Below are 55,406 nucleotides of genomic sequence, written 5' to 3' on the forward strand. Positions count from 1 at the left end.
CGGCGCCGTTCAGTACTCGGGCGCGATGAGCTGCTCCGGCACCTCGGCGGCCGCGTCGCGGTCGACGAAGAACACGGTGCGGCGGCGGCCCTTGATGCCCGCGACGGGCACCTCGTCGCGGCTCGCGCCCGCGAGCGCGAGGCCGAGGGCAGAGGCCTTGTCGGCGCCCGCGAGCACGAACCAGACGCGCTGCGAGGAGTTCAGCACCGGGCGGGTGAGGCTCAGGCGCTCGGGCGGGGGCTTCGGCGAGTTCCGCACGGCGATGACGGTGCGGTCCGTGACCTGGATACCCGAGCGGTGCGGGAACAGCGAGGCGATGTGCCCGTCCGGCCCGACGCCGAGGAAGGTGATGTCGAAGATGGGGTAGGGCTGCCCGTCGACGCCGTGCGCGGCGAGCTCGGCGGCGTAGACCTCGGCCGCGACGTCGAGCTCCAGCCCGGAGTCGGAGGCTGGGAACGGGTGCGCGTTGCCCTCGGGGAGCTCGAGCGCATCGAGGAGGGCCTCGAACGACTGCGCATCGTTGCGCTCCGCGTCGCCCGCGGGCACCCAGCGCTCGTCGCCCCACCAGAAGTGCACGCGCGTCCAGTCGATGCTCGTCCGGGCGGGCGAGGAGGCGACCGCCTCGAGCACCGCGCCGCCCATGGAGCCGCCCGTGAGGACGATGTGGGCGACCGCCTGCTCGTCGAGGATGTCGAGGAGCTTCGTCATGAACCGCGCGGCGACGGCGGCCGCGAGCGCGGGCTTGTCCGGGTGCACGAGCACCCGTCGGTCGTTGGTCATCCTCGTCCACCTTCCGTTCCGTCGGCGAGCAGCGGCAGGCCGACGGTGATCACTTCGCCGTAGAGTTCGTCCGGGTCGAGCCGGCGCAGCTCGTCGGCGAGGCAGTCGCGCAGGCTCCGTCGGGGGAGCGCGAGATCGTGCACGGGCTGTCCGGGCTGGCGCAGCGTCGCGACACCCGGGACGTCGCGGATCAGCTCGATGCCGCCGCTGGCTCGCTCGAGCTCGACTCCGTGGATGCCGTGCAGCCCGCTCTCGGCACCGGCGAGGCTGCAGCTCGTCTCGGCCTGCAGCTGGAGCTTCAGCCATGCGGCGAGCAGCGTCGTCGAGGGGGAGTCGACCGCGCCGGAGACGTGCACGCGCGTCACGGACTCGTAGGGCGGCTGATCGAGCACCGCGGCGAGCTGGGCGCGCCACAGGGTGAGCCGCGTCCACGCGAAGTCCGCGTCGCCCGGGCGGTAGCTGCGCTCCAGTGCCGCGAGGGCGGCCTGCGGGTCGGGCTGGGCCGAGGCATCCGTGATCCGTCGATGCGCGATGCGCCCGAGCGGGGCGAGCGCCGGGATCTCCGGCGCCTTGCCCGGCCACCAGGTGACGACGGGCGCGTCGGGGAGGAGCAGCGCCATCACGAGGCTCTCCTCGTCGCTCGCGACCTCGCCGAAGGCGCGGAGCACGATGACCTCGCTCGCGCCGGCGTCGCCGCCGACGCGGATCTCGGCATCCAGCCGCGGGGCGACGCCTGCCCCGTCGGCGCCCGGCTCCGAGGCGACGACGATGACGCGCATCGGGTGCTCGCGGGAGGCGTCGTTCGCCGCCTCGATGGCCTCCTCCTCGCGCCCGGCCTGGGTCGCGATGATGAGGGTCAGCACCCGGCCGAGGGCGACGACGCCGCCTTCCTCGCGGATCTTCACGAGCGCCTTCGAGACCTGGCTGGTCGTGGTGTCTGGCAGATCGACGATCATGGGCGCCTCCAGCTGCGTCCGTCGCGGGCGAGGAGGTCGTCGGCCGAACTGGGCCCCCAGGAGCCGGGGCGGTACTGCTCGGGACGGCCCTGCGTGGCCCAGAAGTGCTCGATCGGGTCGAGGATCTTCCAGGAGAGCTCGACCTCCTCCTGGCGGGGGAAGAGCGGCGGGTCGCCGAGGAGCACGTCGAGGATGAGCCGCTCGTACGCCTCCGGGCTGGCCTCGGTGAAGGCGTGCCCGTAGCCGAAGTCCATCGTCACGTCGCGCACCTGCATGCCCGCGCCCGGCACCTTCGAGCCGAAGCGGATCGTGACGCCCTCGTCGGGCTGCACGCGGATCACGAGCGCGTTCTGGCCGAGCTCCGAGGTCTGGCTGTCGGCGAACACCTGCTGCGGCGCGCGCTTGAAGACCACCGCGATCTCGGTGACGCGGCGACCGAGCCGCTTGCCGGCGCGCAGGTAGAACGGCACCCCGGCCCAGCGGCGGGTGCCGATCGTGAGCTTCATCGCCGCGTACGTCTCGGTCGTCGAGTCGGGGTTCATGCCGTCCTCGTCGAGGAAGCCGACGACCTGCTCGCCGCCCTGCCAGCCGCCCGCGTACTGGCCCCGGGCGGTGCCCGTCGCGAGATCCTCGGGCAGGCGCACCGCGGCGAGGATCTTCTCCTTCTCGGCGCGGAGGTCGGCCGCCTCGAAGGAGATCGGCTCCTCCATCGCCGTGAGCGCCAGCAGCTGCAGCAGGTGGTTCTGGATCACGTCGCGCGCCGCGCCGATGCCGTCGTAGTACCCGGCCCGGCCGCCGACGCCGATGTCCTCGGCCATCGTGATCTGCACGTGGTCGACGTAGTTCGCGTTCCAGATCGGCTCGTACAGCTGGTTCGCGAAGCGCAGCGCCAGGATGTTCTGCACCGTCTCCTTGCCCAGGTAGTGGTCGATGCGGAACACCGAGTCGGGCGGGAAGACGGAGGCGACGACATCGTTCAGCTCGCGCGCGGTCTGCAGGTCGCTGCCGAAGGGCTTCTCGATGACCACGCGGCGCCACTGGCCCTCGCGCTGCTCGGTGAGCCCGGAGCGCTTCAGCTGCTCGGTGACGAGCGGGAAGGACTTCGGCGGGATCGACAGGTAGAACGCGTGGTTGCCCATCGTGCCGCGCTCCCGGTCGAGGGACTCGACCGTCTCGCGCAGCCGGTCGAAGGCGTCGTCGTCGTCGAAGGTGCCGGTGACGAAGCGGATGCCTCGGGCCAGCTGCTGCCAGACGTCCTCGCGGAACTCCGTGCGCGCGTACTGCTTCACCGAGTCGTGCACGACCTGGGCGAAGTCCTCGTTCTCCCAGTCGCGACGGGCGAAGCCGACCAGCGCGAAGCCGGGGGGCAGGAGCCCCCGGTTCGCGAGGTCGTACACCGCGGGCATCAGCTTCTTGCGGGAGAGGTCGCCCGTCACGCCGAAGATGATGAGGCTCGAGGGGCCGGCGATGCGATTCAGCCGGTAGTCCTTCGGAGAACGCAGCGGGTTGTGGCCCGCCTCGATGAGTGCCGGTTGCACTGCGGTGGCTCCTGCCGTCAGTCGATCGCGGCGACGAGGGACGCGAGGTTCGCCGCGGGGTCGGTGAGCGTGAGCGTCAGCACCGGCCGGCCGTGCTCGGCGAGCACACTCGCGTCGCCGGAGGCCTGGGCCGCGATCAGCTCGCCGAAGGTGAACGGCCGCTCGGGGATCGCGAGATCCTCGGCGGGTCGCTGCGTGAGCTGCAGGAACACGCCCACCGCGGGGCCGCCCTTGTGGAACTGCCCGGTCGAGTGCAGGAACCGCGGACCCCAGCCGAAGGTGACCGGTCGGCCGGCCCGCGCCGCGAGCAGCTCGCGCAGCTGCGCGAGCTCGGGGTGCGCGACTCGGTCGACGTAGGCCTGGACCGAGAGGTAGCCGTCGGCCGGCAGCTCCTCGAGCAGCACCTCGATCGCGGAGGCGAGGTCGCTCGCCGCGCCGATCACCTCGGGCGTGCCGCGCACCTCGATGCCCTCGGCGACGAACGCCGCCGGGGCCGGCTCGGGCCGGGCGTCGAGGAGGCCGCGCGCCGCGATCTTCGCCGATTCGACGTCGGGCTGGTCGAAGGGGTTGATGCCGAGCAGGCGCCCCGCGACGGCCGTCGCGTACTCCCAGACGAGCAGCTGCGCGCCGAGGGTGCCGCTCACGCGGATCTCGTCGTTCTCGTCGTCGCGGAAGACGTGGGTGCCCGCGTCGTCGACGAGGCGCACGAGCTGGAGGTCGGAGAGGCCCCCCGAGAGCTCCGGCGCGCCGGGCTCGAGCACGACGGGCAGCAGGCCCGTGCCCTCCTTGCCGGTGGACTCGGCGATCAGCTGCTCGGCCCAGTCGGCGAAGCCGACGATGTGGGTGCCGTCGGCGACGATCGCGAGCTTGTCGCGGAGCGGCTGCGTCGCGGCGATCGCGGCACCGAGCACGAGACCGGGGTTCTCCTCGGTGTCGACCGCGAGGGGCAGCTCCATGGCCTCGGCCTCGTCGAGGATCTCGGCGATGTCCACGCCGGCGAGGCCGGAGGGGACGAGCCCGAACGCGGTGAGGGCGGAGTAGCGGCCGCCGACGTTGGGGTCGGCGTTGAAGACGCGGTAGCCGGCGGCGCGCGCCGACTCGTCGAGGGGCGAGCCCGGGTCGGTGACGATCACGATGCGGCCGACGGGGTCGATGCCCGCATCGCGGAACGCCTGCTCGTACACGCGTCGCTGGCTGTCGGTCTCGACCGTCGAGCCGGACTTCGACGAGACGACGAGCGCGCTCGAGGCGAGTCGGTCGGTGAGCGCCGCGCGGACCTGCCCGGGCTCGGTCGAGTCGAGCACGGTCAGCTGCACGCCGGCGGTGCGGGTGATGACCTCCGGGGCGAGCGAGGAGCCGCCCATGCCCGCGAGGACGATGTGGTCGACCCCGGCGGCGTGGAGTTCGTCGCGGAGCTCGAGGATCTCGGGGACGAGCGGGCGCGAGATCGCGACGGCCTCGGTCCAGCCGAGCCGCTTCGCGGACTCCTCCTCGGCCGCCGGGCCCCAGAGCTCGGGGTCCTGCGCCGTGATGCCGCTCGCGACGCGGTCGGCGACGAGCTGGGGGACGACGCGGCGGACGGCCTCCGCCGCCGCACCGCCGACCGAGATGCGGAAGCTCATCGTGCCGCCCCCAGCGCCTGGCCCACGGACTCGAGCAGCTCGGACCACGAGACGACGAACTTCTCGACGCCCTCGCGTTCGAGCAGCGCGGTGACGTCGTCGTAGTCGACGCCGACCTTCGCGAGCGCGTCGAGCACGGCACCGGCCTCGGCGTAGGCGCCGGTGACGGTGTCGCCGGTCACGACGCCGTGGGCGAAGGTGGCCTCGAGGGTCTTCTCGGGCATCGTGTTCACGACGCCCGGGGCGACGAGCTCGGTCACGTACAGGGTGTCGGGCAGGGCCGGGTCCTTGACGCCGGTGGAGGCCCACAGCGGACGCTGGCGGTTCGCGCCGGCGTCGAGCAGGGCTGCGGCGCGCTCGCTGGCGAACGTCTCCTCGTAGAGCTCGTACGCGAGCCGCGCGTTGGCCACGCCCGCCTTGCTCTTGAGCGCGAGCGCCTCATCGGTGCCGATGGCGACGAGCCGCTGGTCGATCTCGGTGTCGACGCGCGACACGAAGAAGGAGGCCACCGAGTGGATCGTCGAGAGGTCGTGGCCGGCGGCCTTCGCCTGCTCGAGGCCGGCGAGGTAGGCCTCCATCACGGCGCGGTAGCGGTCGAGGCTGAAGATCAGGGTCACGTTGACGCTGATGCCGGCGCCGATGGTCTCGCGGATGGCGTCGAGGCCCTCGACGGTCGCGGGGATCTTGATCATGGCGTTCGGGCGGTCGACGCGCTCCCAGAGGGTCTTCGCCTCGGCGACGGTGCCGGCCGTGTCATGGGCGAGGCCGGGGGCGACCTCGATCGACACGCGGCCGTCGAAGCCGCCGGAGCGGTCGTAGACCTCGCGGAAGACGTCGGCCGCGGCCCGGACGTCGTCGGTCGTGATCTCGAACACGGCGCGGTCGACGTCGGCGCCCGAGGCGGCGAGCGAGGCGACCTGCTCGGCGTAGCGCTCGCCCTTCGACAGGGCCCCGGCGAAGATCGTCGGGTTCGTCGTGACGCCGACGACGTTGCGCTCGGCGATCAGGCGGGCGAGGTCGCCCGTCTCGATGCGCTCGCGCGAGAGGTCGTCGAGCCAGATGCTGACGCCGGCCTCGGAGAGCGCGGCGGTGGGAGTGGTGCTCATGGGTTCGTTGCTCCTTCGTGCCCGCTCAGGCGGCGAGCGATTCCTTGGCGGCGGCGACGACGGCGTCCGTCGTGATGCCGAACTCGCGGAACAGGGTCTTGTAGTCGGCGGAGGCGCCGAAGTGCTCGATCGACACGGCGCGGCCGCGGTCGCCGAGGTAGCGCTGCCAGCTGAGCGCGAGGCCGGCCTCGACCGAGACGCGCGCGGTGACCGCGGCGGGCAGGACCTGCTCGCGGTAGGCGGCGTCCTGCTCCTCGAACCACTCGAGGCTCGGGGCGGACACGACGCGCGCGGCGATGCCCTCTGCGGCGAGCTGCTCGCGGGCCGCGACGGCCAGCTGCACCTCGGAGCCGGTGGCGATGAGGATGACGTCGGGCGTGCCCGACGCCGCCTCGGCCAGCACGTAGGCGCCCTTCGAGACGTTGGCGGCGCTCGCGAACACCTCGCCGGAGGCGTCGCCGTCGCCGCGCTCGAACACCGGGATGTTCTGGCGCGTCAGGGCGATGCCGGCGGGGCCGCCGCGGCGCTTCAGGATCTCGAGCCAGGCGTAGGACACCTCGTTGGCGTCGGCCGGGCGCACGACGTCGAGGCCCGGGATGGCCCGGAGGCTCGCGAGCTGCTCGATCGGCTGGTGCGTCGGGCCGTCCTCGCCGAGGGCGACGGAGTCGTGCGTCCAGACGAAGATCGAGGGCACCTGCATGAGGGCCGCGAGACGCACGGCGGGCCGCATGTAGTCGCTGAAGATCAGGAAGGTGCCGCCGAAGGCGCGCGTCGGGCCGTGCAGCACGATGCCGTTCAGGATGGCGCCCATGGCGTGCTCGCGGATGCCGAAGTGCAGCACGCGGCCGTAGGGGTTGCCCGCCCACTCGTGGGTGGAGTGCTCGCTCGGCACGAACGATCCGCCGCCGTTGATGGTGGTGAGGTTCGACTCCGCGAGGTCGGCCGAGCCACCCCAGAGCTCGGGGAGCTCGGCGGCGAGGGCGTTGATGACCTTGCCGGACGCGGCGCGGGTGGACACCTCGGTGCCCGCCTCGAACACCGGCAGGACCTGCTCGAGGCCCTCGGGCAGCTCGCCGGCCTCGAGCCGGTCGAGCAGCGCCTTGCGCTCCGGGTTGGCCGCCGCCCATGCGTCGTAGGAGGTCTGCCACTCGCGGTGCAGGGCCGCGCCGCGCTCGCGGGCGCCGCGGGTGCGCTCGATGACGTCCTCGGCGACGACGAAGCTCTGCTCCGGGTCGAAGCCGAGCACCTCCTTGGTGGCGGCGAGTTCGGCGGCGCCGAGCGCCGAGCCGTGGATCTTCCCGGAGTTCTGCTTGCCGGGGGAGGGCCAGCCGATGATCGTCTTCAGGATGATGAGCGAGGGCTTCGCCTGCTCGCCCTTCGCCGCCTCGATGGCTGCGTGCAGCTCGGCGACGTCCTCGACGTACTCGCCCGTCTTCTTCCAGTCGACGGTCTGCACGTGCCAGCCGTAGGACTCGTAGCGCTTCGCGACGTCCTCGGTGAAGGCGATGTTCGTGTCGTCCTCGATCGAGATCTGGTTCGAGTCGTAGATCACGACGAGGTTGCCGAGCTGCTGGTGGCCGGCGAGCGAGGAGGCCTCGCTCGTCACGCCCTCCTGCAGGTCGCCGTCGCCCGCGACGACGTAGACGAAGTGGTCGAACGGGCTCTCGCCCGCCGGCGCCTCGGGGTCGAAGAGCCCGCGCTCGTAGCGGGCCGCGTAGGCGAAGCCCACGGCGGACGCGAGGCCCTGGCCGAGGGGACCGGTCGTGATCTCGACGCCGGCGGTGTGGCCGTACTCCGGGTGGCCCGGGGTCTTCGAGCCCCAGGTGCGGAGCGCCTTCAGGTCGTCGAGCTCGAGGCCGGAGCCCTCGAGGTAGAGCTGCACGTACTGCGTGAGCGAGGAGTGGCCCGCGGAGAGGATGAAGCGGTCGCGTCCGAGCCAATCGAGGTCGGAGGGGTCGCGGCGCATCACCTTCTGGAAGAGGAGGTAGGCCGCCGGGGCGAGGCTCATCGCCGTGCCCGGGTGTCCGTTGCCGACCTTCTCCACGGCGTCGGCCGCGAGCACGCGAGCCGTGTCGACCGCGCGATCGTCGAGGGAGTCCCATTGCAGAGTTGCCACGAGGTTGCTGTTCCTTCCGGTCGTGGCGGGGTCGCGGGGAGCCGACCGGCCCCCGGGCCCGCCAGGGAATCGCTGCGGCGCGGTGGAGCCCAGACCGTCGGCCCCGACCGTCGACGACTCGTCGGCAGCTCGGCACCGCGCCATCGGGCGCGCTCTCCCTCAGTATATGGAGTGGGGGACTCGGCCGTGGCCGTTCGTGACGTCGCGGGCCCCGGCGACGCGGTGGGCCCCGCGCCGGCGCGGGGATGGCCTAGAATCGGAGGCGGCGTGCCCGCGCGCGATCACCAGCGCGGCGTCACCGGAAGAGGAGCGATGCAGGCAACAGGCGAGACCACCGAGACCCGGGCCCCGTCGACCTTCCGCCGCAAGCTCGGCGCCTACGTGGCCCTCACGAAGCCGCGCGTGATCGAGCTCCTGCTCGTCGTCACCGCGCCGACCATGATCCTCGCCCAGCAGGGCCTGCCCGATCTCTGGCTGCTCATCGCGACGCTCATCGGCGGAGCCATGAGCGCCGGCAGCGCCGGGGCCTTCAACTGCTACATCGACCGCGATATCGACCGGGTCATGAAGCGCACGCAGGGCCGCCCGCTCGTCACGGGCGAGCTGAGCGACCGCGAGGCCCTCGTCTTCGCCTACGGACTCGGCGCGGCATCCATCGTCTGGCTCTGGGCGTTCACCAACTGGCTCGCCGCGCTCCTCTCGCTCGCCGCCATCCTGCTGTACGTCGTCTTCTACAGCCTCATCCTGAAGCGCCGCACCGCGCAGAACATCGTCTGGGGCGGCATCGCGGGCTGCATGCCCGTGCTCATCGGCTGGGCCGCGGTCACCGAGGACCTCAGCTGGCCGCCGGTCATCCTGTTCCTCATCATCTTCCTGTGGACCCCGCCGCACTACTGGCCGCTGTCGATGAAGTACAAGGCGGACTACGCCGCGGCGGGCGTGCCGATGCTCGCGGTCGTGCGCGGTCGCGCGCAGGTCGGCCTCCAGGTCATCCTGTACGCCTGGGCCACGGTCGCGTGCTCGCTGCTGCTGATCCCGATCGCCGGCATGGGCCTCGTCTACTCGACCGTCGCGGTCGTCACCGGCGCCTGGTTCATCTACGAGACGCACCGCCTCTACAACCTCGCGATCCGGCACGAGCAGGTCTCCCCGATGCGCGTGTTCCACGGCTCGATCGTCTACCTGTCGCTCGTCTTCCTCGCCGTCGGCATCGACCCGCTGCTGCCCTTCTGAGCGGCGGCACGGCCCGGCGCGGGGCTCGGTGCTCCCGACGGGACGCGGCGTTGCCGAACGCCCGCCTGCGGCGCCCCGCCTTCTCCTCGATTCCCTCGCGCCGTCACCGCGGGAGGAGATCCCGGGTAGGGGAGGTGCCCGTGGCGAACTCGATCCTCCCGTGGCGCCGCACTCCTCCGGCGCCGCCGGCCTCGGGCCCGGCACCGTCGCCATTCGGGGACGTCGGGTTCCAGGCGGGGGGCGACGCCCGTCGCTCAGGCCGCGGTATCGCTGCCGCGGCCGCGGCCGCTGCTCAGGCGGCGCTGACCGCCTCGGCGCGCTCCGACTCCGCGGCGCCCTGGGCGACGGGGCGCTTCAGGTGCAGCACGACGAGGGTGAGCGCCGCCGCGGTGAGCGCGGCGAGCACCATGTGGATGCCGACGGCCAGCACCGGGAGGCCGTTGCGCGCCTGGTAGAGGCCGACGCCGACCTGCACGAGCTCGGCGGCGAGCAGCACCAGGGTCCACTTGAGCGTCGGTAGCTTGCGGATGCCGGCGACGACGGCGAGCACGACCGTCAGGGCGAGCAGCAGGTAGCCGGGCCAGGCGTGGATGTGCTCGAGGATCTCGGCCTCGAAGCCGTTGCGGCCGGCCTCCGAGTCGCCCGAGTGCGGCCCCGCCCCCGTCGTGAGCACGCCGAAGGCGATCGAGACGGCCATGACCAGGGTCGTCACGTGGGTGAGGATCGCGTACCAGCGGGGGACGGCGAGCTCGCGCGGCCCGGGCACGGCGTCGAGGCGGGCGAGGAACGCCGCGGTGATGCAGACGAGCACGAGCGAGGAGACGTAGTGGAAGCCGACGATGAACGGGTTGAGCCCGGTCCAGACGGTGATGCCGCCGACGATCGCCTGCGCGACGATGCCGCCGATGACGACGAGGGAGAGCACCCAGAGGTCGCGGCGCTCGCGGCGGAGGCGCCAGACGAGCAGCACGACGACGAGCGCGATGATGCCCACGACGCCCGTCATCAGGCGGTTCCCGAACTCGATGAGGCTGTGGTAGCTGAGCTCCTCGGTCGGCACGAGCGACCCGGGCGTGCACGTCGGCCAGGTCGGGCAGCCGAGGCCCGAGCCGGTGAGTCGCACGGCGCCGCCCGTGGCGATGATGGTCGTCTCCGCGATGAAGGACAACCAGGCGAAGATCCGCAGGCTCGTCGGGATGTGCAGGCCGGTGCTCGGGCGGTTCACGCGGAGTTCCTCATCCGGGTCGCGTGGAACGGAGCCAGTGTCGGGGCGACCCTATAGACTTGATCAGATGGCGGGCCCCGCGCGGAGAATCGCGCGCTCGGCCACTCTGCCATCTTAGGTTCGCAATGGAGCCGCCCGCACATCACCAGTCGTCGCGAACACCTCGATTCACGGCGCACGGTGAGCCGGCCTGATAGCCGGTCGCAGGGAAGGAGAAGAGGAGAGCATGACGGACGTACTGATCGACCGCCCAGAGCTCGAAGGACTCGGCGTGTACGAGTTCGGCTGGGCCGACTCGGATGCCGCTGGAGCTTCGGCCCGCCGCGGACTCTCGCAGGAGGTGGTCGCCGACATCTCGCGTCTGAAGGAAGAACCGGAGTGGATGCTCCAGCGTCGCCTCCGCGCCCTCCAGCTCTTCGACCGCAAGCCGATGCCCAGCTGGGGCGCCGACCTCTCGGAGATCGACTTCGAGAACATCAAGTACTTCGTGCGGTCCACCGAGAAGCAGGCCCAGAGCTGGGAGGACCTGCCCGAGGACATCCGCAACACCTACGAGCGCCTCGGCATCCCCGAGGCGGAGCGTCAGCGCCTCGTCGCCGGCGTCGCCGCGCAGTACGAGTCCGAGGTCGTCTACCACCAGATCCGCGAGGATCTGGAGGAGCAGGGCGTCATCTTCCTCGACACCGACACCGCGCTCAAGGAGCACCCCGAGATCTTCGAGGAGTACTTCGGCACCGTCATCCCGGCCGGTGACAACAAGTTCGCCGCGCTGAACACGGCGGTCTGGTCGGGCGGCTCGTTCGTCTACGTGCCGAAGGGCGTCCACGTCGAGATCCCGCTGCAGGCCTACTTCCGCATCAACACGGAGAACATGGGCCAGTTCGAGCGCACGCTGATCATCGCCGACGAGGACAGCTACGTGCACTACATCGAGGGCTGCACGGCGCCGATCTACAAGAGCGACTCGCTGCACTCGGCCGTCGTCGAGATCATCGTGAAGAAGAACGCCCGCGTTCGGTACACGACGATCCAGAACTGGTCGAACAACGTCTACAACCTCGTCACCAAGCGCGCCGTCGCCCACGAGGGCGCCACCATGGAGTGGATCGACGGCAACATCGGCTCCAAGGTGACGATGAAGTACCCGTCGATCTTCCTGATGGGCGAGCACGCCAAGGGCGAGACCCTCTCGGTCGCCTTCGCGGGCCCCGGCCAGCACCAGGACGCGGGCGCCAAGATGATCCACATGGCGCCGTACACGCAGTCCTCGATCGTCTCCAAGTCGATCGCCCGCGGAGGCGGCCGCGCCGGCTACCGCGGCGAGGTCCGCGTCGACGCGAACGCGCACCACGCGGCCAACACCGTGCGCTGCGACGCGCTGCTCGTCGACACCATCTCGCGCAGCGACACCTACCCGGCGATCGACATCCGCGTCGACGACGTGCAGCTCGGCCACGAGGCCACGGTCTCGAAGGTCAGCGAGGAGCAGCTCTTCTACCTGATGGCGCGAGGCATCCCCGAGGACGAGGCGATGGCCATGATCGTGCGCGGCTTCATCGAGCCCATCGCGCGCGAGCTGCCCATGGAGTACGCGATGGAACTCAACAAGCTCATCGAGATGGGCATGGAAGGATCGGTCGGCTAAGCAATGACCGTCGCAACGCAGAGCACCGCCATGCCCACCGCCGGCCAGCACGGTCTCGTCGCGCACTCGGACGGCCCCGTCGTCCCGGTGCAGACCCGTTCCGAGCGCTTCCGCTCGGTCGACGTGGCCGACTTCGCCCCCGTCACGGGCCGCGAGCACGAATGGAAGCTGTCCCCGGTCGCCGCCTTCGCCGACCTCACCTCCGGTGAGCTCGACGGGGCACGCCTCGACCTCGAGACCGCGGGCGCCGAGGGCGTCGCGGTCGAGTGGATCGCCCGCGACGATGCGCGCATCGGCACCGCGGGCACCCCCGAGGAGCGCGCCTCGGCCAACGCCTGGACGAACTTCGGCGAGGCCCTCCTCATCCGCGTCACCGGCGAGGACGAGAAGATCGCCACCGTCACCCGCACGGGCCTCGGCGCCACGCCGCGCGCCGCTCACACCGTGATCGAAGCGGCGCCCAACAGCCGCGGCCTCGTGGTGCTGGGCGGCACCGGTTCCGCCCGGCTCTCCGAGAACGTCGAGGTGATCGTCGGCGAGGGCGCGAACCTCACCGTCGTCTCGGTGCAGGAGTGGGACGACGACGCCGTGCACCTCGCAAGCCACTTCGCGCGCATCGGCCGCGACGCCAAGCTCAAGCACATCGTCGTCTCGCTCGGCGGCAAGGTCGTGCGGGTGAACCCGTCGACGCACCTCGCCGAGCAGGGCGGCGACGTCGAGGCCCTCGGGCTGTACTTCTCCGACGCGGGCCAGCACCTCGAGCAGCAGGTGTACGTGCACCACGACGCCCCGAACACCCGCAGCCGCGTCACCTACAAGGGCGCGCTGCAGGGCGAGGGCGCGCGCAGCGTGTGGATCGGCGACGTCCTCATCGGCAACGCGGCGGTCGGCACCGACAGCTACGAGCAGAACCGCAACCTCGTGCTGAGCGACGGCACCCGGGCCGACTCGATCCCGAACCTCGAGATCGAGACGGGCGACATCGCGGGCGCCGGGCACGCCTCGGCCACCGGTCGCTTCGACGACGAGCAGCTGTTCTACCTCATGGCCCGCGGCATCACGGAAGAGGAGGCGCGCCGCCTCGTCGTGCGCGGCTTCCTGACCGAGATCGTGCAGCAGATCGGCGTGGCGGAGCTCGAAGAGCGCCTCACCGCCGCCCTCGAAGCCGAACTGCAGGGCGCCTGAGATGGCCGCCGTCCGAGTCTGCGGGGTCGACGAACTCGTCGAGAACCAGGCGTCGCGCTTCGTCCTCGACGGCGTGCCGATCGCGGTGGTGAAGGACTCCGCCGGCGACGTGTTCGCCATCGGCGACACCTGCACCCACGGCGACATCTCGCTCGCCGAGGGCTTCGTGGAGGACGACACGCTCGAGTGCTGGGCCCACGGCTCGAAGTTCTCGCTGCGCACCGGCAAGCCGCTCACCCTCCCGGCCTACGAGCCGGTCCCCGTCTACCAGGTCGAGATCTCGGGCGGCGACGTCCTGATCGACCCCGCGGTCACCGTGACCGTCTGAGCGACCCGCTCAGCCCAAGCATCCAGTCGGCCGAGCGCCGAACGACGAAAGAGACCAGAAACCAGATCATGTCCGTGCTCGAGATCAAGAACCTGCACGTCAACGTCGAAACCGACCAGGGCACCCGCGAGATCCTCCGCGGCGTCGACCTCGTCATCAACGAGGGCGAGATCCACGCCATCATGGGCCCGAACGGCTCCGGCAAGTCCACCCTCGCGTACACCATCGCCGGCCACCCGAAGTACACCGTGGTCGAGGGCGAGATCCTCCTCGACGGCGAGAACGTCCTCGAGATGTCCGTCGACGAGCGGGCCCGCGCCGGCCTCTTCCTGGCCATGCAGTACCCCGTCGAGATCCCCGGCGTCACGGTGACGAACTTCCTCCGCACCGCCAAGACCGCGATCGACGGCGAGGCCCCGAGCGTGCGCCACTGGGTCAAGGACGTCCGCACCGCCATGGGCAACCTCAAGATGGACTCGGCCTTCGCCGAGCGCAACGTCAACGAGGGCTTCTCCGGCGGCGAGAAGAAGCGCAACGAGATCCTCCAGCTCGAGCTGCTGAAGCCGAAGTTCGCGGTGCTCGACGAGACCGACTCCGGCCTCGACGTCGACGCGCTGAAGATCGTCTCGGAGGGCGTGAACCGCGCGAAGGAGAACACCGGCCTCGGCATCCTCCTGATCACCCACTACACGCGCATCCTCCGCTACATCAAGCCGGACTTCGTGCACGTCTTCGTGGCCGGCAAGATCGCCGAGCAGGGCGGCCCCGAGCTCGCCGACCGCCTCGAGGAAGAGGGCTACGACCGCTACCAGGTCGCCGAGACCGCCTCGGCGGAGTAACCCGGGGCGTAGGATCTGACCATGGTCACCTCACTCGCTCCGGAGCGCTACGACGAGGTCGAAGAGGCGCTGAAGGACGTCGTCGACCCCGAGCTCGGCGTCAACATCGTCGACCTCGGCCTCATCTACGATCTCGGCTGGGACGACGAGAACGACGCGCTCGTCATCCACATGACGCTCACGAGCGCCGGCTGCCCGCTCACCGACGTGATCGAGGAGCAGACCGCGCAGGCCCTCGACGGCCACGTCGACGCCTTCCGCATCAACTGGGTGTGGATGCCGCCGTGGGGCCCCGAGCGGATCACCGACGACGGCCGCGACATGATGCGCGCGCTCGGCTTCGCGATCTGACATGAACCACCCCGGATGCCCCGGTCAGCAGCTGCTGGCCGGGGCATCCGTCGTCCGGCGTCACAGAGGGCCGAGCGCGCGTACTGTTGCCGATATGACGACCACGCCCCGCGACGCTTACACCCACGGACACCACGAGAGCGTGCTGCGCACTCACTCCTGGCGCACGGTGGAGAACTCGGCCGCGTACCTCGTGCCGCACCTCCGGCCCGGCCTCGAGGTGCTCGACGTGGGCAGCGGTCCCGGCACCATCTCGATCGACCTCGCCCGTCGGGTCGGCCCGGGCCGGGTCACCGGGGTGGATGTCTCGGCCGACGTCGTCGCCCAAGCTGCGGGCCTGGCCGAGAGCGAGGGCGTCTCGAACGTCTCCTTCGCCGTCGGCGACGCGTACGCGCTCGACTTCCCCGACGACAGCTTCGACATCGTGCATGCGCACCAGGTGCTGCAGCACCTCGGTCGACCCGTCGACGCGCTGCGGGAGTTCCGCCGGGTGCTCCGCCCGGGCGGCGTGCTCGCTGCCCGCGACGTCGACTACGGCGGGCTGATCTGGAGCCCCGACTCGGCGGGCCTCGACCGCTGGCTGGAGCTCTACGACGCGGTGCACCGCTGGAACGGCGGCGAGCCGAACGCCGGCCGCCGCCTGACCGCGTGGGCCCGCGAGGCGGGATTCTCGGGCGTCACCGGAACCGGCGCGGTGTGGGTGTTCGCCTCGGAGCTCGACCGCGAGTGGTGGGGCGGCTCCTGGGCCGTGCGCGCGACGGAGTCGAACTTCGCGGCGCACGCCATCGAGTCCGGGCACTCCAACCCGGAGGAGCTGGCGCGCATCGCCCAGGCGTGGCGCGACTGGGCCGCCGACCCCGACGGCTGGCTGCTGATGCCGCACGGCGAGATCATCGCCACGAAGTAGTGCAGGCCGGACGGCGGGGGAGACCGACTACCAGTCGTCCTCGTCGTCCGGATCGCCGAATGCGGCGGCATCGCGCAGCGTGTCGCCGTCGATCACGGTGCCGTCATCGAGCTCGGCGATCGCGCGCCCTTCGAGCCAGGTGAGCGTCCAAGTGCGTCCGGCGCCGTCGGCGCGGGTCGCCTCGAGCGCGGCGACCCGCGCGCGGGTGTCGGCCGGCACCGAGGCCGGCGGCGTGCTGCCGAACGGCCAGCGGGTGCCGAGTTGCATCAGGCGTCCATCTCGTAGGTGACCCAGGTGGTGCGGCGGGCGATCCGGTCGTAGAGCGCCTGAGCCGGCTCGTTGTCGGCCGCGGTGATCCAGCTGACCCCGCCCTGCCCGAGCTCCGCGGAGCGGGCGTGCACGAACTCGATGAGGGCGCGTCCGGCGCCGCTGCCGCGCACCTCCTCGGCGACGTAGAGGTCGTCGAGGTAGACGCCGGTGGTCGCGCTCAACGTGTCCGGTACGGCCCGGAAGTGCGCGAGGCCCACGGGCGTGCCCTCGGCGTCGACAGCGAGCGCCGCGCGCAGCGGATGCTGCTCGTCCTGCAGCCAGGTCCAGACGGTGAGCGCCTTGCGGTCGTCGAGCTCGGTCTCGTAGAAGCGGCAGTACGCCTCGAAGAGCGGGAGCCAGCCGAAGAAGTCGCCCTCTTCGGCCAGACGGATGTCGATCGTGGTCATGCTTCCCCCATGGTTCCAGGTCATTCGGCCGGCGTCGCCAGCTCCACGTCGCGCACCTCGAGCGCCTCGGCCGAGGCGAACTCGAGCGTGTCGATGCGCCCCACCGCGCGCAGGTCGCCAGCGGCGGCCTCGAGCAGCGCGACGGCGTCGGCGGGCGCGGCGATCACGGCGCGCGACACCGGCGTCTTCTGCGAGGCCTTCGCGTCGGTCTTCGCCCGGCGGATGCCGGTGAGCGCGAGGCTCGCGAGCTCGAGGAGCTCCACGCCGGCTTCGCCGCGCGCGGCGAGTTCCTCGGCGGCGGGCCACTCGGCGGTGTGCACCGATCCCTCGTTCGACCAGCTCCACGCCTCTTCGGTCGCGAAGGGGATGACGGGGGCGAACAGGCGCAGCAGCACCGACAGCGCGGTCTTCAGCGCGGCGACGGCGGAGGCCTGCTCGGGGCTCTGCTCGCCGTACGCGCGCTCCTTGACGAGCTCGAGGTAGTCGTCGCAGAAGGTCCAGAAGAACGTCTCGCTGAGCTCCAGGGCCCGGGCGTGGTCGTAGCTCTCGAGCGCCTTCGTGGCCTGCTGCACGACGGTCTCGAGCGCGGCGAGCATGCTGCGGTCGATGGGCTCGGTGACCGGAGCATCCGCGTCGCCCTCGAAGGTGAGGATGAACTTCGCGGCGTTCAGCACCTTGATGGCGAGCCGGCGGCCGATCTTCACCTGCGTCGGGTTCTGCGGGTCGAAGGCGGCGTCGGTGCCGAGGCGCGAGGACGCGGCCCAGTAGCGCACCGCGTCGGAGCCGTGCTGCTCCAGGAGCCCGGCCGGGGTGACGACGTTGCCCTTCGACTTCGACATCTTCTTGCGGTCGGGGTCGACGATGAAGCCGGAGATCGAGGCGTTCGACCAGGGGGCGACGCCGTGCTCGAGCTCGGCGCGGAGCGCGGTCGAGAACAGCCAGGTGCGGATGATGTCCTGGCCCTGCGGGCGCAGCGAGTACGGGAAGACGAGCTCGAACAGCTCGGGGTCGCGCTCCCAGCCACCGGCGAGCTGCGGGGTCAGCGAGGAGGTCGCCCAGGTGTCCATGACGTCGTGCTCGCCGATGAAGCCGCCGGGCGCACCGCGCTGGGCTTCGTCGAAGCCGGGCGCGGGCGTCGAGGACGGGTCGACGGGCAGCTGCTCGCGGCTCGCGACGATGGGCTCGTCGAAGCGCGGGTTGCCCTCGGCGTCGAGCGGGTACCAGACCGGGATCGGCACGCCGAAGAAGCGCTGGCGGGAGACGAGCCAGTCGCCCGAGAGCCCGCCGACCCAGTTCTCATAGCGCACGCGCATGAAGTCCGGGTGCCAGTCGATCTCGCGACCGCGGCCGAGCAGACGTTCCTTGAGGTCCTCGTCGCGGGCGCCGTTCACGATGTACCACTGCCGGGTGGAGACGATCTCGAGGGGGCGGTCGCCCTTCTCGAAGAACTTCACCGGGTGGGTGATGGCCTTCGGTTCGCCGAGCAGCTCGCCCGAGGCGCGGAGGAGCTCCACGACGGCCTGCTTGGCCGAGAAGGTGGTCTTGCCGGCGAGCTGGGCGTACGCCTCGCGGCCGGACTCGCTCGTGATCGCCTCGGGGGCGTCGGCGATGATGCGGCCGTCGAAGCCGATGATCGCGCGGTTCGGCAGCTGCAGCTCGCGCCACCAGACGACGTCGGTGACGTCGCCGAACGTGCAGATCATCGCGATGCCGGTGCCCTTGTCCTTCTGGGCGAGGTGGTGGGCCACGACGGGCACTTCGACGCCGAACACCGGGGTCGTGACGGTGGTGCCGAACAGCGGCTGGTAGCGCTCGTCGTCGGGGTGGGCGACGAGGGCGACGCAGGCGGGGAGGAGCTCCGGACGGCTCGTCTCGATCTCGACGGTGCCGCCGTCGGGGCGCCGGAACGCCACGCGGTGGTAGTGGCCGGGCTGCTCGCGGTCCTCGAGCTCGGCCTGCGCGACGGCCGTGCGGAACGTGACGTCCCACAGCGTCGGCGCGAGCGCCTGGTAGGCCTCGCCGCGCTCGACGTTGCGGATGAAGGCGAGCTGCGAGGTGAACAGGGCCTCGTCGGCGATGGTGCGGTAGGACTGGGTCCAGTCGACGGAGAGGCCGAGGCTGCGCCAGAGCGCCTCGAACTGCTGCTCGTCCTCGACCGTCAGTCGCTCGCAGAGCTCGATGAAGTTGCGTCGCGAGATCGGCACCTGGTCGGCGGCCTTGACGCTCTTGCCCTCGCCGCCTTCGAACGGCGGGGTGAAGCCGGGCTCGTAGGGGAGCGTGGGGTCGCAGCGGACGCCGTAGTAGTTCTGCACCCGGCGCTCGGTGGGCAGGCCGTTGTCGTCCCAGCCCATCGGGTAGAAGACCTGCTTGCCGCGCATGCGCTGGAACCGGGCGACGACATCGGTGTGCGTGTAGGAGAACACGTGGCCGATGTGCAGCGAACCGGACGCGGTCGGCGGGGGAGTGTCGATCGAGTAGATGCACTCGCGGGTCGCCGAGTCGCGGTCGAAGCGGTAGGTGCCCCGGTCTTCCCAGACGCCGCCCCACTTCGTCTCGAGGCCCTCGAGGGCCGGCTTCTCGGGGATTCGCGCGGTGTCGGTCATGGTGCTCCGGTTCGGTATGTGCGGCACCGAGTCCATGGGGGTGCCTGAATATGCGACGCTCCAGCCTACCGGGTGCTGGCGGGGCCGTGCGCATCACCGCCCCAGGCGAGTCGCGGAGAATGCCTGATGAGGGCGGCGGTATACGCGTGCTGCGGGGCGGCGAAGAGCCGGCCTGCGTCACCGTGCTCGAGGACGCGCCCGTGCCGCATGACCGCGAGCTCGTCGCTCATGTGTCTGACCACGCCGAGGTCGTGCGAAATGAACAGCATCGCGAGCCCGCGCTCGCGCTGCAACTCGTCGAGCAGGTCGAGCACGGCCGCCTGCACGGTCACGTCGAGGGCCGACACGGGTTCGTCGGCGATCAGGATCTCCGGCCGCGCGGCGAGCGCCCGCGCGATCGCGACCCGTTGGCGCTGGCCGCCGGAGAGCTCGAGCGGATGACTCGCCGCGATCGCGGTCGGCAGGCGCACGAGGTCGAGCAGCTCGTGCACCGCCCGCTCGTCGCTCTCCTGCCCGCCCACGCTCAACGCGTCGCGGAGCAGCCGGGCGACGCCCCAGCGAGGGTCGAAGGAGCCGTACGGATCCTGCCAGATCGCCCCCATGCGCCGCCGATCGGGCCGTCGCGCGGCCTCGCTCGACTCGCTCCACGGGCCGCCGTCGAGGCGGACTGCGCCCGCGTCGGGACGCTCCAGGGCGAGGAGCAGGCGCGCGAGGGTCGTCTTGCCGGAGCCGGACTCGCCGACGAGCCCGAGCGTGCGGCCCGGACGCAGCGCCAGGGAGACGTCGTCGACCGCGACGAGCTCGCTGCCTCTGGACCGGTACACCCGGCGGAGTCCGCTCGCCTCGAGGATCGGTGCGGAATCGGCGGTCGAGCCGGCCGGCGGCGCCGCCGCCGCCGGGAGCGGCGCGTTCGGATCGTCGAGCCGCGCCGCCTCCAGCAGCGGCACGCCGCGCGGCACCTCCGTCGGTACGGCGGCGATCAGCGCCCGGGTCGCCGGGTGCCGGGGCGCGCCGAGCACCTCGGCCGTCGGGCCGCGCTCGACCACCGCGCCGTCCGCGAGCACGAGCACCTCGTCGGCGATGCCCGACACGACGGCCAGGTCATGGCTGATCAGCAGCACCGCCGTGCCGCGGTCTGCCGCCTCGCGGAGCAGCTGCAGGACCGTCGCCTGGACGCCGACGTCGAGCGCCGTCGTCGGTTCGTCGGCGATGAGCACCGGGGGATCGAGCACGACCGCCGCCGCGATCAGCGCGCGCTGGCGCATCCCGCCGGAGAGCTCGCCCGAGCGGCGGTCGATGGTCAGCGCCGGGTGCGGCAGCTCGAGCCGTTCGAGGAGTTCGAGCACGCGCTGCCGCGCTGCGGCGGGCCGGAGGCCGAGGTGGAGCCGGAGCGCATCGCCGATCTCGCGGCCGATCGGGCGCAGGGGGTCGAGCGAGGCGAGGGCGTCCTGGAGGACCAGCCCGACCTTCGCGCCCCGCAGGCGTCGCCAGCGCCGCTCGCCGGCCCCGCGGACGTCCTCGCCGTCGAGCTCGAAGCGCTCGGCCTCCACCTCGGCGCCGCGTCCGGCCAGACCGAGCAGGGCCCGCGCCGTGACGCTCTTGCCGGAGCCGGACTCGCCGACCAGGGCCACGATCCGGCCGGGGGCGAGATCGAGGTCGACCCCGCGCACGACCGCCGTCCCGCCGTATCCGATGCGGAGGCCGCGCACCGTCAGTGCCGCGCCGCTCATCGCCGGGCTCCGTCCCGGGCGGTGAGCGCCCGGCCGAGCACGGTCGTCGCGAGGGTGGTGGCGACGATCATGAGGCCGGGGAACACCGTGAGCCACCACGCGGTGCCGAGATAGGTGCGACCGGCCGAGAGCATCGCGCCCCACTCCGCGGCCGGCGGCTGCGCGCCGAGCCCGAGGAAGCTGAGCGAGGAGGCCCACACGACCGCCTGCCCGATGCCGAGCGTCGCGAGCGCCGCGATCGGCACGAGGGCGTTCGGCAGGATGTGGGCGGACAGGATCTTCGCACGGCCGTGGCCGAGCACGCGGGCCGCCTCCACGTAGCCGGAGCCGCGGATGGCGAGCAGTTGCCCGCGGATGATCCGCGCGTAGCCGGGAGCCGTCGACAGGCCGACGGCGACGGTCGCGGTCACCGGCCCCGGGCCCCACAGCACGATGACGAGCAGGGCGAGCAGGATGCCGGGGAAGGCGAACAGCACCTCGTTCACCCGGCCGATGAGGAAGTCGAGGACCCGGCCGCCGAGGGCGGCGATGCCGCCGAGCAGCAGGCCGAGCGCGAGCCCGATCGCGGTCGCGAGCACCCCGATCAGCAGCGAGGGGGCGGTCCCGGCGACGACGCGGCTGTAGACGTCCCGCCCCGATTCGTCGGTACCGAACCAGTGCGAGGCCGACGGGGCCTGGAACGCCTCGGCGGGGGAGATGGCGTCGGGTGGCGCGGTCTCGAGCAGGCCGGGCCAGGCGACGGCGAGGAGCAGGAAGCCGACGAAGGCCGCGGCGAGCACGACGCTCGGCCGGGGCATCCGCCGCCGCCCGCCGAGCCGGCCGTCGCCGGCGCGCGGCGCGTCGGCGGGCGAGACGCCCGCGCGGAGCTCGAGGTCGCTCATGCCGCCGCCGTCCGCACCCGCGGGTCCGCGAGCGCCGCGACGAGATCGGTGAGGACGGTCATCAGCACGTAGACGAGCGCCACCACGAGCACGACGCCGGTGACGAGCGGCACGTCGCGCAGCTCGGTGGCGCGGAGCAGGGTGCGGCCCAGCCCGGGCCGCGCGAAGATCGTCTCGACGACGACCGCGCCCGAGATGAGATAGCCGATCGCCCAGCCGGAGAGCTGCACGGCGGGGAGCGCGGCATGCCGCAGGGCGTGCCGGAGGCGGATCCCGCTCGCCGTCTCACCGCGGGCGAGCGCGGACACCGTGAACGGCCGCTCCAGGGCGTCGAGCAGGTGCTCGCGCATGAGCTGGGCGAGGAATCCCGCGAGCGGCACCGCGAGCGTCACGACCGGCAGCACCAGGCCGCTCGCACCGCCGTTCGCGACCGGCGGCAGCCAGCCGAGCCCGGTCGCGAACACGGCGATGAGCACCGTCGCGAGCCAGAAGTGGGGGAGCGCCGCCGCGGTCAATTCGATGGCTCCGGCCACGCCGCGGGCGACGCGTCCCGGGGCGCTCGACCAGAGGGCGAGCCCGATGGCGATGACCCAGGCGAGCGCGAGCGCGGCGAGCGCGAGGGTCAGCGTGCCCAGGAGCTGTCCGCCGATGAGCTCGGCGACGGGCGCCTTCAGCGAGTACGAGGTGCCGAGGTCGCCCGTGAGCAGGCGGCCGAGCATCGCCGCGTACTGCACGACGAGCGGCTGATCGAGGCCGTACTCGGCGCGCACCCGGTCGAGCGTCTCCTGCGGAGCCTGCGAGCCGGGCCCGCCGAGGATCGCCTGCGCGGGGTCGCCCGGAACCAGGTGGATCGCGAAGAAGGTCAGCGTCGCGACCGCCCACAGCACGAACAGCGCCCCGCCGAGGCGGAGCGCGATCGCGCGGATCCGGCGAGCCCGCATCGGGTCAGTCGGCGAGCCAGGCGTCGGCGAACCAGGGCGTCGACACCGTGGGCAGCGCCCGGGCGCCCTGCACGGCGTCCCGGTGCAGGTAGTGGTTCTGCTGGTCGTAGAGCGGCAGGGCGTAGAAGCCCTCGAGGATGATCCGCTGGGCGGCCTCGTAGTCCGCGGCGCGCTCGGCCGGGTCCGACGCCGAGGCGGCGTCGGTGAGCAGCGCGTCGAGCTCGGGGTTCGAGAGCTGCGCCAGGTTCGCGAAGTAGCCGCTCGGCGCGGGCACGATGCTGTCGCTGTGGTAGAGGATGCGCAGCACGTCGGGCCCGATCTTCGTGTAGGGCGCGCTCACGAGCTCGTACTCGTGGCTGAACAGCGCCCCGTACCAGCTGGAGAGGTCGAGGGGCTCGAGCTGCACCTCGAAGCCGGCCTCCTTCGCGGTCGCCTGGATCTGCTCGAACAGCGACTGCTCGGCCGGGATCGACTGGTTCGTCGAGACGGGGAAGCGCAGCACGAGCCGGGCGCCATCCTTGGTGCGGATGCCGTCGGCGTCCTTGGCCGACCAGCCGGCCTCGTCGAGCAGCGCGTTCGCCTGCTCCAGCTCGGGCTCGAACAGGCTCGGGTCGGAGTAGGCGAGCGGCTCGACGCTGGAGAGCACCGCGTGGCTCCGCTCGGCGGTGCCGAAGAAGAGGCTGTCGATGCCGTCGTCGACCTGGACGGCGCGGATGAACGCCTCGCGCACCCGCTCGTCGTCGAACGGGGCCTGGCCGGAGTTCAGCTCGATCCGGTTCGACGCGCCCGGGCGGGGGGCGTCGATCTCGACGAGGCCGGCGGCGCCCTCGCGAGCCTGACGCAGGGCGTCCGGCTGCGCGTTGTCGATCACGTCGACCTGGCCGGCCTGCAGCGCCGCGTAGCGCGACGCGGCGTCGGGCAGGAAGCGCCACTCGATCGCCTCGAGGTACGCGGCACCGTCGCGGCCGCGGTCTGCGGGGCCGCCGTGGTAGTCCTCGTTGCGGACGAGGGAGACGTGGTCCTGCGGCACCCAGGCGTCGACGACGAAGGGACCCGAGCCGATCGGGGCCTGGCAGTTCTCGTCCATGCCGCGCGCGATGCCCGCGGGCGACTCCATCGCGGTCCACGGCTGGGCGAGCGATTCGAGCAGCGCGCTGTCGGGGGCGGAGAGGTGGAAGCGGGCGGTCGTGTCGTCGACGACCTCGACCGAGGCGACCTTGCCGACCGCGAGGTAGCCGGTCGACGACTGCGTCGCCGGGTCCTGCAGGTGCTCGATGTTGGCCTTCACCGCCGCGGCGTCGAACGGCGTGCCGTCGGTGAACTCGACATCGTCGCGGAGGGTGAAGTCCCAGCTCAGGCCGTCGTCGCTCGTGGTCCAGGCCTCGGCGAGCCACGGGACGACCTGGCGGTCGTCGTCGAGCGAGACCAGCGACTCGAGCACCTGGCCGGCGAGGAGGGCCTGCGGGTAGTTGCCGCCGACGTGCGGGTCGAGGCAGTCCGGTTCCGCGTCGCCCGTGGCGTAGACGAGCGTGCCGCCCGGCTTCGGGGTCGACGGCACCGCGCCCGGCTCGGCCGCGGTGCAGCCCGCGAGTGCGAGGGCCGCGACGGCGGCGAGCGGGATGGCGAGGCGGACGGCGGCGCGGGCGCCTGGGCGGCGGCTGGTGGCGGGCATGCGCGGGTGGGCTCCTGAACGACGGACGAGGGATGGTCGGACGAGTTTCGGTACTCAGTCCATAATGAGTCTATGACCAAATCGAGCGCGGGCGGCACGGCGGCGACGACCGCGTCCCCCGCCGTGCGCTCCGGCCGCGGCGGACGACCGCGCGCGTCGTCGCGTCGCACGCTCGAGGATGCCGCGGGCGAGCTGTTCCTCGAGCAGGGCTACGCGCGAACCACGATCGACCAGATCGCCCAGCGCGCCGGGGTCGGCCGCAACACCTTCTTCAACTACTTCGCCACGAAGTCGGACCTGCTCTGGCTCGACGTCGACGACACCCTGCGCGCGCTGCCGGAGGTGCTCGCCACGGTCCCGGCCGGGCTCGCCCCGAGCGCCGCGCTCCGGGAGGCGCTGCTCGGGCTGGCCGTCCGGCACCCGCACCGCGGCATCCCGCTCGCCCTCAGCCAGCGCGAGGCGATCGGCGCGGAGGCGGAGTTCCGCGCCTCGGGCCTCGAACGCTTCCTCGGCGTCGCCGCCGAGCTCGGAACGTTCCTCGCCGCCCGTTCGGGGAGGGCTCCGGGCGACCCGCTCGTGCGCGCCGCGTCGAGCGCCGCCGTCGCCGCGCTCGTGAGCGGCGCCGCCGACTGGGCGCTCACCGGGGTCGAGCGCGGTGCGCTCGCCGACGCCGTGCGCGACGCCGTCGACCCTGTCTGCCGGGGCTACGCCCTCGCGCTCGACGCAGCACCGGCCGCGACCCGGTAGACTCGGCGCAGCGACTGCGATCCGGCCATCACCGGGGAGTCTCCGGAAGAACGCCACGGGTCCGCCCGCGGTCAGTAGAACCGGACGGGACCAGCCCGTCACAGCTGAAGAGCGAGCGGTCGCATCCACGGCGGGTGCGGCAAGCGGGGTGGTACCGCGGTGGCGTTCGAGGAACGCGCCGTCCTCGTGACCAGGAGATCACTGCAGGAGCGAGCGTTGTACCCCAAGGGTCAGGACCCCGAGTCATCCGTCACGCCGTCGCCGTCGTTCCCGGCGGTCGAGCAGGAGGTGCTCGCCTTCTGGAAGGCCGACCGCACCTTCCAGGCCTCGATCGACGAGCGCGAGGGCGCCCCCGAGTGGGTCTTCTACGACGGGCCGCCGTTCGCGAACGGCCTGCCGCACTACGGCCACCTCCTCACCGGCTACGCGAAGGACGTGTTCCCGCGCTTCCAGACGATGCGCGGCAAGCAGGTGCACCGCCGCTTCGGCTGGGACACGCACGGCCTGCCCGCCGAGCTCGAGGCCGAGCGGCAGCTCGGCATCACCGACAAGAGTCAGATCGAGGAGATGGGCATCGCGGCCTTCAACGAGGCCGCGCGCACCTCCGTACTCCGCTACACCAAGGAGTGGGAGGAGTACGTCACCCGGCAGGCGCGCTGGGTCGACTTCGAGCACGACTACAAGACCCTCGACACCGGTTTCATGGAATCCGTCGTCTGGGCGTTCAAGACCCTGCACGAGAAGGGGCTCGCCTACGAGGGCTACCGCGTGCTGCCGTACTGCTGGCGCGACCAGACGCCGCTCTCCAATCACGAGCTGCGCATGGACGACGACGTCTACAAGATGCGCCAGGACCAGACGGTCACGGTCACCTTCCCGCTCACGGGGGCCAAGGCCGAGGCGCTCGGCCTCACCGCGGTCCGCGCCCTCGCCTGGACGACGACGCCGTGGACGCTGCCGACGAACTTCGCGCTCGCGGTGGGCCCCGACATCGAGTACGCCGTGGTGCCGGCCGGCCCCGCGGGCACGCCCGACGCCACCGTGCTGCGCGAGGCCGCCGAGGGTGCGGCTCCCGCGCCCGAGGTGCTCGGTGCCGAGTACCTCATCGCGATCGACCTCGTCGGCAACTACGCGAAGGAGCTCGGCTACGCGAGCGCCGAGGAGGCGCGAGCGGCGGTCACCCGCACGGTGCGCGGCGCCGAGCTCGAGGGCGTCAGCTACGACCGGCTCTTCGACTATTACGCCGACGTCGAGGCCTGGGGGCTCGAGCAGGCCTGGCAGATCCTCGTGGCCGACTACGTCACGACCGAGGACGGCACGGGCATCGTGCACCAGGCGCCCGCCTACGGTGAGGAGGACCAGAAGGTCTGCGAGGCCGCCGGCATCCCCGTCATCATCTCCCTCGATGACGCCGGCCGCTTCCTGCCCGAGGTGAGCGACGTCGCCGGGCAGCCCTGGAGCGACGCGAACAAGCCGCTCACCCAGCTGCTGAAGGCCGAGGGCCGGCTGCTGCGCCAGGCGAGCTACGAGCACTCGTACCCGCACTGCTGGCGCTGCCGGAACCCGCTCATCTACAAGGCCGTGTCGAGCTGGTTCATCCGCGTGCCCGAGTTCCGCGACCGCATGGGCGAGCTGAACCAGCAGATCACCTGGGTGCCCGAGAACGTCAAGGACGGCCAGTTCGGCAAGTGGGTCGCCGGCGCGCGCGACTGGTCGGTCAGCCGCAACCGCTACTTCGGCTCGCCCATCCCGGTGTGGAAGAGCGACGACCCGGCCTACCCGCGCACCGACGTGTACGGCTCCCTGGCCGAGCTCGAGCGCGACTTCGGCCGGCTGCCGCTGAACGGCGCGGGCGAGCCCGATCTGCACCGGCCGTACATCGATGAGCTCACCCGGCCGAACCCCGACGATCCCACGGGGAAGAGCACCATGCGGCGCATCCCCGACGTGCTCGACGTCTGGTTCGACTCCGGCTCGATGCCGTTCGCCCAGGTGCACTACCCGTTCGAGAACCGCGAGTGGTTCGACACGCACCACCCCGCCGACTTCATCGTGGAGTACATCGGTCAGACCCGCGGCTGGTTCTACGTCATGCACGTGCTCTCGACCGCGCTCTTCGACCGTCCCGCGTACCGCAACGTCGTGAGCCACGGCATCGTGCTCGGCAGCGACGGGCAGAAGATGTCGAAGTCGCTGCGCAACTACCCCGACGTCAACGAGGTCTTCGACCGCGACGGCTCCGACGCGATGCGCTGGTTCCTGATGTCGAGCTCCGTGCTGCGCGGCGGCAACCTCGTGGTCACCGAGGAAGGCATCCGCGAGGGCGTCCGTCAGCTGATGCTGCCGCTGTGGAGCACCTGGTACTTCTTCTCGCTCTACGCCAACACGGCCCGTGAGGGCGGCTACGACGCGTCGCGCTCGACGTCGTCGACCGACGTGCTCGACCGCTACCTGCTCGCGAAGCTGCGCGATCTGGTCGAGGCCGTGACCGCCGACCTCGACGCGTTCGATTCGCCGCTCGCCGCGCAGAAGCTGCGCGACTTCGGCGACGTGCTCACGAACTGGTACGTGCGCCGCTCGCGCGACCGCTTCTGGTCCGGCGTCGACGCCGACGGCCGGGGCGCCGAGGCGTTCGACACGCTGTACACCGTGCTCGAGACGCTGACCCGCCTCACCGCCCCGCTCCTCCCGCTCGTCAGCGAGCGGGTCTGGAAGGACCTCACCGGCGGCCGCAGCGTGCACCTCGCCGACTGGCCCGCAGCCGAGGAGTTCCCGGCAGACCCCGAGCTCGTCGCGGCCATGGACGCGGTCCGAGAGATCACGGGCGCGGCCCTGGCGCTGCGCAAGCAGGCCGGGCGCCGGGTGCGGCTCCCGCTCGCGAAGCTCACCGTCGTCACGGCGGATGCCGCGGCGCTCGCGCCTTTCGAGGGCATCCTCCGCGACGAGCTGAACGTGAAGGCGGTCGAGATCGTCGCCCTCGCACCCGACAGCGCCGAGGCGTTCGGGATCGAGAAGCGACTGACCGTGAACGCGCGCGCCGCGGGCCCGCGCCTCGGGAAGCAGGTGCAGCAGGCGATCCAGGCCGCGCGCGGCGGCGACTGGTCGGTCACGGCCGACGGCGTCGTCGCCGGCGGCATCGCACTCGAACCCGGCGAGTACGAGCTCGTGCTCGAGGCCGGCGGCAGCGCCGACGGCGAGACCGCGCTCGGCCTGGTCGGCGACGGCGGGTTCGTGATGCTCGACACCGCGGTCACCCCCGAGCTCGAGGCGGAGGGCGTCGCCCGCGACCTCGTCCGCGCCGTGCAGGACGCCCGCAAGGCCGCCGGCCTCGAGGTCGGCGACCGCATCCGGCTGGAGCTCCGCCTCGACGAGGCGGGCACCGCTGCGGCCGAACGGCACCTCGAGCTCATCGCCGGCGAGACGCTCGCGACGACGGTCGAACTCCGTCCGCTGCCCGCCGGGAGCCAGGCGAAGCCGCTCGCGGGCGGCACCGTGGTCGAGATCGGAGTGGAGCGCGCATGAGCGAGGGATACGAGGGCGACTTCGACGAGGAGGCGCGCGACGCGGCCGACGCCGTGTACGCCGCGCTCCTCGGGCGGGTCGGCGAGGCGGCGCCCGAGCGCCGGCTCGGGGCGACCCGGCGCGCCGTGGAGCTCCTGGGCGACCCGCACCGCGCGGCGCCGGTCATCCACCTGACCGGCACGAACGGCAAGACCTCCACGAGCCGCATGATCGCGAGCATCCTCGGCGCCTACGGGCTCCGCACCGGCATGCTCACGAGCCCGCACCTGGAGCGCTTCACCGAGCGGATCCTCATCGACGGGGAACCGATAGCCGACGAGGCGATCGCGCGCAACTGGAGCGAGATCGAGCCCTACCTCGCGATCGTCGACGCCGAGCTCGAGGGCGCGGGCCAGCCGCCGCTGACGTTCTTCGAGACGATGACCGTGCTCGCCTTCGCCTGCTTCGCCGACGCCCCGGTCGACGTCGTCGTCCTCGAGGTCGGCATGGGCGGCGAGTGGGACTCCACGAACGTCGCCGACGGGCAGGTCGCCGTGATCACCCCGATCGACCTCGACCACCAGTCCAAGCTCGGCTCGACCGTGGCCGAGATCGCCCGGACGAAGGCGGGCATCGTCAAGCCGGCGTCCTCGGTCGTCTCCGCGGCTCAGCAGCCCGAGGCGCTCGCCGAGCTGCAGCGCGCGGCGGAGCTCACCGAGTCGAGCCTCGCCGTCGAGGGCGAGGCCTTCGCCGTGCTCGACCGCCGACCCGCGGTCGGCGGGCAGCTCGTGTCGGTGCGCGGGCTCGCGGGGGAGTACCGCGATCTCGTGCTGCCGCTCTTCGGCGCGCACCAGGCGCAGAACGCCGCCGTCGCGATCGCCGCGGTCGAAGCGTTCCTGGGCGGCGGCTCGACCGCGCTCTCCGAGGACGCCCTGCGGGACGGGCTCGCCGCGGCGACCTCGCCGGGGCGGCTCCAGCGCATCGGCCAGCAGCCGACGGTCCTGGTCGACGCGGCGCACAACCCGCACGGCGCGAGGGCGCTCGTCGCGGCGCTGACCGAGTCCTTCGACTTCGACGAACTCGTCGTGGTCTTCGGCGTCCTCGGCGACAAGGACGCCGCGGGCATCGTGCGCGAACTCGCCGCGAGCGGGGCCGGCTTCATCGTGACGCAGCCGGAGTCCGACCGGGCGCAATCCGCCGAGGCGCTCGCCGCGGTCGTCGCGGGCGCGGTCGGCCCCGAGCGGGTGCAGCTCGCGGAGCGGCTCGACGACGCACTCGAGCTGGCCCGCGAGTGGGCCGGAGAGGACGAGCGCCGCGCCGTGCTCGTGGCCGGCTCGATCGTGCTCGTGGGCGAGGCCATGGCGATCGCCGACGACCGGGGGTGGCTCGCATGAACTCCGTCCGCAGGAGCCTCGCCTCCATCGTGCTCGGCTTCGAGACGATCGTCGTCTTCCTCGCCGCGCTCGTGCTGTGGGGGCTGACCCCGCCCGAGGGCGGCCCGTTCGGGCTGCCCGCCTGGGCGGCGCTCGTCACCGGCGGCGTCATCCTCGTCGGGCTCGTGGCCGCGATCGGCGGGCTCCGCGCCGGCTGGGGCTACGGCGTCGGCTGGGCCATCCAGGCCCTCATCATCCTCGCCGGGCTCGTGAACCCGGCGATGTACTTCGTCGGTGCGCTCTTCGGCGGCATGTGGTGGTACTGCATGGTCACCGGCGCCCGCATCGACCGGCAACGTGCGGCCTACGCCGCCGGGAAGGAACAGGAATGACCACCGTCATCGAAGAGACCCTCGTGCTCGTGAAGCCGGACGGCGTCGCACGCAACCTCACGGGCGAGATCCTCCGCCGCATCGAGGCGAAGGGGTACTCGCTCGTCGACCTCCGGCTCGTGCAGGCCGACCGCGAGCTCCTCGCGAAGCACTACGAGGAGCACGAGGGCAAGCCGTTCTACGAGCCGCTCATCGAGTTCATGCAGTCGGGCCCGACGGTCGCCATCCGCGTCGCCGGCAACCGCGTGATCGAGGGCTTCCGCTCCCTCGCCGGCACCACCGATCCGACGACCGCCGCCCCCGGCACCATCCGCGGCGACTTCGGCCGCGACTGGGGCCTCAAGGTGCAGCAGAACCTCGTGCACGGCTCCGACTCCGTCGAGTCGGCCGAGCGCGAGCTCGCGCTCTGGTTCGGCTGAGCGCGAGTTCGGACCGACGCGAACGGCGGGGCGACGATCATCGTCGCCCCGCCGTTCGGCGTTTCGCCGGGGTTCGGAGTCGCGCCGGGCTCAGCGGAAGAGGTTCTGCAGATCGAGCAGCACGCGCGGGATGGCGTCCATCTGCACCTGCGCGAGGAAGATGACGATCGCGTAGCAGACCACGGTGATGAGCGGGATCCAGCCGAACCAGGACGCGGCGAGCCGCTTGACCCGCGCCGACGCCGGGAGGTTGCCCTCCCGCAGATTGTGCAGCGTAACCACCCAGAAGGTCGGGATCGTGACCGCCCAGGTGAGCATGCACCAGGGGCACAGCACGTCGAGCACGTAGATGCTCTGGAAGATGAGCCAGCCGACGAAGACGAGCGCCCCGGCGACGCCCACGTTGAGCCCGACCCAGAACCAGCGCGCGAAGCGGGCGCCCGCGAGGATGCCGATCGCGATCGTGATGACGACGGGCCACGCCGCCACGCCGATGAACGGGTTCGGGAAGCCGAACACGGAGCCCTGCCACGACTCGAGGTTCGTGGCGCAACCGACCAGCACGCCGACGTTGCAGTTCGGCACGTGCGTCGGATCGATGAGCGTGAGCACCTTCTCGACCGAGAGCTCCCACGCGGCGAGGAGCCCGAGGGCGCCGGCGATGAGCAGGAAGACGGCGAGGCCGATCGGGCGCGTGCGGCGAGCGGAGTCGGGCATGGTCGTATTCTGACACGCCCGCCGGGGGCGCAGCTGCGGGGATTCCACCCGCGCGGCGGCGGGCGTGCGATAATCGGAGGGAAGTCGGTTCGGACCAGCCCGGTCCAGCGCCGGCGAAGGCTTTGAGGATGCCCAGGCATCCGAGACGCGGCGAACCCGCCGCGGAGATGTCGCGACCGAGGCACCATCCGCCCCGTCGCAGAGAAGAGTTGGCGGTCACCCGCACGCGGGGGCCGCTCCGAGGAGTACGGAGGCCGGCCGACGAGGTCGAGCCACCGGTGTAGGAGTGCACCAGAGATGGTGGAAGGCAACAACGAGAACCCCACGAACGATTCGGCCCGCGGGGCCAAGCGACTCGGCGGCCTGTTCGGCGCCCGGCGCGGCGGCCGGCGAGCGACGCTCGTGCCCCGCGCCGACGAGGTCGCTCCCGCGCCGGCGGACGACGCTGCGGTGGCCGAGCCCGCCGAGGCCCCGGCATCCGCAGTGACGGATGCCGCCCTCGGGACGCCCGCCGCAGATGCGGCCGAGACGCCGGCGGCAGCGGCGGGCGAGACGCCCGACGCCGAGGAGGTCCCGACCGTCGACGCCGGCGCCGCCGCGCCGAGCGGCACGTCCGACGACGCCGTGAGCGCCGAGCCCGAGCCGGCCGCGGAGCTGCGGCCGATCACCGGGCCGATCTCGACGACGTCGCTGATCTTCCGGGCGCCGCCTGTCCTCGTCGTGCCGGAGCGCGCCGAGGACGACGACGAGCGCGACGAGTCCTCGAGCGTGCGCCGGCGCACCCGCCGCCGCAGCGGCGAAGAGGCCCGTTCGAACGGCGACGCCCCGGCGAACAACGTCGTCAAGGTGCGCAAGCCGCGTGAGCCCGAGCTCATCACCGAGCCGCAGAAGGTCAAGGGCTCGACCCGCCTCGAGGCGAAGAAGCAGCGCCGTCGCGACGGTCGCGACGCCGGTCGCCGCCGGGCGGTCATCACCGAGTCGGAGTTCCTCGCCCGCCGCGAGGCCGTCGACCGGCAGATGGTCGTCCGCCAGAAGGGCGGCCGCATCCAGATCGGCGTGCTCGAGGACAGCGTGCTCGTCGAGCACTACGTCGCACGCAACCAGGACGCCTCGCTCATCGGCAACGTCTACCTCGGCCGCGTCCAGAACGTGCTGCCGAGCATGGAGGCCGCGTTCGTCGACATCGGCCGCGGCCGGAACGCCGTGCTCTACTCGGGCGAGGTCGACTGGGAGGCCGCCGCCGAGAACGGCGAGAAGAACCAGCCCCGCCGCATCGAGCTCGCGCTGAAGCCCGGCGACCGCGTCCTCGTGCAGGTCACGAAGGACCCGGTCGGCCACAAGGGCGCGCGCCTGACGAGCCAGATCTCGCTGCCCGGCCGCTACCTCGTCTACGTGCCGAACGGCTCCATGAACGGCATCAGCCGCAAGCTCCCCGACACCGAGCGCGCCCGGCTGAAGAAGATCCTCAAGGAGGTGCTGCCCGAGAACCAGGGCGTGATCGTGCGCACCGCGGCCGAGGGCGCCACCGAGGAGCAGCTGACCCTCGACGTGAACCGGCTGATCTCGCAGTGGTCTGAGATCTCGGCGACCCTCGAGAAGGTGCAGGCGCCCGCGCTGCTGCACTCCGAGCCCGATCTGCTGATCAAGATCGTCCGCGACGTCTTCAACGAGGACTTCCAGAAGATGATCATCTCGGGCGACGAGGCCCGCGAGACCATCGAGCGCTACCTCCGGCAGGTCGCCCCCGACCTGCTCGAGCGCGTCGAGGCCTACGAGGGCGAGAAGGACGCCTTCGACGAGTACCGCATCTCGGAGCAGATCGAGAAGGCGCTCGACCGCAAGGTGTGGCTGCCCTCGGGAGGTTCGCTCGTCATCGACCGCACCGAGGCGATGACGGTCGTCGACGTCAACACGGGCAAGTTCGTCGGCTCCGGCGGCAACCTCGAGGAGACGGTCACCAAGAACAACCTCGAGGCGGCCGAAGAGATCGTCCGGCAGCTGCGGCTCCGCGACATCGGCGGCATCATCGTGGTCGACTTCATCGACATGGTGCTCGAGTCGAACCGCGACCTCGTCCTGCGCCGTCTCGTCGAGTGCCTCTCGCGGGACCGCACCAAGCACCAGGTCGCCGAGGTCACCTCGCTCGGCCTCGTGCAGATGACCCGCAAGAAGCTCGGCCTGGGCCTCCTGGAGTCGTTCTCGGAGCCGTGCGAGACCTGCGCCGGCCGCGGCATCATCGTGCACCACGAGCCCGTCTTCCGGCACCGCGCCCCGCAGCAGCAGCCCGAGCGCCGTCGCGGTCGCGGCAACGGCGGTGGCAGCGGGGGCGGTCGCGACCGTGAGCCGCAGCCGCAGCAGTCCCAGCCGGACAAGTCGGCGTCCGCGGGCACCCACGGCATCACCGAGGACGCGAAGCACGCCCTCGCGCAGATCGCCGCGTCGACGCTCGCTGGCGGCGAGCCCCGCGAGGCGGAGCAGGCGGCGGCCGATGCCGCGCCCGCCGAGCCCCGCTCCTCGCGCCGTCGCGGCCGTCGCCGCGCGAGCAGCGCCCAGCAGGGCGCCGAACAGCAGGGCGAGGCGAGCGTCGACGGCGCGGATGCCCCGCAGGAGCGACCCGCGCGTGAGCGCGAGGCCGGAGCGGCCGCACCCGCTGCGGAGCCCGTCGCCGCGCCGATCGTCCCGGTGATCGAGCTCCCGGAGGCGCCCGTGCGCAGCCGGCCGAACCCGCCGGTCGACACCGAGCACCTGCTCGACTCCGTCCTCGACGCGCTGCCCGCGCCGAAGAAGGCGGGGGAGGGCCGCGCCCGCAGCCGGCGGGTGAGCACGGCGTCGAGCGCCGGCGGCGAAGCGCCGGTCATCACCCGCCCGCAGGAGGACTGAGCCCGGTCACGCCGAGGCGCGGCGCTCCCGGCGCTCCCTCGGCGTGACGCGCAGCCCGCTCGCCTGCAGCCGACGGACGAGCTCGCGCGGCTCCACGGGCACCGCCCCGGCCGCGACGAGGTCGTCGTACCGCTCGACGGGCACGTCGTAGTGGTCGAGATCGAAGCTCCGCGGAGGCAGGCCGGCGCGCTCGGCGAAGGCCTGCAGTTCGGCGATCGAGTCGTCGCTCACGAGGTGCGCCCACACCGTGCCGTGCTTCGGCCAGAGCGGCGTGTCGATGAGGACGGTCATGGCGCCGATCCTATGCCCGCACGAGTGCGAGGCATCCGCTCGGCCCGGCGGGACGCGCCGGGGCCGCCTGTTTGCGAGGCTCTCCGGCATCCGGTAAACTCGACCGTTGGTGCCGCCGCTTATCCCGGTGTGCCCGACAGTTTTCTGGCAGTCATCACCCTTCTTTTCCCGCTGGGGCGACCGCGCAGTGACATCCCATGAGACAGACGGAGCCCCAGAGGCTCCCCGGAGTTAGGTACGAGTAGTGGTTTACGCAGTAGTGCGCGCCGGCGGTCGGCAGGAGAAGGTCGAAGTCGGCACCATCGTGACGATGGACCGCGTCAAGGCGGGCGAGGACGGCAAGGTCCAGCTCGTCCCGGTCCTCCTCGTCGACGGCGACAAGATCACCTCCGACGCCAAGTCGCTCGCGAAGGTCACGGTCACCGCCGAGGTCCTCGAGGACCTGCGCGGCCCGAAGATCGTGATCCAGAAGTTCAAGAACAAGACCGGCTACAAGAAGCGCCAGGGCCACCGTCAGGAGCTCACGCGCGTCAAGGTCACCGGCATCAAGTAACGACCAGGCCCGCAAGGAGAGACTGACATGGCACACAAAAAGGGAGCGAGCTCCACTCGCAACGGTCGTGACTCGAACGCCCAGCGCCTCGGCGTGAAGCGCTTCGGCGGCCAGGTCGTGAAGGCCGGCGAGATCATCGTCCGCCAGCGCGGCACCCACTTCCACCCCGGCGCGAACGTCGGCCGTGGCGGCGACGACACCCTGTTCGCCCTCGAGGCGGGTGCCGTCGAGTTCGGCGCGAAGGGCGGCCGCAAGGTCGTCAACATCGTGGCGGTCGGCGAGTAGTCGAGCGATTGCTTTCGTGAGGGCGGGCTTCGGCTCGCCCTCACGTGTTTTCCGAGCGAGGCTCGGAGAGAGGATGACGCGGCATGGTCAGCTTCGTCGATGAGGTGCGCCTGTTCGTGCGCGCCGGCCACGGCGGCAACGGCTGCGTCTCCGTCCGTCGGGAGAAGTTCAAGCCCCTGGCGGGCCCCGATGGCGGCAACGGCGGCGACGGCGGCGACATCGTGCTCGTCGCCGATCCGCAGGTCACCACGCTGCTCACGTACCACGGACGCCCGCACCGCACGTCGCCGAACGGTCAGCCCGGCATGGGCGACAACCGCTCGGGCGTGACGGGCGAGGACGTCATCCTCCCGGTCCCCGTCGGCACGGTCGTGAAGGACGAGTCGGGCGAGGAGCTCGCCGACCTCGCCGAGCCCGGCATGCGCTTCGTCGCGGCCCAGGGCGGCCAGGGCGGCCTGGGCAACGCCTCGCTCGCGACGACGAAGCGCAAGGCCCCCGGCTTCGCGCTGCTCGGCACGCCCGGCTTCGAGGGCGAGATCATCCTCGAGCTGAAGACGATCGCCGACGTCGCGCTCGTGGGCTACCCGTCCGCCGGCAAGTCGAGCCTCATCGCCGCCATGTCGGCCGCGCGACCGAAGATCGCGGACTACCCGTTCACGACGCTGCACCCGAACCTCGGCGTCGTCGAGGCGGGCGATCACCGCTTCACCGTCGCCGACGTGCCCGGCCTCATCGAGGGCGCGAGCGAGGGCAAGGGCCTCGGGCTCGAGTTCCTCCGCCACGTCGAGCGCTGCTCGGCCCTGCTGCACGTGCTCGACTGCGCCACGCTCGAGCCGGGGCGCGACCCGATCAGCGACCTCGACGTCATCCTCGCCGAGCTCGCCGCCTACCCGGTTCCCGAGGGGCAGGTGCCGCTCCTCGAGCGCCCGCAGCTCATCGCGCTGAACAAGGTCGACGTGCCCGAGGCGAAGGAGCTCGCCGAGTTCGTGAAGCCCGAGCTCGAGGCGCGCGGCTACCGCGTCTTCGAGATCTCGACCGTGAGCCACGAGGGCCTGCGCGCTCTCGGCTTCGCGCTCGGCGCGGTCGTCGACGAAGAGCGCGCCCGCCAGGCCGAGAAGCCGGCGCCCGAGCGGATCGTCCTGCGCCCGAAGGCGGTGAACGCGCCCGAGTTCGTGGTCCGCCCCGAGGGCGGCAGCTACGGCACGATCTACCGGGTGCTCGGCACGAAGCCGGAGCGCTGGGTGCACCAGACCGACTTCGCGAACGACGAGGCCGTCGGCTACCTCGCCGACCGGCTCGCCCGACTCGGCGTGGAAGACGAGCTCGTGCGCGCGGGGGCCACGGCCGGTTCGACCGTGGTCATCGGCCCCGGTGCGGGCATCGTCTTCGACTGGGAGCCGACGCTCACCTCGACGGCCGAGCTCATCACCTCGCCGCGCGGCACCGACACGCGCTTCGACGACAACCGTCGCGCGACCCGCGCGGAGCGCCGCAGCGACTACCACGACCGCATGGACGCGAAGGCCGAGGCCCGCGCCGAGCTCGAGCGCGAGCGGGAGGCAGGCCTCTGGTCCGACGAGGAGCAGGGATGACGCCCATGGAGCGGGCGGACGTGCCCGCCGCGACGCGCATCGTCGTCAAGGTCGGCTCCTCCTCGATCAGCGGCGAGAACGCCGGACAGATCGCCCCGCTCGTCGACGCGCTCGCGGCCGCCCACGGCCGCGGCGCCGAGGTTGTCCTGGTCTCCTCTGGGGCCATCGCGACCGGGATGCCCTACCTGAAGCTCGACGCGCGGCCCGACGACCTCGCCACCCAGCAGGCCGCGGCCTCCGTCGGGCAGAACCTGCTCGTCTTCCGGTATCAGCAGTCCCTCGATCGCTTCGGCATCATCGCGGGCCAGGTGCTGCTCACCGCGGGCGACCTCGAGAACCCGACGCACCGCTCGAACGCCCAGCGCGCCATGGAGCGGCTGCTCGGCCTGCGCATCCTGCCGATCGTGAACGAGAACGACACCGTCGCGACGCACGAGATCCGCTTCGGCGACAACGACCGGCTGGCGGCGCTCGTCGCGCAGCTGATCGGCGCCGAGCTGCTCGTGCTCCTCTCCGACGTGGACGCGCTCTACACGAAGCCGCCGCATCTGCCAGGGGCCGAGCGCATCGCCCGGGTTCCCTTCGGCGACGCCCTCGCGGGGGTCGAGATCGGCTCCGTCGGCCGTGCGGGCGTGGGCACGGGCGGCGCCGAGACGAAGGTCTCCGCCGCGCGCATCGCCGCCGAGGCCGGCACTTCGGTACTGATCACCGCGACGCCGCTCGTCGACCGGGCGCTCGCGGGGGACGACGTCGGCACCTGGTTCGAGCCGGACCCGGCCCGTCACACGGCCGCCGAGGGCGCCGCCCTCGCCTAGGCTTGGGGCATGTCGGATCTCGATCTCCAGGTGCTCGACGGTCGCTTCGCCGCGGCGAAGGAGGCCTCGCGCGCCCTCGGCCGTGCGACCACCAGCACGAAGGACGCGGCGCTCGAGCAGGTCTCGCGTCTGCTCCGCGAGCGGGCGGCCGAGATCGTGGCGGCGAACGCCGGCGACCTCGACGCCGGCCGTGAGCAGGGCCTGTCCACCGGGCTGCTCGATCGACTGACGCTCGACGAACGGCGCATCGGCGCCATCGCCGACGCCGTGCTCGAGGTCATCGGCCTCGACGATCCGGTGGGGGAGTCCGTGAGCGGGCGCTCGCTGCCGAACGGCGTCCGTATCGACCAGGTCCGGGTCCCGCTCGGCGTCGTCGGCGCGATCTACGAGGCCCGTCCGAACGTGACCATCGACATCGCGGTGCTCGCGCTGAAGAGCGGCAACGCCGTCGTGCTCCGCGGCGGCAGCGCGGCGGAGCGCACGAACGCGGTCCTCGTGCAGCTGCTCCGCGACGCCCTCGAGGCGGCCGGACTGCCGGGCGAGGCGGTGCAGACCGTCGACGACTTCGGCCGAGCCGGCGCGAACCACCTCATGCAGGCGCGCGAGTTCGTCGATGTGCTGATCCCGCGCGGGAGCGCCGGGCTCATCCGCGCCGTCGTCGAGCAGGCGAAGGTGCCCGTCATCGAGACCGGAGCCGGCGTCGTGCACATGTACCTCGACGAGAGCGCCCGCGAGGACTGGTCGGTCGAGCTCGTGCACAACGCGAAGGTGCAGCGCCCGAGCGTCTGCAACGCGCTCGAGACGCTGCTCGTGCACCGCGGGGCCGCCGAGCGGCTGCTCCCGCCCGTGCTCGAGAGGCTCGAGGCGGCCGGCGTGACGGTGCACGCCGACGAGACGGTGCGCGCCATGCGCCCCGACCTCGCGCCGGTCACCGAGGAGGACTGGGCGACGGAGCACATGAGCCTCGAGATCTCGGTCGGCGTCGTCGACTCGCTCGACGACGCCCTCGCGCACATCCGTCGCTACTCGACGAAGCACACCGAGTCGATCGTGACGAACGACCTCGCGAACGCCGAGCGCTTCCTCGACGAGGTCGACGCGGCCGCCGTCATGGTCAACGCCTCCACCCGCTTCACGGACGGCGCCGAATTCGGCTTCGGCGCCGAAGTCGGCATCTCGACGCAGAAGCTCCACGCCCGCGGTCCGATGGGCCTCCCGCAGCTCACGAGCACGAAATGGCTGGTCCGAGGCGCGGGGCACGTGCGCGGCTGATCCGTCGAACCGTCTCCGTACTCGGTAGACTGGCCGGAGCGTTCTGCGCGAATCCCGCGCGGGCTACGAAAGGAATCCTCGAATGAGCCTGATGGCCGTTGTTTTCGCCGAGACGGTGCACGCGCGGGAGCTCCCCGTCGAGACCTACGTGTACGGGCTCGTCGCGCTCATCGTGTTCTTCGCGCTCGGCATCGTGACGTACTCGTACCGCGACGTCGCCAACCGGCACCGTGCGAAGGCCGAGGCGTACGCGAAGCGCCACGGCGGGAGCGAGCACGGCGGCCACTGAGGGTCCTCGAATGAGCGGTGATCGCCGCCCCAGAGTGGGGGTCATGGGCGGAACCTTCGACCCGATCCACCACGGTCACCTGGTGGCGGCGAGCGAGGTCGCCCAATCGTTCGACCTCGACGAGGTCGTCTTCGTCCCGACCGGGGAGCCGACCTACAAGACCGTGGTCACGCCGGCCGAGCACCGCTACCTCATGACGGTGGTCGCCACCGCCTCGAATCCGCGGTTCACCGTGAGCCGCGTCGATCTCGACCGGGGCAAGCCGACCTATACGATCGACACTCTCCGCGACATCCGCGCGCAGCGTCCCGACGCCGATCTGTTCTTCATCTCGGGGGCCGACGCGATCGCGCAGATCCTCTCCTGGAAGGACGTCTCGGAGCTCTGGGAGCTCGCGCACTTCGTGGCGGTCACGCGCCCGGGCCATGTGCTGTCCGTGACCGGTCTGCCGGAGCAGGACGTAAGCTTGTTGGAGGTCCCGGCACTGTCGATCTCCTCGACCGACTGCCGTGACCGCGTGAACCGGGGTTTCCCGGTGTGGTATCTGGTGCCCGACGGGGTCGTGCAGTACATCTCGAAGCACCATCTGTATCGGAGTGTCGAATGACGTCGCAGGAACCGCCGCTGACCCGGCGCGAGGCGCGCGAGCGCGAGCGACGGCTGCAGGAGCAGGCCGCCGGAGGGGCCGAGCGCGCCTCCGAGGAGGAGGCCGCGGCACCGGCCGCCCCCGAGACCTCCCCGCAGGCTCGTCCCGTTCCGGCCGCTGCGCCGCCGCAGCCGGCCGTCCCGGCTCCGCCGCAGTCGGCCGTCCCGGCTCCGCCGCAGCGCGTCGTGCAGACGGCGCCGAGCGCCTTCGCGCCGCCGCCGAAGCGGGACGCCGCGTCCGACGCAGGCCCCGCCGCGCCTCGACCCGCGGGCGGCCAGGGCCCCGCCCGCAACGCTCCGGAACGCACCCTGACCCGGCGCGAGCTCCGCGCCATGCTCGACACCCACCAGCTCGACGACGTCGATGACGCCGAGGCGATCGACGACCCGGCGCCAGCGCGTCCCACCGAGGCGCCGCGCGCTGCTCCCGAGCCGGCGAAGGCCGCCGAGCCGACGAAGGCACCGACCGCAGAACCCGGATCGGCCGCGCGCCCGGATGTCGCGCCCGCCGAGCCGGCCCCGAACACGGGCCACTGGAGTCTCCAGATGGCCGCCGACGACGAGGATGACGCGGCGGAGCCGTTCGATCAGCTGCTGAGCCGAGGCGGGGTCTCCCGCGGCGTGCCGACGACGACGAACGCGCTCATCCTGCCGTCGTTGCCCGATGGCGCGACGATTATGCCGCCGGCCGCGGCCGGCGATGACGTCATCGTCACCGGATCCATCGATCTCCCGCGCAGCTTCGGCGCGACCGGCGTGCACCCGAGCCAGGTCGACTCGTCCGACATCGACCGGCTGCTCGATCACGTCGAGGACGCCGCGACCGCGGGCGTCGCGCCGGTCTCCGCGACCAAGGCCATCAGCACGCAGACGACGTCGAAGCAGATGATGGCGCCGCCGAAGAAGGACGGTGCCAACGTGCCGCTCGTCCTCGCCATCACGGCGGGCGTCCTCGCCCTCGGCGTCGTCGCGACGCTCGTCATCGGCGCGGTCTTCCGCCTGTTCTGAGCCGACCATGACCATCCTTCCCTTCTTCTCAGCTTCGAAAGCGAGCGCATGACCGCTTCTCAGCACGCCCACGACCTCCTCGCCGTCGCAGTCCGCGCGGCGGATGCCAAGGGCGGTGAGGACTTCGTCGCCCTCGACGTGTCCGAGCAATCGCCGTTCACCGACGTCTTCTTCCTCGTCACCGGCTCGTCGGAGCGCAACGTCGTCGCGATCTCCGAGGGCATCGAGGACGCCCTCCTCGAAGCCGGCTCGCGCACGCTGCGCCGCGAGGGACGCGATGGTGGGCGTTGGGTGCTGATCGACTTCGGCGACCTCGTCGTGCACGTGTTCCACGGCGAGGAGCGCATGTACTACGGGCTCGAGCGGCTCTGGCTGGACTGCCCGGCCATTCCGGTGGCCGATCTCGTGCCGCACGCCCCGGGCGCCTCCGCGGCGGGGGAGTGAGGCCCGCTCGGATTCGCGAGCGCGCCGAAGGTGGTGTAATCTGAATCTGTTGCCGCGAGAGCGGGAACACCGAGAGGCGAAAGCCTCACTGGGTCTGTGGCGCAGCTGGTAGCGCACCTGCATGGCATGCAGGGGGTCAGGGGTTCGAGTCCCCTCAGATCCACCAAGAGCCCCCGGTCTTCCACGGAAGCCCGGGGGTTTTTCGTGCTCGGCGACGGAGAACCGCGCTGACCGCCATCCTGGCCGTCCGCTGCTCGAGTCAGCCGCGCACGCGACGCTCGGCGCGAATCCGCGCGAACGCGGTCGCCGCGATGACGACCGCGGCGGCCAGCAGCGCGACCACCGCCGTCACCTCGGACCGCGGTTCGTCGGTGGCCCTGGCGACCGCGACCCAGCAGATGCCCCAGCAGAGCGACAGGGTCGGCGCGATGCGTCCGCCGCCCCAGAGCGCCAGCGAGACGCCGACCGCGGCCGCCACCGCGAGGACCAAGGCCGCCCAGAGCTCGGGCGCCAGCCCGAAGCCGCGGAAGCCCGCCGCGGTGAGCACGGCCGCGGCGTTCGCCGCCGTGGCGATGATCACCCAGCCGAGGTACAGGCCGATCGAGCCGTCGGCGACGACCGCCTCGACCCGGTTCTTCGGGGTGCTCCGCCGCAGGAGCACGAAGAGCCGGCAGAGCACGGCGAGCAGTAGCGCGATGATCGGCAGGCTGAGCCAGAGCAAGTCGAGCTGCACGGTGAAGATCCAGACCGCGTTGAGCAGGAGCGACGCCGTCACCCACCAGCCGAGGCGGCGCTGGCGCTCGTCGTGCCGTTGCGCGGGGAGCGCCTGCCAGATGGCGTAGGCGAGCATCCCCGCGTAGATCACGCTCCAGATGCGGAACGCCCCGGTCCCCGGCGCGACCAGGGTGGCGTCGGCCGAGAGGTACCCGCCCGCGGCGTCCTGGATCGGCGTGCCGACGATCACGCCCGAGCCGAGGAAGGCCGCGCCGATGGCGAGCACCGAGCTGACGAGGACGATCGCCTGCCTGGCGGCGTCGTGCGTGGCACTGCGCGATGCGTCGGCCGGGGTGGCGGTCATGTGCTCGTCCTCTCCTGCGCCGTTCCGGTGAGCGCGGGTGCGCCACTCTCCCACGAGCGCGACCGCACCGGCGCACGGTTGACACAGCCGGCTCGGACGCGTAGGCACGGACGCGTAGGCACGGCGGGAGCGTACCGTCCGCGATCGCTCGCGGCGCGGGCCCGCCGTAGGATGAGCCGCGAGAGCGCGCCGCCGGGCGACGCGAGGGATGCGTCGAGGGGACGACATGGCGACCGAGCTCAGCACCGAACTCGCGGAGGCGATCCGCCTCGGCTACGAACGCCGTGATCGCGCGGACATGGCCCCGACCATCCGGTACTTCAGCGAGCTGCTCGCGGCGCACCCGGACCACCCGGTGCTCGTGTACGAGCTGGGCGGCGCGTACGACACCGCCGGCCAGGAGGCGCTCGCGCGAACGCACTATGAGCGCGCCCTGCGGCTGGGACTCGAAGGCGACGTGCTGCGCCGGTGTCTCTGCCAGTACGGCAGCACCCTGCGCTGGCTCGGTGAGCTCGACGCCTCGCGCGAGGTGCTCGACCGAGCGCGAAGGGAGTTCCCGGAATCGGACTCGGTGCGCGTGTTCTCCGCGCTCACCCGACTGGAGGCCGCGGATGCGGACGGGGCCGTGGCCGAACTGCTCGAGGTGATCACCGGCCACGCGGACGCCACCGACCTCGGGCGGTGGAGTACCGGACTGCGCGGGCTCGCGGGGTGGCTCGCAGCCGGCCGGCCGGAGGGGTAGCCCGAGCCGGCCGGCCGAACTCAGGCGAGCGAGAGGAAGAGCTTCTCGACCTCGTCGAGGCTCAACCGCTCGGCGCCCTCGCGACCCGGGGCGCCGGCGTCTGCAGCGTCCTCGTCGCTCAGGCAGTCCTGCATCGCGTGGGAGATGATCAGGAATCCGGCACGATCGAGCGCGCCGACCACGGCGGAGAGCCGCTGCACGACCTCGCGGCAGTCGGCGCCGGACTCGACCGCTTCGATCACGCCGGCGAGCTGCCCCTGCGCACGCTTCAGCCGATTGGCGACGAGGCGATCGGCGGGCTGCCGCCGCTCGGCCGTCGTGGACTGGTTCGTGTCGCTCATCGTGCCTCCATCGTCTCGGATGCGGCGAGCTCCGCCGCGCGTCCGGCGGACCAGGTGCGGTACCCGCCGTCGAGGTTGCGTGCGTCGACGCCGTGCTGCACGAGCAGGCGCGCCGCCGTGTGGCCGCGCTGGCCGACCTGGCAGTAGACCACGACGGGCCCGTCGGGCAGCTCGTCGAGCCGCTCGCGCAGCTCGTCGAGGGGGATGCCGAGGGCTCCCGGGATCGCCCCCGACGCTCGCTCGGCATCACTGCGGACGTCGACCACGGCGGCACCGTCGCGCTGCAGCGCCGGCAGCTCGTGCCACTGCACGGTCGCCGTCGTGCCGGTGCGCACGTTGTCGGCCACGTAGCCGAGCTGGTTGATCGGGTCCTTCGCCTGGCCGTACTGCGGCGCATAGGCGAGCTCCAGCCGCGCGAGACCCGACGCAGTGATGCCGCCCGCCATCGCGACGGCGAGCACGTCGATCCGCTTGTCGACACCTGCGCCACCGACCGCCTGCGCGCCGAGGATGGCGTCATCGGCCGGGTCGATCAGCAGCTTCAGCGCCATGCGCTCGGCGCCCGGGAAGTACGCGGCGTGCGACATGGGATGCGTGTGCACGGCCCGGTACGGACGCCCCGCGCGCTGCAGGCGCCCTTCGGACCAGCCGAGCGACGCCGCCGTGAGGCCGAAGACGCGGACCACGGTGGTGCCGAGTGCGGGGGAGTTCCGCTCCGGCCGGCCGGCGATGACGTCGGCGGCCGTGCGACCGTGCCGGTTGGCGAGCCCCGCCATCGCGACGAGGGCGTCCTCGCCGTCGAGGCCGATCTTCTCGACGCCGTCCCCGACGGCGTACACGTGCGGATCGCTCGTGCGGTTCTGCGCGTCGACGGCGATACCGCCGTTGGCCCCGAGCCGCAGCCCGGCCGCGCGGGCGAGGCCGGTGTTGGGGGTCGCGCCGCTCGCGTTCACGATGAGCCGGGGTCGCAGCAGCTCACCGTCGCTCAGCCGCACCTCGCCACGGTCGACGGATTCGATCTCGGTCGAGGTGCGCAGCTCGACGCCGTTGGCGCGCAGTTCGGCTTCGACGAGCACGGCGAGCTCGGGGTCGAGGGTGGCGAGCACGTGCGGACCGCGGTGCACCAGCGTGGTGGGCACGCCCCGCCGCACGAGGTTCTCGGTGGCCTCGATGCCGATGTAGCCGCCGCCGACGACGAGCGCCGTCGCGGAGCCGTCGCGGGGGAGCAGCGCGTCGATCGCGTCGACGTCGTCGACCGTGCGGAGCGTGTGGACGGGGATGTCGGCGGCCGAGAGCGGATTGGCGGACGCCCCCGCTGCCAGCACGAGCACGTCGTACTCCAGCTCGACGAGCACGCCGGAGCGGTGATCCATGACCTCGACCCGCCGGGCCGCACGATCGACCGCGATCGCCTCGTGCTGCGTGCGGACATCGAGCCGGAACCGCGCGGTGAGCGACTCGGGGGTGTGCAGCAGCAGTTCGGCGCGGTCCTCGATCTCACCGCCGACGTAGTACGGCAGGCCGCAGTTGGCGTAGGAGACGTAGCTGCCCTGTTCGAGCACGACGATCTCGGCCGATTCGTCGAGCCGCCTGAGCCTCGTCGCCGCGGACATGCCGCCCGCCACTCCACCGATCACGATCACCCGCACGGGCCACTCCTCTCACGCGACGCGAGGGCGTCGCCGTTCCGTTGTGTACAGTGTAGTCATACCCCGGGGGTATCCGGGAATCGAGAGAGGAACGCACGCATGTGCTCACCCATCACCTGCCAGCAGTGCGGCAAGACGACGTGGTCCGGCTGCGGCCAGCACATCGACGAGGTGCAGCGCGGCGTGCCCGCCGATCGCTGGTGCGACGGAACCCACGCGCAGACCGGCCGCTGAACCGGGCCGGGCAAAGCCGTGGGCCCGGCGACCGAAGTCGTCGGGCCCACGGTGTGGAGCGGTTCGGGTCGCTCGCTCAGGGGCGCGCCCAGTAGCCGACGCCGTCGTACACGATCCACTCCAGCGTCTCCGCGGGGCAGGGTCCGCAGTTGCTGTTGTCCGGTCGTGGTGACGTCGGCTGGGGTGCAGCCTCAGCAGGCGCCGAGGCGGCTGCGGGTGCAGCCGTCCCGGCGGAGCCACCCGACCACGAGCCCTCGTCGGACCAGGAGGCGTCGTCATCCCCCTGAGCGACGAACCCGGCCTCGGCGTCGGCAGCGGCCTGGGCCGCAGCAGCCTCGGCCGCAGCCTGCGCCGCCGCGGCATCCGCCGCAGCCTTCGCCTCGGCAGCGGCGCGAGCCGCTTCGAGTCGAGCATCGTGATCGGCTTGTGCGCTCGCACGGTACCCGGAGACATCCGTCCCCGGATTGTCGCCGAAGCCCGCCGCGTGCACCGCGACCGCTGGTGCGGCCGCGGGCTGGGCGGCCTGGGCCGCGATGCCGGGCACGAGTGCGCCGGCGAGGATGAACAGGGCGACGACAGTGGGTTTCATACCGCGTGTCCTTCCGTGCATGCACAGCCTCACAGCGGTCGCCGTGAGGCGAACGGTGACTGATCCGAGGGTTGGACACCTGCATTCGCCGACCGAACGGTCGATGAACACGGGCGTCCGCGCCTCAGGCATGCGCGGTACGACGTCAGCTTCGAGCGGGTACTCTCAGCCTCTCGCCCCCGAACGAGTTCCCATCTGCCTCCGATTCTGTCGGAAGGCACCGGCCCGGCGAAAGCTCGAAACGTAGCCAGTTCAGGGGGCACGGGCGCCCGATCGCCTTGACCGACCCCGCGCCTCGACCCCACAATGGGGGACGTATCGTCCGTCGGCCAGGAGGAAACGATGTCCGAGACCGCACCCGCCTCGCCCACGATCGACCCATTCGGCACCGCCGATCCGGCCGCGCCCGCCCCGCAGCGAAATCGCGGTCCGTGGGGGCGCGACCTCAGATTCATGCTCGTCGTGCTCGCCGCGATCGTCGCGCTGTTCCTGGCGTTCGCACTGCTCGTCGCCTTCGCGCCGAACGGGGCGGCCATCAGCGCGCTCGCGATCATCGCCGCCCCGATCGCGACCATGGTCGCCGCGTACTACGGCATCTCGCTCGCACTCAAGCAGGTCGCCGACGCGCGCGAGGCCGCCGAGGCCGCCGAGTCCCGCGCTCGCGCGGCGGAGACCAGTGCGCGTGAGTCGGATGCCTGGGCCGCGCAGATGGAGTCCGGGCTCCGCGTCGCCGTCGCGAAGCTGCGCGACGCCGGTCGCGACACGAGCGACGTCGAGCGTGCCGCGGGCACGCCCGACGAGTTCTTCTGAGCCGCAGGCCCGACCGCAGCGCGCCTTAGAGCTCGGCCAGCAGCGTCATCGGCCGCTCGATGCACCCGGCGACGAAGGTCAGGAACGCCGCCGCCTCCGCGCCGTCGCACACCCGGTGGTCGAAGCTCAGTGTCAGCTCGGTCACGGTGCGGGGAACGATCGCGCCGTCGACCACCCAGGGGCGCTCGAGGAAGCGCCCGACGCCGAGCATGGCGGCCTCGGGGTGATTGATGATCGCCGCCGAACCGTCGACGCCGAGCGCGCCGTAGTTGTTCAGCGTGAAGGTGCCCCCGCGCAGGCGCGCGCTTCCCGCCTCCAGCTCGCCGGGTACGGCGGCGATCGCGTCGCGGAGTCCGCGCAGGCTGAGCGAACCCGCGTCCGCGATCACCGGCACCACGAGGCCGCGCGGCCCCTGAGTCGCGAGCCCGAGGTGCACCGCCCGGTGCTGGACGATCTCCTCGCGCTCGGCGTCGAAGCTCGAGTTCAGGATCGGATGCCGCGCGAGGCCCGCGACCGCGAAGCGGGCGATGAGCGCGGTGAGCCCGAAGCGCTCGCCCGTCGCTTCAGACAGCTCCCGGCGCGCCGCGACGAGCCGGGACGCATCGACGTCCATCCAGACCGTCGCCTCGGGGATCTCGCGCCGCGATCGGGTGAACTGGGCCGCGGCAGCGCGTCGCATCCGGTCGAGCGGGAGCCGCTCGTCGCCCGCGCTCGACCGAGCCGAGGGGGCATCCACCACCGCCGGCTCGGGCACGGGCGCCACGCCCTGCGCGAGATACGCCTCGACGTCCCGCCGGAGCACGAGATGGTCCGGCCCGGTGCCCTCGAGCCGGCTCGCGTCGAAGCCGTTCTGGCGCGCGAGCCGGCGCACGATGGGCGACACGACGGGGGAGCGCCGCCCCGGATCGAGGCGAGGACGAGGGGCGGTGAGCCCGGCGCCGAGCGGACGCGCGGAGCCCCGCCGGCCGAACCGTGCCGGGGCGTCGGCCGGCCGGGCCGACGCCGCGGTCGAGACCGTGCCGTAGCCGACGAGGACGGCCCCGGACGTCTCCTCCGGAGCGGAGGCCTCGTCGGGCCGCTCGGTCCCGGCGGCATCGCCCGCGGCGTCGCCCGCGGGCTCGAGCGCGAGCAGCACGGCCCCCTCGTGGAGCACGGTGCCCACCTCGCCGCCGAGCCGGCTCACGACGCCGTCGAACGGGCACGGCAGCTGGACGACCGACTTCGCCGACTCGAGCTCGACCACGGGCTGGTCGACGGCGACCGTGTCGCCGGGGGCGACGAGCCACGCGACGATCTCGGCTTCGCTCAGTCCCTCGCCGAGGTCGGGCAGCAGGAACTCGCGGCTCATGCGAGGTCCCAGTTCCAGCCGGCGAGCGCGTGCAGCACCCGGTCGGCGGTCGGCAGGTGGAAGGACTCGAGCTTGGGCGAGGGGTACGGGATGTCGAACCCCGCGATCCTGAGCACGGGCTCCGCGAGCCAGTGGAAGTTGCGCTCCGTCACGCGGGCCGCCACCTCGGCGCCGTAGCCGCCGAACTGGGCCGCCTCGTGGATGACCGCCGCGCGCGAGGTCTTCCGCACCGATGCGCTCACGGTCTCGTCGTCGAAGGGGGAGAGGCTGCGGAGGTCGATCACCTCGATCGAGAGGTCCTCCGAGGCCGCGGCGTCCGCGGCATCCAGGGCCGTCTTCACCGTCGGCCCGTAGGCGAGGAGCGTGACGTCGGTCCCCTCGCGGAGCACCAGCGCGCGGTCCATCGGCGCGGTCGTGACCGGCAGTGCGAGCTCGGCCTTGGCCCAGTAGCGGCTCTTCGGCTCCATGAACACGACGGGGTCGTCGCTCGCGATCGCCTCGCGCAGCATCGAGTAGGCGTCCGCCGGGTTCGAGGGCGTCACCACCGTCAGCCCCGGGGTCGCGGTCCAGTAGGCCTCGGAGGAGTCGGAGTGGTGCTCGACGCCGCCGATCGCCCCGGCGCACGGAATGCGGATCACCATCGGCAGCTGCAGCCGGCCCTTGGTGCGGTTCCGCATCTTCGCGACGTGCGAGACGATCTGCTCGAAGGCGGGGTAGCTGAACGCGTCGAACTGCATCTCCACCACGGGACGGAGGCCGTACATGGCCATGCCGACCGCGGTGCCGACGATACCCGACTCCGCGAGCGGGGAGTCCCAGATCCGCTCGTCGCCGAACTCGGCCTGCAGCCCGTCGGTCACCCGGAAGACGCCGCCGAGCGGACCGACGTCCTCGCCATAGACGACGACGCGGTCGTCCTCCGCCATCGCGTCGCGCAGGGCGCGGTTGAGTGCGGCCGCCATGGTCACCGGGCCCGGCGCGGTCGAGGCCTCGGGCGCGGGAGCAGCTTCGGCGAGCGCGCTCATCGCTCTGCTCCGCTCGGCTCGAGCTCGGCCGCCAGCTCGGCGGCGAGTCGTTCGCGCTGCTCGGCGAGCTGGCGCCGAGGGCTCGCGTAGACGTGGTCGAACAGCTCGAGCGGCGAGATCTCCGCCTCGGCGGACATCGCCGCACGGGTGCGCGCCGCGAGCGCTTCGGCCGCCTCGGTGATCTCCTCGCGCAGTGCGTCGCCGAGCGCCCCCTCGGAGACGAGGTACTTCTCGAGCCGCTCGATGGGGTCGCGTCGCTTCCAGTGCTCGACCTCGCGCTGCTGGCGGTACCGCGTGGGGTCGTCCGAGTTGGTGTGCGACTCCACCCGGTAGGTGACGCCTTCGATGAAGGTGGGGCCGAGACCGGCCCTCGCGCGTTCGACGGCCGCCCGCGTCACGGCGTAGACCGCAGCGACGTCGTTGCCGTCGACGTGGTACCCGGGCATCCCGTAGCCGACGGCCTTGTCGGCGAGGGTGCGGGCGTGCGTCTGGCGCGAGAGCGGCACGCTGATGGCGTACTGGTTGTTCTGCACGAGGAACACGGTGGGCGTCTGCCAGACGGCGGCGAAGTTGAAGGCCTCGTGGGCGTCGCCTTCGCTCGTCGCGCCGTCGCCGAGGAAGGCGAGGGTAGCGATGGGGTCGTGCCGCAGTCTGGCGGCGTGGCCGAGGCCGACGGCGTGCAGCGCCTGGGTCGCGAGCGGCGTCGCCTGGGCCGCGGTGCGGTGCGCGCGCTGGTCGTAGCCGTTGTGCCAGTCCCCGCGGAAGGAGACGAGGATCTCGGCGGGGTCGATGCCGCGGGTGAGCAGCGCCACGCTCTCGCGGTAGGTCGGGAAGAGCCAGTCGTCGGCGTCGAGCGCCGAGACGGCGCCGATCTCGCACGCCTCCTGACCGAGGGCGGAGGGGTAGGTGGCGAGGCGTCCCTGCCGGGTGAGCGCCGTGACCTGCACGTCGAAGCGGCGGGCGATCACCATGCGCCGGTAGAGCTCGACGAGCGTGGCGAGGTCGGGGAGGGCGAATCCGCCGGTGTCGCGACCGGTCACCGCGTGTCCGGCGTTGTCGAGCAGCCGGAGCGGTTTCTCCGGCGGCAGGGTGCGGGTGGGCGGCAGCTCGACGTTGAGGCTCATGACGCCATCGTCGGGCAGCTTCGCGCCTCGCGGAGGCCGTGTCGCGCAAGGAGGAACGAACGGCTCTCGATGGGCGGAACACGTGACGCGCGTCCACCCGACGGGGCGTCAGCTGCGCCAGATGTCCAGGGACTGCGCGGGCGGGCGGCCCTCGATCTCGGCGAGGATGAGGTGCGACCGCGTGGACACGACGCCGGGCATGTCGTGGATGTCACGGAGGATCGCCTGGCTCAGCTGCTCGTGGTCCGGCGCGCTGACGGTGAGGATGATGTCGATGTCGCCGGAGACCGCCTGCACCTTCTCGACGAAGGGCAGGGTCGCGAGCTGCTCGACGATCTGCTCCCAGGGCACGTCGCCGACGCGCACCACGACGAGCGCGGAGATCTCGAGCCCGATCGCCTTGCGGTCGATCTGGGCGCCGAAGCCGCTGATCACCCCACGGCGCTGCAGCGCCTGGAGCCGGTTGTGCGCGGCGGTGCGGGAGACGTGCACCCGCTCCGCGAGGGTGCGCACCGACAGCCGGCCGTCCTGACTGAGCTCGGCGACGATGCGCCGGTCGATGTCGTCGAGCGGTTCGCGGTGCGGCTGCTGCGTGGTCATGGCTCCTGCTGGGTCGTCATCGTCCTCGAGGCTCAGCGTACTCGGTGGCCAGCGCGGCGCGCCGGAGCGCCTGTCGCAGCGGCAGCTCGCGGATGCTTCGGGGGAGCAGGCGCCTCGCGACCCCGACGACCCGGAGCCAGGCCGCGCCGGCCGCGAGCACCCGGGGCGCCGACGACAGTCCGTAGCCGCGGCGGACCGGCTCGGGGAGGAGGGCGGCGGTCATGAGCCGCACCGGCGGCATGAGCAGTCGAACGCCGAGGGGCAGCGCCCGGGCCTCGAGCAGTGCGCGGGCGATGCGCCGCGCGTCGTCGCCCACCTCGAGTTGCGCGAGCCGCTCGGCCCACCACGTTTCGAACTGGGCCCTGGTGTCGGGCCAGCCGGCGCTCGTCGCCTGGAGTCGCCCGCCGAGCGCGCCGAGTCGGCGCACGATGAGATCGGCCTCCGCGTGAGGGAGCTGGCCGGCGAGCCGTTCGTGCAGCTGCAGCGTCATCGCCGTGATGGTCGCGGCCACCCAGCGCTGGGCATCGGGGTCGAAGGCGCTGTAGCGGGCTCCGTCCGCTCCGGCGCGACCGTGCACCGGACGGTGCCGCTCATCGACGTGTCGGGCCATCCGCTCCGCCAGCTCCGGTGCGCCGAAGCCGACGGCGTAGAGATAGTCGAGGGTGCCGAGCAGTCGATCGAACGGACGGTTCACGAAGTCGCTGTGCGCGGCGACGCCGGCGGCGACGCGCGGATCGGCGAGCTGGAGGAGGATCGCGGCGGCACCGCCGGCCAGCAGGCTCGCGTCGCCCGCGTGTCTGCGGAAGATCGCCTGCTCCTCGTGCTCCATCCCTCCAGTGTGGCGCGCGGCGCCTGAACACCGACCGCACGCCGGGTACGGCGGGGGAGCGGGGCGGCTCAGTACCAGTTGACCGCTTCGGAGTGCGCCCAGGCTCCGCACGGAGCGCCGTACCGACCCGAGATGTAGGCGAGCCCCCACTCGATCTGCGTCGCCGCGTTCGTGCGCCAGTCCGCGCCGGCCGAGGCCATCTTGCTGCCGGGCAGTGATTGCGGGATGCCGTAGGCGCCGCTCGAGGCGTTGTACGCGTCAGCCCGCCAGCTCGACTCCCTGGTCCACAGGCGCACCAGGCACTGGTACTCGCCGTCGCCCCAGCCGTAGCGGGCCACCGCCTGCCGTGCGTACGCCTTCGCGCCGTCGGGGTCCACCACGACCCCGGGCGGCGGCGCCGGCGTCATCCCGCCGTTCGCCTCGGCCTCCGCCGCGGCGCGCGCGTCCGCCTCGCGTTGGGCGTCGAGCCCGATCTGGTAGCGGCGCTCGAGCTCGACCGAGCGGTCGCGGAGGCTGGCGAGCTGCGCATAGAGCGTGTCGAGGGTCGCCTGCTGCGCCGCGACGTCGGCCTCGGCGCGGGCGTGCGCGGCTTCCGCCGCCTCCGCCTGGCTGCGGGCGGCCTCGGCCCGGCGCGACCGCTCGTCCTCGGCGACGGCCGCTTGGGCGCTCAGGGCGTCGGCGTTCGCCTTGGCCTCGGTCGCGACGGCCGCGATGCCCGAGGACAGGTCCGCGAGGCGTTCGGTGCGGGACAGGGCCATCAGCGTTCGGCTCGGATCCCCGCTCGCCTCCGGGTGGGCGCTCTCGGTGAGGAGCGTGAGCAGACCGTTCGTCGAGCCTGAACGGGCCAGCAGCGCCGACGCCCGTCCGAACTGCGCGGCGGCCTCGGCGGCAGTGCTGTTCGCGGCACCGGCCGAGGCCTGAAGCTCCTCGGCGCGATCACTCGCCTCCGCGAGGGCGGCGTCCGCCGCGGCGGACTCCGAGGCGGCGACGACCGCCGCGTCGCCGAGGCGGCCCGACTCCGCCTGGAGCGTGGCGACGAGCGCGTCGATCCGTTCCGCTTCCGCGGTCCGGCTGGACACGTCGGACTTCGCCGCCTCGACCTCGTCCCAGCTCGGGTAGTCGTCGGCGGCGACGGCGGGCGGCACCGCCAGGCCGAGCAGTCCGGTCAGCACGAGTGCAGCACCAACGGCGGCGCCGCGGCGGAAGGTGCGGCGAGAACGCATCAGAAACCCACCTCCGCGGTCGTCGGCGCGGCGAGTCTACCCGCGGGCCTCCGGGCCGCCGTTCGGGACACGCCCCGTAGACTCGATGCCCATGCGGAGCACACGCGCCGGGCTGCTCGCCCTCGTCGCCGCCGGCGTCCTGGCGGTCTCGGCCTGCAGCGCGGCGCCCGCGCCGTCGAGTCCGCCGACCGCGGCGCCCTCGCCGGCACCGTCGACGCCCGCGCCGCCGACCGCGGCCGAGTGGGCGGCGGAGCGCCTCGAGGGGATGAGCCTCGAGCAGAAGGCCGCGTCGCTCCTCATGCTGCACGCTCCGGGGACCGACCCGGCCCCGCTCCGGGCCCTCGCCGCGCAGGGGCTCGCCGGACTCATCCTGATGGGCGACAACATCCCCGACGATCCGGCAGCGCTCGCAGCGCTCACCGCCGCGGTGCAGAGCGATCCGGAGGCGCGCACGCTCATCGGCATCGATGAGGAGGGCGGCGACGTCCAGCGGATCCCCTGGGACCCCGCCCCCGGAGCGGATGCGCTGCGCGGCGGCTCGGCGGCGGACGCGGCGGCCGCGTTCCGCACGCGCGGCGAAGTGCTCGCGGCGGCGGGCGTCGACGTGAACTTCGGGATCGTCGCCGATGTCACGGACGACCCCGACTCCTTCATCTTCGACCGGGTGCTCGGCACCGATGCGGCGAACGCCTCCCCGCTCGTCGCCGCCGCGGTGCAGGGCGAGCAGGGGCTGGTGGGGTCCACGCTCAAGCACTTCCCGGGCCACGGTCAGGCGCCCGGCGATTCCCACGAGAGCCTGCCGACGAGCCCGCTCGACCTCGCCCAGTGGCAGGCGATCGCCGCGCCGCCGTTCCAGGCCGGCATCGACGCCGGCAGTGAGTTCGTCATGACCGGCCACCTCGTCTTCCCCGCCGTCGACGCCGCCCCGGCGTCCTTGTCGACGGAGTGGCACCGCATCCTGCGGGAGGAGCTCGGCTTCGAGGGCGTCGTCGTCACCGACGACATGCTGATGCTGCAGCACAACGGGCTCGCGGACTACCAGGATCCGGGGGAGAACGCGATCCGCGCGGTCGCCGCCGGCTCGGACGTGCTGCTGTACGTGCTGCCGGAGGATCCTTCGGAGTTCGGCATCTCCGTCGACGGGCTGACACGCGCCCTCGCCGACGCCGTGCGCTCGGGCCGCATCCCCGAGGCCCGCGTGGACGACGCCGCGCTCAGGGTGCTGACGCTCCGTCGCGAACTCACCGCCGGCTGAGCCGCACGTTCTGGACGGCGACGATCCCTTCTCCGAATATTTTCGTATGCATTGGAATACATCTCGGGATTCCATGCGTTGTCATCGAAGCGGGCCGACCGGCCCCGACGAATCGACATCGGAGACCACCCTCATGACGACGACCGCACCCACCATCGACATCCCCGGCTACCGCGCCGGCAGCTGGACCATCGACCCCGCCCACAGCGAGGTCGGCTTCCAGATCCGCCACCTCATGATCAGCAAGGTCAAGGGCAAGTTCGAGCGCTTCGACGCCACCTTCGTGACCGCGGAGAACCCCCTCGACTCGTCCGTGACCGCCTCCGCCGAGGTCGCGTCCGTGTCGACGAACGAGCCGAACCGCGACGCGCACCTGCGCACCGGCGACTTCTTCGAGGCCGAGACCTACCCGACGATCGACTTCGTCTCGACCGGCGTCCGCGTCGAGGGCGGCGACTTCAAGGTCGACGGCGACCTCACCATCCGCGGCATCACGAAGCCCGTCACTTTCGACTTCGACTTCGGCGGCTTCGGCGGCGACCCCTACGGCAACTACAAGGCCGGCGCCACCGCCAAGGCCGTCATCAACCGCGAGGACTTCGGCCTGCACTACAACGCGGCGCTCGAGACCGGCGGCGTGCTGCTCGGCGACCAGGTGACCATCACCCTGGAGCTGCAGGCGCAGCTCGCGCAGTAATCCCGTGCGAAGACGAGGGGCCGGGCGCTGCGATCGCCCGGCCCCTCGTCGCGTCTCCGCGGTGCGGAGCGCAGGATGACCCGCCCGCGTCAGCCGGCGAGCACCACCTCGTCGAGCGTCAACGACCAGAACGCCGCCCAGCGCTCGAACGCGGGTCGGAACTCGTCGAGCGGCGGCATCGCCTCGAACGCCGTCACCTCGACCCCGACCGCACCGCACCGCGTCGCGGCGGCCGGCGCTTCCAGGTGCCGACGACCTCGCCGTC

54 protein-coding genes and 1 tRNA gene (1 of these 55 running past the window's edge) are annotated in these 55,406 nt (G+C 72.3%); 28 read left to right on the forward strand and 27 right to left on the reverse strand.

Annotated elements, in window-relative coordinates; all coding sequences use genetic code 11:
* Positions 1–9: 9 nt before the first annotated feature.
* Genes pgl through tkt form a run of 6 tightly spaced genes read right to left on the reverse strand, consistent with a single transcriptional unit; the run spans position 10 to position 8,118 of the window.
* Positions 10–780: a 6-phosphogluconolactonase gene (gene pgl, locus IEY71_RS09505; protein WP_189084949.1), complete on the reverse strand. Its 771-nt coding sequence runs from the start codon at positions 778–780 to the stop codon at positions 10–12.
* Positions 777–1,736, reverse strand: coding sequence for a glucose-6-phosphate dehydrogenase assembly protein OpcA (locus IEY71_RS09510; protein ID WP_189084950.1), 960 nt, complete (start codon positions 1,734–1,736; stop codon positions 777–779). The genes pgl and IEY71_RS09510 overlap by 4 nt, the downstream gene beginning before the upstream one ends.
* The gene (zwf, locus tag IEY71_RS09515; RefSeq protein WP_229781610.1) at positions 1,733–3,274 is read right to left on the reverse strand and encodes a glucose-6-phosphate dehydrogenase; all 1,542 of its coding nucleotides are present in this window, start codon (positions 3,272–3,274) and stop codon (positions 1,733–1,735) included. Before zwf ends, IEY71_RS09510 begins: the two co-directional genes overlap by 4 nt.
* A gap of 17 nt (positions 3,275–3,291) precedes the next feature.
* Positions 3,292–4,896 carry a glucose-6-phosphate isomerase gene (locus IEY71_RS09520; protein WP_189084951.1) on the reverse strand — a complete coding sequence of 535 codons (1,605 nt, stop codon included), beginning with the start codon at positions 4,894–4,896 and terminating at the stop codon, positions 3,292–3,294.
* Positions 4,893–6,002, reverse strand: coding sequence for a transaldolase (gene tal / locus IEY71_RS09525; protein ID WP_189084952.1), 1,110 nt, complete (start codon positions 6,000–6,002; stop codon positions 4,893–4,895). The genes IEY71_RS09520 and tal overlap by 4 nt, the downstream gene beginning before the upstream one ends.
* Before the next feature lie 25 nt (positions 6,003–6,027).
* Complete coding sequence (gene tkt, locus IEY71_RS09530) at positions 6,028–8,118, reverse strand: transketolase (RefSeq protein ID WP_189084953.1); 2,091 nt, start codon at positions 8,116–8,118, stop codon at positions 6,028–6,030.
* A 312-nt stretch (positions 8,119–8,430) separates the two neighbouring features.
* Here tkt and IEY71_RS09535 point away from each other — a divergent pair, with 312 nt between their 5' ends.
* Entirely contained in the window at positions 8,431–9,351 is a 921-nt protein-coding gene (locus tag IEY71_RS09535) for a heme o synthase (protein WP_189084954.1), read from the forward strand.
* Between the two features lie 292 nt (positions 9,352–9,643).
* On the opposite strand, the gene IEY71_RS09540 is transcribed toward IEY71_RS09535, so the two are convergent.
* Positions 9,644–10,576 carry a COX15/CtaA family protein gene (locus IEY71_RS09540; RefSeq protein WP_229781611.1) on the reverse strand — a complete coding sequence of 311 codons (933 nt, stop codon included), beginning with the start codon at positions 10,574–10,576 and terminating at the stop codon, positions 9,644–9,646.
* 226 nt (positions 10,577–10,802) lie between these two features.
* Here IEY71_RS09540 and sufB point away from each other — a divergent pair, with 226 nt between their 5' ends.
* The 6 genes from sufB to IEY71_RS09570 all read left to right on the forward strand — a co-directional run bounded on the left by sufB (position 10,803) and on the right by IEY71_RS09570 (position 15,831).
* The gene (sufB, locus tag IEY71_RS09545) at positions 10,803–12,221 is read left to right on the forward strand and encodes a Fe-S cluster assembly protein SufB (protein WP_189084955.1); all 1,419 of its coding nucleotides are present in this window, start codon (positions 10,803–10,805) and stop codon (positions 12,219–12,221) included.
* A 3-nt stretch (positions 12,222–12,224) separates the two neighbouring features.
* Complete coding sequence (gene sufD / locus IEY71_RS09550; RefSeq protein ID WP_373292254.1) at positions 12,225–13,406, forward strand: Fe-S cluster assembly protein SufD; 1,182 nt, start codon at positions 12,225–12,227, stop codon at positions 13,404–13,406.
* A 1-nt stretch (position 13,407) separates the two neighbouring features.
* A complete protein-coding gene (locus IEY71_RS09555; RefSeq protein WP_189084956.1) occupies positions 13,408–13,734 on the forward strand; it encodes a non-heme iron oxygenase ferredoxin subunit in 327 nt (108 codons plus the stop codon).
* Between the two features lie 68 nt (positions 13,735–13,802).
* Positions 13,803–14,573, forward strand: a complete 771-nt coding sequence (sufC, locus tag IEY71_RS09560) for a Fe-S cluster assembly ATPase SufC (protein ID WP_189084957.1) — start codon at positions 13,803–13,805, stop codon at positions 14,571–14,573.
* Between the two features lie 21 nt (positions 14,574–14,594).
* Positions 14,595–14,924: a metal-sulfur cluster assembly factor gene (locus IEY71_RS09565; RefSeq protein WP_189084958.1), complete on the forward strand. Its 330-nt coding sequence runs from the start codon at positions 14,595–14,597 to the stop codon at positions 14,922–14,924.
* A 94-nt stretch (positions 14,925–15,018) separates the two neighbouring features.
* On the forward strand, positions 15,019–15,831 hold the full coding sequence (locus IEY71_RS09570; protein WP_189084959.1) for a methyltransferase domain-containing protein: 813 nt from the start codon (positions 15,019–15,021) through the stop codon (positions 15,829–15,831).
* 27 nt (positions 15,832–15,858) lie between these two features.
* Here IEY71_RS09570 and IEY71_RS09575 read toward each other — a convergent pair whose 3' ends face one another.
* The 7 genes from IEY71_RS09575 to IEY71_RS09605 all read right to left on the reverse strand — a co-directional run bounded on the left by IEY71_RS09575 (position 15,859) and on the right by IEY71_RS09605 (position 24,374).
* Complete coding sequence (locus tag IEY71_RS09575) at positions 15,859–16,098, reverse strand: hypothetical protein (RefSeq protein WP_189084960.1); 240 nt, start codon at positions 16,096–16,098, stop codon at positions 15,859–15,861.
* Complete coding sequence (locus IEY71_RS09580; RefSeq protein WP_189084961.1) at positions 16,098–16,547, reverse strand: GNAT family N-acetyltransferase; 450 nt, start codon at positions 16,545–16,547, stop codon at positions 16,098–16,100. Before IEY71_RS09580 ends, IEY71_RS09575 begins: the two co-directional genes overlap by 1 nt.
* A gap of 20 nt (positions 16,548–16,567) precedes the next feature.
* A complete protein-coding gene (valS, locus tag IEY71_RS09585) occupies positions 16,568–19,150 on the reverse strand; it encodes a valine--tRNA ligase (RefSeq protein WP_189084962.1) in 2,583 nt (860 codons plus the stop codon).
* A gap of 65 nt (positions 19,151–19,215) precedes the next feature.
* Positions 19,216–20,880: a dipeptide ABC transporter ATP-binding protein gene (locus IEY71_RS09590; RefSeq protein ID WP_189084963.1), complete on the reverse strand. Its 1,665-nt coding sequence runs from the start codon at positions 20,878–20,880 to the stop codon at positions 19,216–19,218.
* The gene (locus IEY71_RS09595; RefSeq protein ID WP_189084964.1) at positions 20,877–21,761 is read right to left on the reverse strand and encodes an ABC transporter permease; all 885 of its coding nucleotides are present in this window, start codon (positions 21,759–21,761) and stop codon (positions 20,877–20,879) included. Before IEY71_RS09595 ends, IEY71_RS09590 begins: the two co-directional genes overlap by 4 nt.
* Positions 21,758–22,702: an ABC transporter permease gene (locus IEY71_RS09600; protein ID WP_189084965.1), complete on the reverse strand. Its 945-nt coding sequence runs from the start codon at positions 22,700–22,702 to the stop codon at positions 21,758–21,760. The genes IEY71_RS09595 and IEY71_RS09600 overlap by 4 nt, the downstream gene beginning before the upstream one ends.
* Before the next feature lie 4 nt (positions 22,703–22,706).
* Complete coding sequence (locus IEY71_RS09605) at positions 22,707–24,374, reverse strand: ABC transporter substrate-binding protein (RefSeq protein WP_189084966.1); 1,668 nt, start codon at positions 24,372–24,374, stop codon at positions 22,707–22,709.
* Positions 24,375–24,446: 72 nt separating this feature from the next.
* Here IEY71_RS09605 and IEY71_RS09610 point away from each other — a divergent pair, with 72 nt between their 5' ends.
* From IEY71_RS09610 to ndk, 5 genes are all read left to right on the forward strand, one after another.
* Positions 24,447–25,121 (forward strand): TetR/AcrR family transcriptional regulator, encoded by a 675-nt coding sequence (locus IEY71_RS09610; protein ID WP_189084967.1) that lies wholly within the window; start codon positions 24,447–24,449, stop codon positions 25,119–25,121.
* 216 nt (positions 25,122–25,337) lie between these two features.
* The gene (ileS, locus tag IEY71_RS09615) at positions 25,338–28,643 is read left to right on the forward strand and encodes an isoleucine--tRNA ligase (RefSeq protein WP_271202612.1); all 3,306 of its coding nucleotides are present in this window, start codon (positions 25,338–25,340) and stop codon (positions 28,641–28,643) included.
* A complete protein-coding gene (locus IEY71_RS09620) occupies positions 28,640–30,016 on the forward strand; it encodes a bifunctional folylpolyglutamate synthase/dihydrofolate synthase (protein WP_189084969.1) in 1,377 nt (458 codons plus the stop codon). Before ileS ends, IEY71_RS09620 begins: the two co-directional genes overlap by 4 nt.
* Entirely contained in the window at positions 30,013–30,387 is a 375-nt protein-coding gene (locus IEY71_RS09625; protein WP_189084970.1) for a DUF4233 domain-containing protein, read from the forward strand. Before IEY71_RS09620 ends, IEY71_RS09625 begins: the two co-directional genes overlap by 4 nt.
* A complete protein-coding gene (gene ndk / locus IEY71_RS09630; RefSeq protein WP_189084971.1) occupies positions 30,384–30,806 on the forward strand; it encodes a nucleoside-diphosphate kinase in 423 nt (140 codons plus the stop codon). Before IEY71_RS09625 ends, ndk begins: the two co-directional genes overlap by 4 nt.
* 90 nt (positions 30,807–30,896) lie before the next feature.
* Here ndk and IEY71_RS09635 read toward each other — a convergent pair whose 3' ends face one another.
* Positions 30,897–31,523 (reverse strand): vitamin K epoxide reductase family protein, encoded by a 627-nt coding sequence (locus IEY71_RS09635; protein WP_189084972.1) that lies wholly within the window; start codon positions 31,521–31,523, stop codon positions 30,897–30,899.
* Between the two features lie 297 nt (positions 31,524–31,820).
* Between IEY71_RS09635 and IEY71_RS09640 the strand changes: the two genes are divergently transcribed.
* Positions 31,821–34,403 (forward strand): Rne/Rng family ribonuclease, encoded by a 2,583-nt coding sequence (locus IEY71_RS09640; protein ID WP_189084973.1) that lies wholly within the window; start codon positions 31,821–31,823, stop codon positions 34,401–34,403.
* Between the two features lie 6 nt (positions 34,404–34,409).
* Here IEY71_RS09640 and IEY71_RS09645 read toward each other — a convergent pair whose 3' ends face one another.
* The gene (locus IEY71_RS09645) at positions 34,410–34,694 is read right to left on the reverse strand and encodes a DUF4031 domain-containing protein (protein ID WP_189084974.1); all 285 of its coding nucleotides are present in this window, start codon (positions 34,692–34,694) and stop codon (positions 34,410–34,412) included.
* Positions 34,695–34,938: 244 nt separating this feature from the next.
* On the opposite strand from IEY71_RS09645, the gene rplU reads away from it, so the two are divergent.
* From rplU to IEY71_RS09695, 10 genes are all read left to right on the forward strand, one after another.
* Positions 34,939–35,247, forward strand: a complete 309-nt coding sequence (rplU, locus tag IEY71_RS09650; protein ID WP_189084975.1) for a 50S ribosomal protein L21 — start codon at positions 34,939–34,941, stop codon at positions 35,245–35,247.
* 27 nt (positions 35,248–35,274) lie between these two features.
* Complete coding sequence (rpmA, locus tag IEY71_RS09655; protein ID WP_189084976.1) at positions 35,275–35,532, forward strand: 50S ribosomal protein L27; 258 nt, start codon at positions 35,275–35,277, stop codon at positions 35,530–35,532.
* An 83-nt stretch (positions 35,533–35,615) separates the two neighbouring features.
* A complete protein-coding gene (gene obgE, locus IEY71_RS09660; protein WP_189084977.1) occupies positions 35,616–37,124 on the forward strand; it encodes a GTPase ObgE in 1,509 nt (502 codons plus the stop codon).
* Positions 37,121–37,939: a glutamate 5-kinase gene (gene proB / locus IEY71_RS09665; protein ID WP_189084978.1), complete on the forward strand. Its 819-nt coding sequence runs from the start codon at positions 37,121–37,123 to the stop codon at positions 37,937–37,939. Before obgE ends, proB begins: the two co-directional genes overlap by 4 nt.
* Positions 37,940–37,948: 9 nt before the next feature.
* The gene (locus IEY71_RS09670) at positions 37,949–39,211 is read left to right on the forward strand and encodes a glutamate-5-semialdehyde dehydrogenase (protein WP_189084979.1); all 1,263 of its coding nucleotides are present in this window, start codon (positions 37,949–37,951) and stop codon (positions 39,209–39,211) included.
* Positions 39,212–39,302: 91 nt separating this feature from the next.
* Positions 39,303–39,500 carry a hypothetical protein gene (locus IEY71_RS09675; protein WP_308426135.1) on the forward strand — a complete coding sequence of 66 codons (198 nt, stop codon included), beginning with the start codon at positions 39,303–39,305 and terminating at the stop codon, positions 39,498–39,500.
* Between the two features lie 10 nt (positions 39,501–39,510).
* A complete protein-coding gene (gene nadD, locus IEY71_RS09680) occupies positions 39,511–40,107 on the forward strand; it encodes a nicotinate-nucleotide adenylyltransferase (protein ID WP_189084981.1) in 597 nt (198 codons plus the stop codon).
* Positions 40,104–41,153: a hypothetical protein gene (locus IEY71_RS09685; protein ID WP_189084982.1), complete on the forward strand. Its 1,050-nt coding sequence runs from the start codon at positions 40,104–40,106 to the stop codon at positions 41,151–41,153. The genes nadD and IEY71_RS09685 overlap by 4 nt, the downstream gene beginning before the upstream one ends.
* Before the next feature lie 48 nt (positions 41,154–41,201).
* Entirely contained in the window at positions 41,202–41,597 is a 396-nt protein-coding gene (rsfS, locus tag IEY71_RS09690; RefSeq protein WP_189084983.1) for a ribosome silencing factor, read from the forward strand.
* A 90-nt stretch (positions 41,598–41,687) separates the two neighbouring features.
* Positions 41,688–41,763, forward strand: a tRNA-Ala gene (locus tag IEY71_RS09695).
* A 93-nt stretch (positions 41,764–41,856) separates the two neighbouring features.
* Here the strand turns inward: IEY71_RS09695 and IEY71_RS09700 are convergent.
* Positions 41,857–42,675 carry a TspO-related membrane protein gene (locus tag IEY71_RS09700; RefSeq protein WP_189084984.1) on the reverse strand — a complete coding sequence of 273 codons (819 nt, stop codon included), beginning with the start codon at positions 42,673–42,675 and terminating at the stop codon, positions 41,857–41,859.
* Between the two features lie 226 nt (positions 42,676–42,901).
* On the opposite strand from IEY71_RS09700, the gene IEY71_RS09705 reads away from it, so the two are divergent.
* Positions 42,902–43,417 (forward strand): tetratricopeptide repeat protein, encoded by a 516-nt coding sequence (locus IEY71_RS09705; protein ID WP_189084985.1) that lies wholly within the window; start codon positions 42,902–42,904, stop codon positions 43,415–43,417.
* 20 nt (positions 43,418–43,437) lie between these two features.
* Here IEY71_RS09705 and IEY71_RS09710 read toward each other — a convergent pair whose 3' ends face one another.
* Entirely contained in the window at positions 43,438–43,758 is a 321-nt protein-coding gene (locus IEY71_RS09710) for a metal-sensitive transcriptional regulator (RefSeq protein ID WP_189084986.1), read from the reverse strand.
* Positions 43,755–45,407, reverse strand: coding sequence for an FAD-dependent oxidoreductase (locus IEY71_RS09715; protein ID WP_189084987.1), 1,653 nt, complete (start codon positions 45,405–45,407; stop codon positions 43,755–43,757). The genes IEY71_RS09710 and IEY71_RS09715 overlap by 4 nt, the downstream gene beginning before the upstream one ends.
* Positions 45,408–45,506: 99 nt before the next feature.
* Between IEY71_RS09715 and IEY71_RS18535 the strand changes: the two genes are divergently transcribed.
* Complete coding sequence (locus tag IEY71_RS18535) at positions 45,507–45,641, forward strand: DUF8730 family Cys-rich protein (protein ID WP_268243559.1); 135 nt, start codon at positions 45,507–45,509, stop codon at positions 45,639–45,641.
* A 76-nt stretch (positions 45,642–45,717) separates the two neighbouring features.
* Here the strand turns inward: IEY71_RS18535 and IEY71_RS09720 are convergent, their stop codons facing one another.
* Positions 45,718–46,230, reverse strand: coding sequence for a hypothetical protein (locus tag IEY71_RS09720; protein WP_189084988.1), 513 nt, complete (start codon positions 46,228–46,230; stop codon positions 45,718–45,720).
* Positions 46,231–46,572: 342 nt separating this feature from the next.
* Between IEY71_RS09720 and IEY71_RS09725 the strand changes: the two genes are divergently transcribed.
* Complete coding sequence (locus IEY71_RS09725) at positions 46,573–47,040, forward strand: hypothetical protein (RefSeq protein ID WP_189084989.1); 468 nt, start codon at positions 46,573–46,575, stop codon at positions 47,038–47,040.
* A gap of 25 nt (positions 47,041–47,065) precedes the next feature.
* On the opposite strand, the gene IEY71_RS09730 is transcribed toward IEY71_RS09725, so the two are convergent.
* The 6 genes from IEY71_RS09730 to IEY71_RS09755 form a co-directional block, all read right to left on the reverse strand.
* Positions 47,066–48,388, reverse strand: a complete 1,323-nt coding sequence (locus tag IEY71_RS09730; protein ID WP_189084990.1) for a dihydrolipoamide acetyltransferase family protein — start codon at positions 48,386–48,388, stop codon at positions 47,066–47,068.
* Complete coding sequence (locus IEY71_RS09735) at positions 48,385–49,413, reverse strand: alpha-ketoacid dehydrogenase subunit beta (protein WP_189084991.1); 1,029 nt, start codon at positions 49,411–49,413, stop codon at positions 48,385–48,387. The genes IEY71_RS09730 and IEY71_RS09735 overlap by 4 nt, the downstream gene beginning before the upstream one ends.
* Positions 49,410–50,537, reverse strand: coding sequence for a pyruvate dehydrogenase (acetyl-transferring) E1 component subunit alpha (pdhA, locus tag IEY71_RS09740; RefSeq protein WP_189084992.1), 1,128 nt, complete (start codon positions 50,535–50,537; stop codon positions 49,410–49,412). The genes IEY71_RS09735 and pdhA overlap by 4 nt, the downstream gene beginning before the upstream one ends.
* Before the next feature lie 108 nt (positions 50,538–50,645).
* Positions 50,646–51,137 (reverse strand): Lrp/AsnC family transcriptional regulator, encoded by a 492-nt coding sequence (locus tag IEY71_RS09745; RefSeq protein ID WP_189084993.1) that lies wholly within the window; start codon positions 51,135–51,137, stop codon positions 50,646–50,648.
* A gap of 16 nt (positions 51,138–51,153) precedes the next feature.
* The gene (locus IEY71_RS09750) at positions 51,154–51,966 is read right to left on the reverse strand and encodes an oxygenase MpaB family protein (protein WP_189084994.1); all 813 of its coding nucleotides are present in this window, start codon (positions 51,964–51,966) and stop codon (positions 51,154–51,156) included.
* A gap of 68 nt (positions 51,967–52,034) precedes the next feature.
* Complete coding sequence (locus tag IEY71_RS09755; RefSeq protein ID WP_189084995.1) at positions 52,035–53,189, reverse strand: aggregation-promoting factor C-terminal-like domain-containing protein; 1,155 nt, start codon at positions 53,187–53,189, stop codon at positions 52,035–52,037.
* Between the two features lie 91 nt (positions 53,190–53,280).
* Here IEY71_RS09755 and IEY71_RS09760 point away from each other — a divergent pair, with 91 nt between their 5' ends.
* Both IEY71_RS09760 and IEY71_RS09765 read left to right on the forward strand, forming a co-directional pair.
* Complete coding sequence (locus tag IEY71_RS09760; protein WP_189084996.1) at positions 53,281–54,444, forward strand: glycoside hydrolase family 3 N-terminal domain-containing protein; 1,164 nt, start codon at positions 53,281–53,283, stop codon at positions 54,442–54,444.
* A gap of 133 nt (positions 54,445–54,577) precedes the next feature.
* Positions 54,578–55,141, forward strand: a complete 564-nt coding sequence (locus IEY71_RS09765) for a YceI family protein (protein WP_189084997.1) — start codon at positions 54,578–54,580, stop codon at positions 55,139–55,141.
* Positions 55,142–55,334: 193 nt separating this feature from the next.
* Here IEY71_RS09765 and IEY71_RS09770 read toward each other — a convergent pair whose 3' ends face one another.
* On the reverse strand, positions 55,335–55,406 hold the 3' portion of the coding sequence (locus tag IEY71_RS09770) for a winged helix DNA-binding domain-containing protein (protein ID WP_189084998.1). 936 nt of this gene lie beyond the right edge of the window; 72 of the gene's 1,008 nt are visible here — the last part of the coding sequence; its start codon lies off the right edge, out of view; its stop codon occupies positions 55,335–55,337.

The sequence above is a fragment of the Agromyces mediolanus genome, assembly GCF_014648575.1.
Classification (GTDB): Bacteria; Actinomycetota; Actinomycetes; order Actinomycetales; family Microbacteriaceae; genus Agromyces; species Agromyces mediolanus.

Bases quoted from the DNA above. Each gene is read 5' to 3' on its own strand.
- IEY71_RS09750 (WP_189084994.1), bottom strand. From the start codon at position 51,966: ATGGAGCACGAGGAGCAGGCGATCTTCCGCAGACACGCGGGCGACGCG.
- IEY71_RS09670 (WP_189084979.1), top strand. From the start codon at position 37,949: ATGTCGGATCTCGATCTCCAGGTGCTCGACGGTCGCTTCGCCGCGGCG.
- IEY71_RS09555 (WP_189084956.1), top strand. From the start codon at position 13,408: ATGGCCGCCGTCCGAGTCTGCGGGGTCGACGAACTCGTCGAGAACCAG.
- IEY71_RS09735 (WP_189084991.1), bottom strand. From the start codon at position 49,413: ATGAGCGCGCTCGCCGAAGCTGCTCCCGCGCCCGAGGCCTCGACCGCG.
- IEY71_RS09720 (WP_189084988.1), bottom strand. From the start codon at position 46,230: ATGAAACCCACTGTCGTCGCCCTGTTCATCCTCGCCGGCGCACTCGTG.
- IEY71_RS09600 (WP_189084965.1), bottom strand. From the start codon at position 22,702: ATGCGGGCTCGCCGGATCCGCGCGATCGCGCTCCGCCTCGGCGGGGCG.
- IEY71_RS09645 (WP_189084974.1), bottom strand. From the start codon at position 34,694: ATGACCGTCCTCATCGACACGCCGCTCTGGCCGAAGCACGGCACGGTG.
- IEY71_RS09675 (WP_308426135.1), top strand. From the start codon at position 39,303: ATGGCCGTTGTTTTCGCCGAGACGGTGCACGCGCGGGAGCTCCCCGTC.
- nadD (WP_189084981.1), top strand. From the start codon at position 39,511: ATGAGCGGTGATCGCCGCCCCAGAGTGGGGGTCATGGGCGGAACCTTC.
- IEY71_RS09570 (WP_189084959.1), top strand. From the start codon at position 15,019: ATGACGACCACGCCCCGCGACGCTTACACCCACGGACACCACGAGAGC.
- IEY71_RS09705 (WP_189084985.1), top strand. From the start codon at position 42,902: ATGGCGACCGAGCTCAGCACCGAACTCGCGGAGGCGATCCGCCTCGGC.
- ndk (WP_189084971.1), top strand. From the start codon at position 30,384: ATGACCACCGTCATCGAAGAGACCCTCGTGCTCGTGAAGCCGGACGGC.
- IEY71_RS09590 (WP_189084963.1), bottom strand. From the start codon at position 20,880: ATGAGCGGCGCGGCACTGACGGTGCGCGGCCTCCGCATCGGATACGGC.
- IEY71_RS09765 (WP_189084997.1), top strand. From the start codon at position 54,578: ATGACGACGACCGCACCCACCATCGACATCCCCGGCTACCGCGCCGGC.
- IEY71_RS09565 (WP_189084958.1), top strand. From the start codon at position 14,595: ATGGTCACCTCACTCGCTCCGGAGCGCTACGACGAGGTCGAAGAGGCG.
- rsfS (WP_189084983.1), top strand. From the start codon at position 41,202: ATGACCGCTTCTCAGCACGCCCACGACCTCCTCGCCGTCGCAGTCCGC.
- proB (WP_189084978.1), top strand. From the start codon at position 37,121: ATGACGCCCATGGAGCGGGCGGACGTGCCCGCCGCGACGCGCATCGTC.
- pdhA (WP_189084992.1), bottom strand. From the start codon at position 50,537: ATGAGCCTCAACGTCGAGCTGCCGCCCACCCGCACCCTGCCGCCGGAG.
- IEY71_RS09610 (WP_189084967.1), top strand. From the start codon at position 24,447: ATGACCAAATCGAGCGCGGGCGGCACGGCGGCGACGACCGCGTCCCCC.
- IEY71_RS09535 (WP_189084954.1), top strand. From the start codon at position 8,431: ATGCAGGCAACAGGCGAGACCACCGAGACCCGGGCCCCGTCGACCTTC.
- IEY71_RS09620 (WP_189084969.1), top strand. From the start codon at position 28,640: ATGAGCGAGGGATACGAGGGCGACTTCGACGAGGAGGCGCGCGACGCG.
- sufB (WP_189084955.1), top strand. From the start codon at position 10,803: ATGACGGACGTACTGATCGACCGCCCAGAGCTCGAAGGACTCGGCGTG.
- obgE (WP_189084977.1), top strand. From the start codon at position 35,616: ATGGTCAGCTTCGTCGATGAGGTGCGCCTGTTCGTGCGCGCCGGCCAC.
- IEY71_RS09730 (WP_189084990.1), bottom strand. From the start codon at position 48,388: ATGAGCCGCGAGTTCCTGCTGCCCGACCTCGGCGAGGGACTGAGCGAA.
- IEY71_RS09640 (WP_189084973.1), top strand. From the start codon at position 31,821: ATGGTGGAAGGCAACAACGAGAACCCCACGAACGATTCGGCCCGCGGG.
- IEY71_RS09755 (WP_189084995.1), bottom strand. From the start codon at position 53,189: ATGCGTTCTCGCCGCACCTTCCGCCGCGGCGCCGCCGTTGGTGCTGCA.
- IEY71_RS09520 (WP_189084951.1), bottom strand. From the start codon at position 4,896: ATGAGCTTCCGCATCTCGGTCGGCGGTGCGGCGGCGGAGGCCGTCCGC.
- IEY71_RS09510 (WP_189084950.1), bottom strand. From the start codon at position 1,736: ATGATCGTCGATCTGCCAGACACCACGACCAGCCAGGTCTCGAAGGCG.
- IEY71_RS09760 (WP_189084996.1), top strand. From the start codon at position 53,281: ATGCGGAGCACACGCGCCGGGCTGCTCGCCCTCGTCGCCGCCGGCGTC.
- IEY71_RS09625 (WP_189084970.1), top strand. From the start codon at position 30,013: ATGAACTCCGTCCGCAGGAGCCTCGCCTCCATCGTGCTCGGCTTCGAG.
- IEY71_RS09605 (WP_189084966.1), bottom strand. From the start codon at position 24,374: ATGCCCGCCACCAGCCGCCGCCCAGGCGCCCGCGCCGCCGTCCGCCTC.
- sufC (WP_189084957.1), top strand. From the start codon at position 13,803: ATGTCCGTGCTCGAGATCAAGAACCTGCACGTCAACGTCGAAACCGAC.
- IEY71_RS09725 (WP_189084989.1), top strand. From the start codon at position 46,573: ATGTCCGAGACCGCACCCGCCTCGCCCACGATCGACCCATTCGGCACC.
- IEY71_RS09635 (WP_189084972.1), bottom strand. From the start codon at position 31,523: ATGCCCGACTCCGCTCGCCGCACGCGCCCGATCGGCCTCGCCGTCTTC.
- tal (WP_189084952.1), bottom strand. From the start codon at position 6,002: ATGAGCACCACTCCCACCGCCGCGCTCTCCGAGGCCGGCGTCAGCATC.
- IEY71_RS09575 (WP_189084960.1), bottom strand. From the start codon at position 16,098: ATGCAACTCGGCACCCGCTGGCCGTTCGGCAGCACGCCGCCGGCCTCG.
- IEY71_RS09745 (WP_189084993.1), bottom strand. From the start codon at position 51,137: ATGACCACGCAGCAGCCGCACCGCGAACCGCTCGACGACATCGACCGG.
- sufD (WP_373292254.1), top strand. From the start codon at position 12,225: ATGACCGTCGCAACGCAGAGCACCGCCATGCCCACCGCCGGCCAGCAC.
- IEY71_RS09580 (WP_189084961.1), bottom strand. From the start codon at position 16,547: ATGACCACGATCGACATCCGTCTGGCCGAAGAGGGCGACTTCTTCGGC.
- IEY71_RS09595 (WP_189084964.1), bottom strand. From the start codon at position 21,761: ATGAGCGACCTCGAGCTCCGCGCGGGCGTCTCGCCCGCCGACGCGCCG.
- pgl (WP_189084949.1), bottom strand. From the start codon at position 780: ATGACCAACGACCGACGGGTGCTCGTGCACCCGGACAAGCCCGCGCTC.
- rpmA (WP_189084976.1), top strand. From the start codon at position 35,275: ATGGCACACAAAAAGGGAGCGAGCTCCACTCGCAACGGTCGTGACTCG.
- IEY71_RS09700 (WP_189084984.1), bottom strand. From the start codon at position 42,675: ATGACCGCCACCCCGGCCGACGCATCGCGCAGTGCCACGCACGACGCC.
- IEY71_RS18535 (WP_268243559.1), top strand. From the start codon at position 45,507: ATGTGCTCACCCATCACCTGCCAGCAGTGCGGCAAGACGACGTGGTCC.
- valS (WP_189084962.1), bottom strand. From the start codon at position 19,150: ATGACCGACACCGCGCGAATCCCCGAGAAGCCGGCCCTCGAGGGCCTC.
- IEY71_RS09685 (WP_189084982.1), top strand. From the start codon at position 40,104: ATGACGTCGCAGGAACCGCCGCTGACCCGGCGCGAGGCGCGCGAGCGC.
- IEY71_RS09710 (WP_189084986.1), bottom strand. From the start codon at position 43,758: ATGAGCGACACGAACCAGTCCACGACGGCCGAGCGGCGGCAGCCCGCC.